This window comes from Corynebacterium fournieri (assembly GCF_030408775.1).
GTDB classification, from domain to species: Bacteria; Actinomycetota; Actinomycetes; order Mycobacteriales; family Mycobacteriaceae; genus Corynebacterium; species Corynebacterium fournieri.
In genome coordinates this window covers 1-57671 of the sequence record NZ_CP047210.1, presented here as the reverse complement: position 1 = coordinate 57671, position 57671 = coordinate 1, and the positions used below count along the sequence as shown (strand labels likewise).

At 63.9% G+C, this 57671-nt stretch carries 39 protein-coding genes and 3 tRNA genes (1 of these 42 running past the window's edge); 19 read left to right on the top strand and 23 right to left on the bottom strand.

The annotated features are described in order from the left end of the window. Both CFOUR_RS00210 and CFOUR_RS00205 read right to left on the bottom strand, forming a co-directional pair. Positions 1–4404, bottom strand: partial view of a DUF6923 family protein gene (locus CFOUR_RS00210; protein ID WP_435383874.1) — the 5' portion only. 4977 nt of this gene lie to the left of the window's left edge; only the first 4404 of its 9381 coding nucleotides appear in the window; the start codon lies at positions 4402–4404; its stop codon lies off the left edge, out of view. 1137 nt (positions 4405–5541) lie between these two features. Next, positions 5542–5625: transfer RNA gene (locus CFOUR_RS00205), tRNA-Leu, on the bottom strand. 179 nt (positions 5626–5804) lie between these two features. On the opposite strand from CFOUR_RS00205, the gene CFOUR_RS00200 reads away from it, so the two are divergent. The 9 genes from CFOUR_RS00200 to CFOUR_RS00160 all read left to right on the top strand — a co-directional run bounded on the left by CFOUR_RS00200 (position 5805) and on the right by CFOUR_RS00160 (position 17429). Next, positions 5805–6683: an FHA domain-containing protein gene (locus CFOUR_RS00200; RefSeq protein WP_085957025.1), complete on the top strand. Its 879-nt coding sequence runs from the start codon at positions 5805–5807 to the stop codon at positions 6681–6683. A gap of 10 nt (positions 6684–6693) precedes the next feature. Continuing rightward, complete coding sequence (locus tag CFOUR_RS00195) at positions 6694–7143, top strand: FHA domain-containing protein FhaB/FipA (RefSeq protein ID WP_085957026.1); 450 nt, start codon at positions 6694–6696, stop codon at positions 7141–7143. Beyond that, entirely contained in the window at positions 7140–8495 is a 1356-nt protein-coding gene (locus CFOUR_RS00190; protein WP_290179554.1) for a PP2C family protein-serine/threonine phosphatase, read from the top strand. Before CFOUR_RS00195 ends, CFOUR_RS00190 begins: the two co-directional genes overlap by 4 nt. Next, a complete protein-coding gene (locus CFOUR_RS00185; protein ID WP_085957028.1) occupies positions 8492–9856 on the top strand; it encodes an FtsW/RodA/SpoVE family cell cycle protein in 1365 nt (454 codons plus the stop codon). Before CFOUR_RS00190 ends, CFOUR_RS00185 begins: the two co-directional genes overlap by 4 nt. Next, positions 9853–11307, top strand: a complete 1455-nt coding sequence (locus CFOUR_RS00180; RefSeq protein ID WP_290179552.1) for a penicillin-binding transpeptidase domain-containing protein — start codon at positions 9853–9855, stop codon at positions 11305–11307. The genes CFOUR_RS00185 and CFOUR_RS00180 overlap by 4 nt, the downstream gene beginning before the upstream one ends. Beyond that, positions 11308–12858 carry a serine/threonine-protein kinase gene (locus CFOUR_RS00175; RefSeq protein ID WP_290179550.1) on the top strand — a complete coding sequence of 517 codons (1551 nt, stop codon included), beginning with the start codon at positions 11308–11310 and terminating at the stop codon, positions 12856–12858. Then, on the top strand, positions 12859–14943 hold the full coding sequence (pknB, locus tag CFOUR_RS00170; protein WP_290179548.1) for a Stk1 family PASTA domain-containing Ser/Thr kinase: 2085 nt from the start codon (positions 12859–12861) through the stop codon (positions 14941–14943). Positions 14944–14964: 21 nt separating this feature from the next. Continuing rightward, positions 14965–15240 carry a cell division protein CrgA gene (gene crgA, locus CFOUR_RS00165; protein WP_085957031.1) on the top strand — a complete coding sequence of 92 codons (276 nt, stop codon included), beginning with the start codon at positions 14965–14967 and terminating at the stop codon, positions 15238–15240. A 779-nt stretch (positions 15241–16019) separates the two neighbouring features. After that, a complete protein-coding gene (locus CFOUR_RS00160; protein WP_085957032.1) occupies positions 16020–17429 on the top strand; it encodes a hypothetical protein in 1410 nt (469 codons plus the stop codon). A gap of 66 nt (positions 17430–17495) precedes the next feature. On the opposite strand, the gene CFOUR_RS00155 is transcribed toward CFOUR_RS00160, so the two are convergent. The 3 genes from CFOUR_RS00155 to CFOUR_RS00145 all read right to left on the bottom strand — a co-directional run bounded on the left by CFOUR_RS00155 (position 17496) and on the right by CFOUR_RS00145 (position 20554). Further along, positions 17496–19034, bottom strand: coding sequence for a catalase (locus tag CFOUR_RS00155; protein WP_230471879.1), 1539 nt, complete (start codon positions 19032–19034; stop codon positions 17496–17498). A 271-nt stretch (positions 19035–19305) separates the two neighbouring features. Beyond that, positions 19306–19977, bottom strand: a complete 672-nt coding sequence (locus CFOUR_RS00150) for a rhomboid family intramembrane serine protease (RefSeq protein ID WP_085957034.1) — start codon at positions 19975–19977, stop codon at positions 19306–19308. 55 nt (positions 19978–20032) lie between these two features. Then, a complete protein-coding gene (locus CFOUR_RS00145; RefSeq protein WP_085957035.1) occupies positions 20033–20554 on the bottom strand; it encodes a peptidylprolyl isomerase in 522 nt (173 codons plus the stop codon). 222 nt (positions 20555–20776) lie between these two features. On the opposite strand from CFOUR_RS00145, the gene CFOUR_RS00140 reads away from it, so the two are divergent. Continuing rightward, positions 20777–21712: an endonuclease domain-containing protein gene (locus CFOUR_RS00140; protein ID WP_179154784.1), complete on the top strand. Its 936-nt coding sequence runs from the start codon at positions 20777–20779 to the stop codon at positions 21710–21712. A 147-nt stretch (positions 21713–21859) separates the two neighbouring features. On the opposite strand, the gene metE is transcribed toward CFOUR_RS00140, so the two are convergent. Both metE and CFOUR_RS00130 read right to left on the bottom strand, forming a co-directional pair. Continuing rightward, the gene (gene metE / locus CFOUR_RS00135) at positions 21860–24109 is read right to left on the bottom strand and encodes a 5-methyltetrahydropteroyltriglutamate--homocysteine S-methyltransferase (RefSeq protein WP_290179543.1); all 2250 of its coding nucleotides are present in this window, start codon (positions 24107–24109) and stop codon (positions 21860–21862) included. A gap of 13 nt (positions 24110–24122) precedes the next feature. Further along, complete coding sequence (locus tag CFOUR_RS00130) at positions 24123–25064, bottom strand: methylenetetrahydrofolate reductase (protein ID WP_085957040.1); 942 nt, start codon at positions 25062–25064, stop codon at positions 24123–24125. Positions 25065–25348: 284 nt separating this feature from the next. Here CFOUR_RS00130 and CFOUR_RS00125 point away from each other — a divergent pair, with 284 nt between their 5' ends. Further along, the gene (locus CFOUR_RS00125) at positions 25349–26110 is read left to right on the top strand and encodes a hypothetical protein (RefSeq protein WP_290179541.1); all 762 of its coding nucleotides are present in this window, start codon (positions 25349–25351) and stop codon (positions 26108–26110) included. Here CFOUR_RS00125 and CFOUR_RS00120 read toward each other — a convergent pair. Beyond that, complete coding sequence (locus tag CFOUR_RS00120) at positions 26107–26661, bottom strand: TetR/AcrR family transcriptional regulator (RefSeq protein WP_085957041.1); 555 nt, start codon at positions 26659–26661, stop codon at positions 26107–26109. The genes CFOUR_RS00125 and CFOUR_RS00120 overlap by 4 nt on opposite strands. Positions 26662–26756: 95 nt before the next feature. On the opposite strand from CFOUR_RS00120, the gene CFOUR_RS00115 reads away from it, so the two are divergent. From CFOUR_RS00115 to CFOUR_RS00105, 3 genes are read left to right on the top strand one after another with little or no spacing between them, the layout of a single operon-like run. Then, positions 26757–27371 (top strand): ATP-binding cassette domain-containing protein, encoded by a 615-nt coding sequence (locus CFOUR_RS00115; RefSeq protein ID WP_085957042.1) that lies wholly within the window; start codon positions 26757–26759, stop codon positions 27369–27371. Then, positions 27368–29461, top strand: coding sequence for a YhgE/Pip domain-containing protein (locus CFOUR_RS00110; protein ID WP_290179538.1), 2094 nt, complete (start codon positions 27368–27370; stop codon positions 29459–29461). The genes CFOUR_RS00115 and CFOUR_RS00110 overlap by 4 nt, the downstream gene beginning before the upstream one ends. A 46-nt stretch (positions 29462–29507) precedes the next feature. Continuing rightward, positions 29508–29969, top strand: a complete 462-nt coding sequence (locus CFOUR_RS00105; protein ID WP_085958570.1) for a hypothetical protein — start codon at positions 29508–29510, stop codon at positions 29967–29969. A 180-nt stretch (positions 29970–30149) separates the two neighbouring features. Here the strand turns inward: CFOUR_RS00105 and CFOUR_RS00100 are convergent, their stop codons facing one another. The 7 genes from CFOUR_RS00100 to CFOUR_RS00070 form a co-directional block, all read right to left on the bottom strand. After that, on the bottom strand, positions 30150–34637 hold the full coding sequence (locus tag CFOUR_RS00100; RefSeq protein ID WP_085958569.1) for a hypothetical protein: 4488 nt from the start codon (positions 34635–34637) through the stop codon (positions 30150–30152). A gap of 317 nt (positions 34638–34954) precedes the next feature. Further along, the gene (locus CFOUR_RS00095) at positions 34955–39385 is read right to left on the bottom strand and encodes a hypothetical protein (protein WP_290179535.1); all 4431 of its coding nucleotides are present in this window, start codon (positions 39383–39385) and stop codon (positions 34955–34957) included. A 273-nt stretch (positions 39386–39658) separates the two neighbouring features. After that, positions 39659–41191 carry a phytoene desaturase family protein gene (gene crtI, locus CFOUR_RS00090; RefSeq protein WP_085957046.1) on the bottom strand — a complete coding sequence of 511 codons (1533 nt, stop codon included), beginning with the start codon at positions 41189–41191 and terminating at the stop codon, positions 39659–39661. After that, complete coding sequence (locus CFOUR_RS00085; protein ID WP_085958369.1) at positions 41188–41997, bottom strand: phytoene/squalene synthase family protein; 810 nt, start codon at positions 41995–41997, stop codon at positions 41188–41190. The genes crtI and CFOUR_RS00085 overlap by 4 nt, the downstream gene beginning before the upstream one ends. Before the next feature lie 59 nt (positions 41998–42056). Then, entirely contained in the window at positions 42057–42650 is a 594-nt protein-coding gene (locus tag CFOUR_RS00080; protein ID WP_085957047.1) for a hypothetical protein, read from the bottom strand. 141 nt (positions 42651–42791) lie between these two features. Then, positions 42792–42864 (bottom strand) — tRNA-Ala (locus CFOUR_RS00075). A gap of 17 nt (positions 42865–42881) precedes the next feature. Beyond that, a tRNA-Ile gene (locus CFOUR_RS00070) sits at positions 42882–42955 on the bottom strand. Between the two features lie 487 nt (positions 42956–43442). On the opposite strand from CFOUR_RS00070, the gene CFOUR_RS00065 reads away from it, so the two are divergent. Beyond that, a complete protein-coding gene (locus CFOUR_RS00065) occupies positions 43443–44546 on the top strand; it encodes a zinc-dependent metalloprotease (RefSeq protein WP_085957048.1) in 1104 nt (367 codons plus the stop codon). A 93-nt stretch (positions 44547–44639) separates the two neighbouring features. Here the strand turns inward: CFOUR_RS00065 and CFOUR_RS00060 are convergent, their stop codons facing one another. Together CFOUR_RS00060 and gyrA are read right to left on the bottom strand one after the other, a co-directional pair. Continuing rightward, a complete protein-coding gene (locus CFOUR_RS00060; RefSeq protein ID WP_085957049.1) occupies positions 44640–44984 on the bottom strand; it encodes a DUF3566 domain-containing protein in 345 nt (114 codons plus the stop codon). 3 nt (positions 44985–44987) lie between these two features. Next, positions 44988–47546: a DNA gyrase subunit A gene (gene gyrA / locus CFOUR_RS00055; protein WP_085957050.1), complete on the bottom strand. Its 2559-nt coding sequence runs from the start codon at positions 47544–47546 to the stop codon at positions 44988–44990. A 61-nt stretch (positions 47547–47607) separates the two neighbouring features. On the opposite strand from gyrA, the gene CFOUR_RS00050 reads away from it, so the two are divergent. Continuing rightward, positions 47608–47820, top strand: a complete 213-nt coding sequence (locus CFOUR_RS00050) for a CopG family transcriptional regulator (protein ID WP_085958370.1) — start codon at positions 47608–47610, stop codon at positions 47818–47820. Next, on the top strand, positions 47817–48089 hold the full coding sequence (locus CFOUR_RS00045) for a TetR family transcriptional regulator (protein WP_085957051.1): 273 nt from the start codon (positions 47817–47819) through the stop codon (positions 48087–48089). Before CFOUR_RS00050 ends, CFOUR_RS00045 begins: the two co-directional genes overlap by 4 nt. 56 nt (positions 48090–48145) lie before the next feature. On the opposite strand, the gene CFOUR_RS00040 is transcribed toward CFOUR_RS00045, so the two are convergent. Continuing rightward, the gene (locus CFOUR_RS00040) at positions 48146–49120 is read right to left on the bottom strand and encodes a putative endonuclease domain-containing protein (RefSeq protein ID WP_085957052.1); all 975 of its coding nucleotides are present in this window, start codon (positions 49118–49120) and stop codon (positions 48146–48148) included. 78 nt (positions 49121–49198) lie between these two features. Here CFOUR_RS00040 and CFOUR_RS00035 point away from each other — a divergent pair, with 78 nt between their 5' ends. Both CFOUR_RS00035 and CFOUR_RS00030 read left to right on the top strand, forming a co-directional pair. Then, positions 49199–49627: a hypothetical protein gene (locus tag CFOUR_RS00035; RefSeq protein WP_143338968.1), complete on the top strand. Its 429-nt coding sequence runs from the start codon at positions 49199–49201 to the stop codon at positions 49625–49627. 148 nt (positions 49628–49775) lie between these two features. Continuing rightward, positions 49776–50210: a DUF6918 family protein gene (locus CFOUR_RS00030; protein ID WP_085957054.1), complete on the top strand. Its 435-nt coding sequence runs from the start codon at positions 49776–49778 to the stop codon at positions 50208–50210. Positions 50211–50320: 110 nt separating this feature from the next. Here CFOUR_RS00030 and gyrB read toward each other — a convergent pair whose 3' ends face one another. From gyrB to dnaA, 5 genes are all read right to left on the bottom strand, one after another. Next, positions 50321–52420, bottom strand: coding sequence for a DNA topoisomerase (ATP-hydrolyzing) subunit B (gene gyrB, locus CFOUR_RS00025; protein WP_085957055.1), 2100 nt, complete (start codon positions 52418–52420; stop codon positions 50321–50323). 135 nt (positions 52421–52555) lie between these two features. Next, positions 52556–53152, bottom strand: coding sequence for a DciA family protein (locus CFOUR_RS00020; RefSeq protein ID WP_085957056.1), 597 nt, complete (start codon positions 53150–53152; stop codon positions 52556–52558). Next, the gene (gene recF, locus CFOUR_RS00015) at positions 53136–54317 is read right to left on the bottom strand and encodes a DNA replication/repair protein RecF (protein WP_085957057.1); all 1182 of its coding nucleotides are present in this window, start codon (positions 54315–54317) and stop codon (positions 53136–53138) included. The genes CFOUR_RS00020 and recF overlap by 17 nt, the downstream gene beginning before the upstream one ends. A gap of 3 nt (positions 54318–54320) precedes the next feature. Further along, on the bottom strand, positions 54321–55505 hold the full coding sequence (gene dnaN / locus CFOUR_RS00010) for a DNA polymerase III subunit beta (RefSeq protein ID WP_085957058.1): 1185 nt from the start codon (positions 55503–55505) through the stop codon (positions 54321–54323). Between the two features lie 597 nt (positions 55506–56102). Next, positions 56103–57671 carry a chromosomal replication initiator protein DnaA gene (gene dnaA, locus CFOUR_RS00005; RefSeq protein WP_085957059.1) on the bottom strand — a complete coding sequence of 523 codons (1569 nt, stop codon included), beginning with the start codon at positions 57669–57671 and terminating at the stop codon, positions 56103–56105.

The following is a 57671-nucleotide window of genomic DNA, read 5'->3' as shown; positions in this document are numbered from 1 at the left end:
ATCCCACACCTTCGCGTGCTCACCGGCAACCTGGCCGGTGTTGCGCACGCGGATCGTGTACTCGGCAGAGTAACCGTACTTACCGTCCTTGTTGCGCTCCAGCGAGATACCGGACTGGTTGCCCAGCTTCTCCACCGCGAACTGCGGGTCCGGAACGACGGCGGGCGGCACCGTGGTGGAGGTAGTCGGCGTCGCGTGCGCGGTGTTGGACGGGGTGTTCGGGGTGACGGTGGACGGCTCAACCACACGCGGGGTCACGGTGGTCACCGGGACGGTGGAGCCGTTGGTAGTAGTCATCACGGTGGTACCCGGGATGGTGGAGCCCGGCAGCGTGGTCACCGGCGGTGCAGTCACCTTTGCCACGTTGATGTGCCGCTGCTTCGGCGCGTCCACGGTGATCTCAACTGCACGGGACTTGCCCGGCTGCAGGGTGATGTCCTCGCCGTACTTCTTCAGCTCGGCGTTGATTGCGTCGGTGAGCGCCTTCTTGTCCTCGTCGGTGCCCTTGGTCAGCTCGGTGACCTCATCGACGATGCCGATGCCGGACACCGGCAGAGAACCGGTGTTCTTCACCGTGTAGCGGATGCGCATCTTGCCGTTGGCGTCCACCACTGCGGCGTCTGCAGCCTCATCGACCTTGTCGGCGGTCTTCCAGTTGTTGGTGTCGTTGCTCCAGATGTCCTTGAGCAGCTCCAGCTTCACGACGTTCGAGCGCGCATCATCGGACGGCGTTGTCGTCGGAGTTACGGTGCGCTCCGGAACCGTGGTCGGCGGGATGGTCGTGTTCGGGTTCGTCGTACCCGGGATGGTGGTGGCCGGAACGGTCACCGGCGGCACGACCGGCTTAGCCACGTTGACGTGGCCACCCTTCGGTGCAGTCACCTTGATGGTGACGTCCTTGAACGCGCCCGGCGCGAGGTCGAACGGCTCGACCTTGTCAAGCCCAGCCTTGAGGTTCGGGATGTCCTCGCCCTCGGTGACCTCGTCGGCGATGGTGATGCCCTTGACCACGGAAGCACCGGTGTTGGTCACGCGGTACGTAATCTCCATGGTCTCAGCGTCCGCTGCGAGCACGTCGCCCTCGTCGCGGCCGTTGATGAACTTCTTAATCTCCAGCTGCGGCGACTCCGAGCGGCCCTCATCCGGCGGCGCGGTCACGGTGACCACGGTCGACGGAACGGTGGTGCCCGGCACGGTAGAGCCCGGGATGGTGGTGCTCGGCTTCGTGATCGGCGGGACTGTCACCGGTGGCACCGTGGTGCCTGGCACGGTCACCGGCGCGGTAGCAACGGCCTCGTTCACGTGGCCGCCAGCCGGTGCCGGCACCGTAATACGGATCTCCTTCACGCCGCCCGGCTCCAGCTTGAACGCCGGCTCCTTCGCCAGCTCGGCGTTGATGGCTGCCTGCAGGCCCTGCTTATCGGTGGCCTGGGTGACCTTGTCGACGACGCGGATGCCGTCGACAGGCATGCTGCCCTCGTTGACCACGCGGTAGAGGATCTCCATGTCCTCGCCCGGCGCGACGGCGGTGCCATCGTCGTGGCCGTTGACGTACTTCTTGATGGTGATCTTCGGCGACTTCGCCTTCGCCGTAGTGGACACGGCAGTGGAGGGCACCGGCTTGCCCGGGACCGTGGTGTGCGGGAGCGTCACCGGCGGGATCGTGGTCGGCGGGACGTCGGCGCGAGCCTCGTTGACGTGCTCGCCCTTTGGAGCCTTAACCGAGATGTGCACGTCGCGGATCTCGCCCGGCTCAAGGTCGAAGGTGTCCTGGCCGTTGAGCTGTTTGGTGATCTCTTGCTGCAGCGCGTCGTTGTTTTCCTGGACGTTGTCCGACAGCTTCACGTCGTGGAGCGTGACGTTGCCGGTGTTGCGGACGCGGTACCAGATGTCCATCATTTCGCCCGGCTTGACGACGGCCTCCTCACGGCCATCGATGCGCTTCTCGATGTTCAGACGACGCAGCTCAACCGGTGTACAGACAATGTTGTTGTCCGGACCGTCCGAGTCGCCGTCCATGTTGACTACGTTGACCAGGCCGGAGTCCTTGGTCAGGTCCGTGCCGTCAGCCTTGCACTGGCCGTACGCAGCCGGCAGGTTGCCTGCCGCAGCATCGGAGATAGTGCCGGAGACGGTGACGGTGAACGTCTTGGACTCGCCTGCTGCCAGAGCTGCACCATCCGCAATCTTGTAGCGACCATTCTGCAGCTGCGCGTCCTGGCCATCGACCTGCACGGAGTTCAGCTCGAAACCAACACCGCGCAGCGGCACGTCGTAGATGTCCGCGTGCTCGCCGTCGCCCTTGCCATCATTCCTGACGATGATGGTGTACTCCGCCGTGTAGGCGTACTTGCCCTCCTGGTTGCGCTCCAGGTTGATGGCCGACTGGTTGCTCAGCTTTTCAACCGAGAACTGCGGGTTTTCGACGACGGGGGGTGGGGTCACCTCGCTGGTGGGAGTGGACTGCGCCTTGTTGGTCGGCGTGTTCGGCACACGCTCCACTACCGTAGTCTTGGTAGTTAACGTGCCAGGGACCGTGGTGTTCTCATTCGTCGTTCCTGGAACGGAGCTAACCACAGTTTCGGTTGCGGTCACTGGCGGGGCGGTCGCGGATGCCTCATTGACGTGGTAGCCGCCAGGCGCCGCCACCGTAATTACGACGGCTTTCTCATCTCCCGGCCCCAGCTCTAAGCCACGACCGACCTTTTCCAGCTCCGCGTTGATTTGCTTGGTGTATTCGTCGGCATTGCCATCGTCGAGACGGGTGACTTTGTCCACCACGTCTACTCCACTGAGCGCGACTGAGCCGGTGTTGCGCACGGTGTAACGCAACTGCATACGCTCGCCCTTGCCGATCGGAAGGGCATCGCTGGCCTTCTCAGCGTCGCGCCATGCGTCCTCCCCCTCGTCCTCGCGCTTAATCTCCTTGAGCAGCTCTAGCTGAGGAGAGTCAGAGGAAGCGTCGTCCTCCGGAACTGTCGTGAGGGCGACTGTCGGCGGGACCTCCAAGCGCGCGGTGTTGTCGTGACGGCCAACCGGGGCCTTCACTGTAACTTCTACGTCTCGGGACTCCCCCGGCTCCAGATCGAACGGGTCGGAGCCCAGCTGGTCGTTGACGGCCTGCTGCAGCTCAGCGTTGTTTTCTTTCACCTGGTCCTTGAGAAGGATGCCTTCTATACGCGTCGCACCAGTGTTAGTGATGCGGTACGTGATGGTCATGTTCTCGCCGGCGTTGACCAGGGCGTGCTCGTCGCGACCGTTGATGAACTTCTTGAGTTCGAGACCTGGGTTTGCTGGCTCTGGACACGGCTTTTGAGCAACCACATACGCGTTAGTAGTTGCGTCATTGTTGTATCCGGTCGGGAACTTTTCCTCCGTGCCCACAAGCGATGCCACTACTTGAGACTTATTGGAGTCATTACTGCCCGTGAGCTCAATCTCAGGATTCGTTACGTGAATCTCGAACGCTTTAGCAGCGCTGTTTTCACTGAACCCCAAATTTCCGTTGCCATAGGTCCATGCATTGCCGTACGCCCCGTTTGGCAAACCGAGGTCGGTGATATCCCAAGAAACGGTCACTCCGGACTCGGTGTCGGTTCTAAACAGCGTCTGTTTCCGGGGTGCCGATTTATCATAAGTGGAGCTAATCGACCAGATGAACTTACTTTGCTCAAGACCGGCAAACGCCCAGTCATTGGAGTTCTGGGGGCGTGCTCCTGAAAGCGTTGTAGCTTCTGCGGTGACGTACGATGAATTGTTGGAGGGGATCCATAGATTATCTTCTCCAACAGACCCAGAAAGTCGGTAAATGCGCCCACTGCCATTTGACGCATTGTTTGCAAAAATATAGTTACCGTCGGTGTCGAAAGCACCGTTGGTGAAACCAGCATGGGCGTCTTGCTCAAAAATTGGGTCATTCAGGTTTGAACCCAACTTAATTTCACCCACAGGCGCAACCTCGCCAGTAACTGGGCTGATCCTCAAAAGGGTGCCGTAGATTCGACTCTTGTCGATATTCCTACTCCAATAACTCGCCTCTGAGCCGTCTAAAGGCCTGTCCTGAGAAATGGCGTAGAGGTAGCCGTCGGCGGGGTTATACGCGAGCGAGTTGTAGACCCAGTCAGAGTCTCCCTTTGGAAGCTCCGTGAACTCGGAAGATCCGAGGTCACGGTATCGGATATACGTCCGATTGCGTTGTGCCGTTTGGGTCTTGGTTTTCTGGCCGAAATAACTAGTGGAGATCCACGTAGTTACATCAGTCTTCTCCCCCTCGCCGCCGGTTACACAAGCATCAGTGCTAAAGAGCGGGTCTCCCCCGCCCGAAGCGTTCGTAAGGTTCAGCGTTTGCGGGCTATGCGCAACTGGCGCCAGATAATATTCAAATCCACTGATCTGAGAAGGCATCGCATCCTGATCACTTCCCTGGTATTTAACAAAAACGGTGTCAGATTGCCTCAAGGTGACCGGGCTCGGAAGCGTGGCTAGAAGGTGACTGCCACTCGAATCCTCATATGGTTCGACTTTCATCGGGATTGTCTGCCCCTGAATGTCGACGGTGTAGGTTCCCGAATTGAGGAATTTTTCGCCCTGCGGTGCATCTAGGCGAAAACCCTGAATTCTCCCATCCGACGATGCACTTATGTGATTCACCGTGAACAGCGCGAGCCACGAATCTTTGACCCTCGTTTTCACTACATTCTCGGTGTTTTGGATGATGTTCGAGGATGCCGCGTTCGCGATTTGAGCCGCCCCGAGGGTCGGCAAATCGACACTTACAGCCTGGCCCAAAGCCAATGCGATCGTAGCTGCGGCGGTACCGAATCTGCGCAGCTGCCGACGCTTTGGCACATTTTTTCTGCGGTCGTTCACGAAGACTCCTTCAAGGGGGGTATGCAGCGGAAACACATGACACATTAATCTAGAAGCAAGGTAGCTGCAGGATTTTTGCGAACGGTTTTTAGCTGGCACTCCTCTCGCCTTTGACCCCTCGGGGGAATTCACGAGTTAACCCCACTGCACACCCCACCCCCAGACCACACCGAAGAAGAAAAATTTCGAAACACCGTAGGAACGATGTCTCGAGACAAACACATTGTGCCCGGGGGTGTCTGGTTCGGTGACATCGTTCCGCATGTCTCATGAGATCGTTCCGGTTCAGCCTGCGGGGATGTCTCACCACATCGTTCCGGTGGGCAAGCAATGCGCCGGAAGTGCCCCACGACGGCAAAAAGCCATGTCGTGAGACATCGTTCCGCTCCTCGTACGCACCGGCTCTGAGCGGCGACGGAACGCTCGTCGATAAGCAAAGGCTCCTGCCTGTGCTTCCCTGAAGCCACAATGCAGCTCCACAACGGGCTCATGCCGCATCAACCCACCTTGGAGGTAATCCCAAAGCGTCTGGGGCACACGACGGTCCGCCAAATCCAGCAGGAATCAAGCACCCACAAACCCTCAAAACACCACCAAACACCCCACCCCGGGGCACGCCAGAAACAAAAATCTCGAGACACCGTAGGAACGGTGTCTCGAGACTTCACATTGTGCCCGGGGGGGGACTTGAACCCCCACGTTCTTGCGAACACTGGCACCTGAAGCCAGCGCGTCTGCCAATTCCGCCACCCGGGCGGGCGACTTGATTAATATAGAACGAAGCTCACAAAACCTACAAATCGCCAGCGCAACGCCTCTTTCCAACCGCTCTTTAGACACGCGAGACACGCTGCGCGGATAGGTCGTGTCGGGTGCGGCACCTATACTGTCCGGGTTACTTAAATTCGCATGTGAAGAAAGGAGGTGCACAGGAAATGGCAGTGATGGACAGGCTGGCAAAGCTGGACAGTTCCCTGCAGCGCGGCTTGGATAATTCCATGGCGGCGCTCTTCGGCGGCAAGGTTGTGCCTGAAGAGGTAGAGGAGCTGGTCAAGCAGGAAGCCCAAGACTCGCTGGTGGTCACGGATAAGGGCGAGTACGTCGCCCCGAACGTGTACGCCGTGGGTGTGTCCTCGAAGGACCTGGAAAATCTGTCGCAGAACCGCGATCTTCCTGTGGACCTCGCCGATCAGCTCATGCGGTACGTGCGCAACAAGCAGTGGTTCCTCGACGGCCCTGTTGTTGTGCGTATCGCGGAGGAGTCGGGTCTGCGCACTGGCCAGCTGCGGGTGTCCAGCTACATCGACACCATGCCGGATGTGGTCAGTGGCTACGACGCCATTGTGGCGGAGCCGAAGAAGCGCAAGGCCTCGCGCTCTCAAGTGAAGGAGGATGCAATGTCCCAACCCAACCCCAACCAGCCGCAGGACGCTGGCGACGCAACCACGGTGAGCCTGCTGCTGCAGGACGGCTCGTCGCGCACCTACCTGGTGCACGAAGGCTCCAACATTCTGGGCCGCTCCAACGACTCGGACTTCCGCCTGCCGGACACGGGTGTGTCCCGCCAGCACGCGGAGATCACCTGGGACGGCCAGGTGGCGGTGCTGGTGGACTTGCAGTCCACGAACGGCACCACGGTCAACGACGAGCCGGTGGAGAACTGGATGCTGGCGGACGGCGACGTGATCACGCTGGGCCACTCCAACATCGAGGTCCGCATCGTCGGCGCCCAGGACCAGCAGCAGGCGGGTTCGAGCCAGCCGGAGTTCACGGACTCGGTGGCGCACCCCAGCACTGAATACTTCCGCCCGTAGAAGGGATGCCATGGACTCGACGGTGATCCTCAGCGCCCGCTTCGGCCTTTTGGCGCTGCTGTGGGTATTCATCCTCCTTGTCATTTGGACGCAGAGGAAGGATGTGGTCTCGGCGGGCGGAACGATGCGTCGTCAAGCAAGTGCCTCCGCACCCGCCCCCAGGGAGAAAGCGCGCACCCTTGCGGTAGTTGAGGGGCCGCTGAAAGGCTCCCACATGGAAATTGCCAGCTTAGAGGACTTGACTGTCGGCAGGGCTGGTGACAACGATTTCCAGCTGGGCGACGATTTCGCCTCCTCGCGCCACGCGCGCCTGTTCCGCAGGGGCAGCGACTGGTTCGTGGAGGACCTGGACTCGCGCAACGGCACCTTCGTCAACGGGGTGCGCATTGACCAGCCTGAGCGGGTGACCGTGGGCACGGACATGAAGATGGGACGCACGATTGTGAGGCTGATGCCGTGAAGCTCGCGCTAGATTTCGTGGCCGTGTCCGACCGCGGACTTGTACGGACCAACAACGAGGACTCCGCGTACGCCGGACCGCACCTTCTGGTGCTCGCGGACGGCATGGGCGGCCACGCCGCTGGCGAGGTGGCCAGCCAGCTCATGGTGGAGCACCTCGAGCACCTCGACCGCGACCCCGAAGACGCCGACATGCTTGCCCTGTTGGGCGCGGCGGCCGAGGACGGCAACGCGTCCATCGAGGCCTCTGTGGCCGAGCACCCCGAGCAGGCCGGCATGGGCACCACGCTGACGGCGCTGATGTTCAACGGCCGCGAATTCGGCATGGTCCACGTGGGCGACTCCCGGGGCTATCTGCTTCGCGACGGTGAGCTTCGCCAACTCACCGTGGACGACACGTTTGTCCAGTCACTGGTGGACGGCGGCAAGCTGAAGCCGGAGGACGTGTCCACCCACCCGCAGAAATCCCTGATCTTGAAGGCGTACACGGGCCGGCCTGTGGAGCCGCACCTGGAGCTGATTGAGGTGCAGCCGGGCGACCGCGTGCTGCTGTGCTCCGACGGTTTGTCCGACCCGGTCACGCGCGAGACCATCCAGATCGCGCTCGGCGACGGCACCCCGGAAATGGCTGCCCAGCGCCTGATTGAGCTGGCGCTGCGCTCCGGCGGGCCCGACAACGTCACCGTGGTCGTCGCCGAGGTTGTGGAGGCCGACGGCGACGCGCCCGCAAGCCGCGCCGTGGTCAGGGCAGGGGCGTTGGACCCGGGCTACGAGTCCTCCCACCCGGACTCCGCCGCCTCCCGCGCGGCGGCGTTGCTGCGCAAGTCCGAGACCATCACCCCGGACCACAACCGGGCCAAGCTCCAGGACGCCAACGGCGCCTCCGACGACGAGGAGGGCCACACTAGCGGCGCTAGGAAGAAGCAGCCTTCTTCTGTCTGGCCGTGGATCACCGCTACCCTGCTGCTACTTCTGGTGCTCGCGGTGGCGGGCGTGATGTGGGCCCAGTCGCGCGACGTGGATTCCTACACGCTGAAGGTGCAGGATTCCGGCGAGTTTGTGGTGCAGCACACCACCCGCGACAACATGTTCGCGGGCGAGGAAACGGAAGACATCCAGCACGCCTGCCTGAGCGAATCCGGCGAGCTGCGGGTGATTGCCAGAGACAGCAAGCCGGGCGACTGCCACGTGTTCAGCGTCTCCGACCTGCCGGAGGATCACCGGGAGGTGGGCGACGTCACCGGCTCCTACGACGACGTATTAGCCAAGCTGAATGAGTTGGCGGATCAGGCGCTGCCGGGCTGCGTGGATAAGCAGACCCCGGACAAGGACAAGTGCCGGGAGGTGCGATGAGCCGCCTTCTCAACCGCAGCCGCGAACTCCTGCTTTTGCTGTGCGCCACCGCCCTGCTGGCGCTGATGCTCTTCGGCTTGGAAACGAGCCAAGGGCGCACCCTGTCCCAGGAGATGCTCTACATCATCGGCGGGTTCATGGGCGTCTACGCCATCGCGCACGTGGCCATCGCCTTTTTGGCGCCGCACGCGGACCAGGCGATGCTGCCCGTGGTCGCTCTGCTCAACGCCGTGGGTCTGGTGGTGATTTACCGGCTGGACCTGGCGGAGCGCCCCGGCTACGGGCCGCTGGCGGAGCGGCAGATGATGTGGTCGCTCGTCGGCGTGGGCCTGATGGTGCTGACCCTGATTGTCATCCGGGACCACAAGTCCCTGTCGCGCTACTCCTACCTGCTTGGCCTGCTCGGCCTGATCCTGCTGGCGCTGCCGCTGGTGTGGCCGCAGCCGCCGGGCTACGAAGAGGCGCGCATCTGGCTGTGGCTGGGCCCGTTTTCCATCCAGCCCGGCGAATTTTCCAAGATCCTGCTGCTGATCTTCTTCGCCCAGCTGCTCGCGCAAAAACGCGCGCTGTTCACCGTGGCCGGCAAGCGCTTTTTGGGCCTGACCTTCCCGCGCATCCGCGACCTCGCGCCGATTCTGATGGTGTGGGCAATCGCGATTTTGATCATGGGCGTGTCCAACGACTTCGGCCCGGCGCTCTTGCTGTTCGCCACCGTGCTGGGCATGGTCTACTTCGCCACCAGCCGCGCGTCCTGGCTGGCCATCGGCGTGGCGCTGGTGGCCGTGGGCGGCTACGCCGTCTACCAGGTCAGCGCCAAGATCCAGGAGCGCGTGTCCAACTTCATCGACCCGTTCGCGGACTTCGACGGCGTGGGCAACCAGCCCGCCAACGCCCTGATCGGCCTGAGCTGGGGCGGCATCACGGGCACCGGGCTGGGCTACGGCCACCCGGATCTGGTGCCGGTGGCGCACTCGGACTACATCCTGGCCGCGCTCGGCGAGGAGCTCGGCTTCGCCGGCATCGCCGCCGTGCTGTGCCTGTTCGCCATCTTCATCACCCGCGGTTTCCGCACCGCCATGCAGGCGCGCGACTCCTACGGCAAGTTGCTGGCCTCCGGGCTGGCGCTGACCATTACCATCCAGATCTTCGTCGTCGCCGGCGGCGTGTCGGCCATGCTGCCCATGACCGGGTTGACCACGCCGTTCATGTCCGCTGGCGGCTCGTCCGTGATGGCCAACTACATCCTGCTGGGCCTGCTGCTGCGCATCTCCAACAGCGCCAACCGCCCCGCGGACTACGACGCGGTCGCCGCCGGCACAGCGGGGCGCCTGGGACAGTCTGAGGTGGTGAGCGCCCGATGAACACCTCCATCCGCCACGGCGCCGTAGTGGCGCTGCTCATGGTCGCTGCCTTGCTGGTGAACTTCACCGTCGTGCAGGGCATGCGCGAAGACGAATACGCGCAAAGCGAGCACAACTCCCGCATCCTCATGGACCTCAAGCGCACGAACCGCGGCGACATCGTCGCCAGCGAGACCGTGTTGGCGCAAAGCCAACGCAACGAGGAGACCGGTTTTTACCAGCGCGCGTACCCGAACATGCCGTTCTCGTTCGCCCCGGTGGTCGGCTACGTCTCCGACCAGTTCGGCACCTCCCAGATGGAGGCCGCCCACAACGGCGAGCTCACCGGCGATTCCGGCACTGCCTCGCGCTTTTTGCGCACCGGAAACGAGGACGGCAAGAAGGGCGACACCGTCGAGCTGACCCTGGACCCGAACCTGCAGGCCTTCGCCTACGACCAGTTGGCTAAGCCGGGCTATGACGGGGCGGTGGTGGCCATGAGGCCCTCGTCAGGCGAAGTGCTCGCGATGGCCTCCACCCCCAGCTACGACCCCAACGCCATTTCCAACCCGGACACCGCCGAGGGCGCCTGGGGCGAGGTGACCAACAATCCGGCCAACCCGCTGCTCAACCACGCCACCCAGGAGCAGCTGCCGCCGGGCTCCATTTTCAAGATCATCACCACCGCCGCCGGCCTGCGGGCCGGCTTCACCCCCGAATCGCCGCTGACCGGCGAGGCCAGCACGATCCTGCCCGGCACCGACAACATCCCGCTGACCAACTACGGCGGCCAGGCCTGCGCCGGCGGCGGCCAAGTGCCGCTGCGCACCGCGTTCGCCCTGTCGTGCAACACCGCGTTCGTGCAGATGGGTCTCGCGGCGGGCGCCGATGCGCTTCGCGACGCCTCCGGCCGCTTCGGCATCGGCCAAAACTACGACCTGGGACTGCCCAACGCCAACGGTTCGCTGGGTGATTTGCCCGGCGGGGCGGAGCTGGCGCAGTCCGCCATCGGCCAGCGCGACGTGACCATGACCGCGCTGCAGGCAGCGGTGATGTCCGCGACCATCGCCAACAAGGGCAAGCGCATGGAGCCGCACGTGGTGCGCGCGGTGCGCGACGCCGACGGCAAGGTCGTGCGCGAAACCAAGCCGGTGGAGCTGAACGAGGCCGTAACGGAACAGGAAGCCGCCACGATCACGGACTTGATGTACGCGTCCGAGCGCTGGACCTACGGCTACGACGGCAACGGCTTCGCCTCCAAGACCGGCACCGCCGAGCACGCCGAGGGCGCCGCACCGCACGTGTGGTACGTCGCGTTCGACCCGGCCAAAGATGTCGCCGTGGCCGTCGTGGTGAAAAACGGCGGCCATCTCGGCGAGGCAGCCACCGGCGGGCAGGTCTCCGGCCCCATCGGCCGCGCCGTCCTGCGCGCCGCCCCCGCCGCCCCCGCACCCGTGGAAGGAGCACAGTAGATGAACACCGAAAACCGCGAGGACCTGCAACAGCTCGTCGGCGAGGGCTACCAGCTGCAGTGGATCATCGGCCACGGCGGCATGTCCACCGTGTGGCTGGCAGACGACCTGAACAACGAGCGCGAAGTGGCCATCAAGGTCCTGCGCCCCGAGTTCAGCTCCAACGCCGAATTCCTGGCCCGCTTCCGCAACGAGGCGCTGTCCGCCCAGGGCATCAACTCCGACAACGTGGTGGCCACCTACGACTACCAAGAGGTAGACACCCAGGCCGGCTTCACCGTCTGCTACATCATCATGGAGTACATCCGCGGCGAATCCCTGGCGGACCTCATCGCCCGCGAGGGGCAGCTGGATGAGCAGCTGGCTCTCGACGTGCTCGAGCAGGCCGCCCACGGTTTGGCCGTGATCCACCGCATGGGCCTGGTGCACCGCGACATCAAGCCCGGCAACCTCATGATCACCCAGAACGGGCAGGTCAAGATCACGGACTTCGGCATTGCCAAGGCCGCGGCCGCCGTGCCGCTCACGCGCACCGGCATGGTGGTGGGCACCGCCCAGTACGTCTCCCCCGAGCAGGCCCAGGGCATGAAGGTCACCGCCGCCTCCGACGTGTACTCGCTCGGCGTGGTGGGCTACGAAATGCTTTCCGGCAAGCGCCCCTTCACCGGCGATTCCTCCGTGTCCGTCGCGCTCGCGCACGTCTCCGCGGAGCCGCCCGCGCTGCCCATTTCCGTTACTGCGCCTGCGCGCGAGCTCATCGAGATCGCCCTGCGCAAAGACCCCGGCCAGCGCTTCCGCGACGGCAACGAGTTCCAGCTGGCCATCTCCCAGGTGCGCCAGGGCCTGCGCCCCGCCCAACCCGGCGGCCACACGCAGGTGGTGGCCACCGAGCCGTCCGCCACCGCGTCGACCCAGATGCTGGCCAACGTGGCCGAGGAGCGTACCTCGCGGCCAGAGGGCGCGTACCCGCCGTCCGCCGCCAGGGCCATTGCTTCTCGACGTCCTCCGGCCCAACCCGTTCCCGCCCGCGCCGCCGCCCCGGCCCCGCGCGAGCCCGAAAAGAAGTCCGCCACCGGCCCGATCATCGCCAGCCTGTTGGCACTTGCGCTGCTCGGCGGCGCCGCAGCCTGGGCCTACACCGAGGGCGTGTTCGACCGCTTCACCGGCGGCAGCGCCCCGACCACCCCGCGGCCGACCAAGAGCGTGACCACGCCCACGCAGGCGGAAGAGGACACGGAGACCGAAAAGTCGGTCACCGAAACCACTACCCAGCGCGAGCGCACCACCGTCACCGAGCCGCGCAACCCCGGCACCTTGCGCTTCGAGGAATCCGAAGACGAGCAGGCGCCCGCCCCGGCGGAGCCGTCCGCGGCGCAGTCCGACACGGAGACCTCCAGCGCCACCAAGGAAACCGAGACGTCGCGCGCAACACCGAAGCGGGAGACGCCGAAGGCGGAGACGTCGCAAAGCAAAGCGCCCGAGGTCACAGACGAAGCCACCTCTGCGATAGAATTGCCCAACCTTGACAACTTGCTCGGAGGTGGCAGGTAAATGCTGATCGCGGACCGGTACGAACTCGGCGACATCATCGGCACCGGCGGCATGTCGGACGTGTATGCCGCCACCGACGTGTCCCTCGGGCGCGAAGTAGCCGTGAAGATGTTGAAGATCGACATGGCGCGCGACGAAAACTTCCGCGAACGCTTCCGCCGCGAAGCCCAAAACTCCGCGCGCCTGAACCACCCCAACATCGTCTCCGTCTACGACACCGGCTCCGTGGAAACCTCCGGGGTGGACGTGCCCTACATCGTCATGGAGCGCGTCAACGGCCTTAACCTGCGCGACATCGTGCGCAACGAAGGCCCCCTCGCGCCGGAGCGTGCCGCGAAACTGCTGCTGCCGGTCACCCGCGCGCTTCAAGCCAGCCACGACGCTGGCATCATCCACCGCGACATCAAACCCGCCAACATCATGGTCACCAACACCGGGGCCGTGAAGGTGATGGACTTCGGCATCGCCCGCGCGTTGGACGACTCCACCTCCGCAATGACGCAGACCTCCGCCGTCATCGGCACCGCCCAGTACCTCTCCCCCGAGCAGGCGCGCGGCAAGGCCGCCGACGCACGAAGCGACATCTACGCCCTCGGCTGCGTGATGTACGAAACTGTCACCGGCGTGCCGCCCTTCGAAGGCGAATCTCCCTTCGCCGTGGCCTACCAGCACGTCCAGGAAGACCCGGTGCCGCCGTCGGAGCGCATCCAGACGCCGCTGTCCGACAACGAAGCCGTCAACGTGGACTCCGTCATCCTCACCGCGATGGCGAAACACCCCGCCGACCGGTACCAAACCGCCGACGAAATGGGCGCGGACCTCGCCCTGCTCGAACGCGGCAGCGTCACCACCGCTGCGCGCAACCACCTCGCCGCCGCCGAACAGGCCGTCGGCGCGCACGCCGTGGACTCGCCGTCCGAAGGCAACACGGTTGTGGTTGGGGATGTGGTGCGCGAACCGGTGGTGCGTCGCGAAGCAGCCGCCTCCTCAGGCAGCCACACGCGCTACGCGGACCACCGCGCCGCCAACGAGAAAACCTCCTCCAACTGGCTCAAGTGGCTCTCCGCGCTGCTCGGCCTGCTGCTCGCAGCCGCCGTGTGCTGGTTCGTCTACGACTACTTCTCCGCCGACAAGGACAACGCGCCCGCACCCGTCCAAGAAGCGATGGTGCCCGTGCCCGACGTGCACGACCGCCCACGCAACGACGCCGTCCGGGAACTCGAAGGCCTCGGCTTCGCCGTCTCCGTCATGGAAGAGCCCAACCCGGAGATCAAGCGCGGCAACGTCATCTCCACCAACCCCGCCGCGGGCTCCGAGCTCAAGCCGGGCACCCAGATCACCCTGACCGTCTCCTCCGGCAAGGAAATGACGGACGTGCCCGACATCACCAACCTCACCACCGAAGAAGCGGTGGAGGAGCTGAAGAAGGCCGGCCTGGAGCTCAACCCCAACGTGCGCCGCGAAAGCAGCGACAACATCCCCGACGGCATCATCCTGGGCCAGCAGCCCGCCGGCGGCACCCAGATTGCCAAGGGCTCCCGCATCGCCATCACCGTCTCCTCCGGACCGAAGATGGTGCAGGTGCCCTCCCTGGTCGGCCTGAACGTGGAGCAGGCCACCGCCACCCTGTCCTCGCTGCAGCTGCGCTCCACCGTCACCAGCGTGGACTCGCCGAAGCCCGAGGGCCAGGTCCTCGCCGTCGCCGGCGAGAACACCGACGTGGAAACGGGCACCACCGTCGAGCTGCGTGTGTCCAACGGCATGCTCATGACCATGCCGCAGATCAGCCGGATGACGCCCACCGAGGCCGAGAAGGCACTGCACGACGCAGGCTGGAACGGCCGCCTCGTGGCCGGGCCCACCGTGCCCACCGGCGCGCTCGTGGACGACGGCCTGATCGGCCACCAGGAAGTCGAAGCCGGCGAAACCATCCGCAAGGATCAGGCCATCGGCTACAACGTGTGGAAGTTCGACGCTGGCAAACTCATCCCGCAGAATAACGCGGCCGCTGCCCCGGCTGATACAGTTCAACCCCAGAACCCGCCGAACGCGCTGCGGAATATGCAGCGCGGGCTTGGGCTTTAGACGTCGATTAGGGAGCGCACAATGCCTAAAGCAAAAGTAACCAACGAACCGATCCGCCCAGCGAGCAGCACCTCCACCGGCGTCAGCCGTACCCCGGTCAAGGTCAACACCGGCGGCACCCCGATCTGGTACAAGGTGATCATGTTCGGGCTGATGCTCCTCGGCCTGGCCTGGCTCATCCTCTACTACCTCGCCGGCGACCAGATCACCTGGCTCGCACAGCTCGGGCCGTGGAACTACGCCATCGGCTTCGCAGGCATGATCCTGGGCCTGCTCATGACCATGGGCTGGCGGTAGCCTTTTTGTGAGGGTTAGTCGTTTACGGACTTAGACGGCGCAAACACTTCTCCCTGCGACGCCCACTGGACCAGCAGGTTGGTCAATCCACGCAGATCCTGCGCGCGAGAGCTAGGTGCCTTGGCGTTTTCCGGGAAGAACCCGGTTTCCAACCAACGCGAATCCAGCGGTAGGCCGGTCTGCCCGCTCGGCCTTCTGTAGACCGTTTTTGTTAAGTTTCGGATTACTCCCGTCCGAAATATCCATGGCAAGAGCGTGGAAAACTCCCGCGAGGATGCGGAAAAGAATCGAGCAGCGGCTCGAAGAACACCTCAATCTCCTCGAGTTTCTTCTGCGCGGCAGCGAGCTCGTATGCGGCGCCGTCATCTTCCGCCTTTCGGGAAATAGTTTCTTTTATGGCCGATTTAAAAAGACGCGTGCTCGTTTATAGTCACGCTAATTTCGGAATAACTTTCTTATTTTCGCGCACGTCAGAAGCTTCAACCTGAATGCATTTCAAGCGAAGGAAGAGAATCCGGTTATGAACGACATATGTCTGCATTTAAATAGACCGATAGATTGCACACAGTTTTTCATCTAAAATTCCGTGTTAATACTGGTAACCATGCTTTTGTGACACGTCAATCACTTTAGTTTGACCCCGAATCGGGTGGATTGTTCAACAATATTATGCCCATTCCCGATCAGTTGACTAGGAATTGTTTGAGAGCTCCTCACTGAGACGTTGAGAAGCCCGCCCCTTGAAAACCCACAATTGTTTCCCCCGAAAGGAACGCCTCATGCGCGTATTCCGCATCACAGGTGCCGCCAAGGCCGCGATCGCTGCCGTCGCGGCTGTTGCAATCGCAAGCTCCGGCATCACCGCCACCGCCCAGACCTTCGAAGAGTCCTACCCGGAGACCCCGGCAACAAACTCCGCGCTGCCGATCATCCACACCTACCGCGGCTCGGACCACCTGAAGGCCAATGTGCTCAACCCGCGCCCAGTGTGCAACTCCACCGAGGACTACCGCACCATCGTCTACAAGGTGAAGGACAACTTCCTGCCGGTGGGCACCATCTCCACCACCAACCTGTCCGACAGCGACATCCCGCTGTCCCAAGACCTGTCGCGCACCCAGACCATCTCCGCCTCCGTCAACGGTTCCAAGACGGAGACGCTGAACTTGGGCGGCTCCGGATCCAAGGACGGCCTCCAGGGCAACATCGGCTACTCCCTGGCCAAGTCCCTGGGCTGGGACGTCTCCGGCTCCTTGTCCTGGTCCGTCGGCCAGAAGATCGGCCCGTACGACGTACCGGCCGGCAACACGGGCGAAGCAACCTACGGCTTCCGCACCGTCACCATGACCGGCACCCAGCAGCGCTGCCGCCCGAACGGCACCTGGGCAACCCCGACCGCATGGATCGCCAACATGCCCATCAAGAACGAGGTCCGCGTCAAGAACTACTCCACCCCGGCCGGCTCCTGGGCACCGAATAGGGGCGCACAGGTCACCGACACCGTGGAGAACCCGAACCCGGCGTACAACGAGGACGTCAAGAAGATCGAGACGGGCGAAAACCTTGACGACGTCACTGCGGTCGACAACGACGACGCCACCGACGTGACCAACAACGACATCGCAAACGAGGGCGCCGAGGTCATCAACGAGGTCGAGGAAAACGCTGCTGACGAGGTCAACGAAGTCGTCGATAAGCAGGCGGATGCCCAGCGCGACCTGGACCTGCAGCCATACTTCACCGCTTCCTCCTGGAAGGTGCCCGGCGCGGCGGGTTCCGTGGCACTGCGCGTGAAGAACACCGGCGCGAAGCGCTACTGGGGCGAGTTCCCGGCCCTGACCTTCCGCGTCGAAGTCGGCACCGAGGCAGGCCCCGAGGGCGTTGACCGCCTGATCACCACCACCCAGTACAACGGCACCCACATCCGCGATTTGGGCTACGACTTCGACCGCGGCATCCGCACCTTCGAGGTCACCCTGTCCAACCCGATCCTCGCAGGCGACGAGATGCTGCTGGGCGCATTCTCCTTCGGCGACGGCAACACCAAGGAAGGCCGCCTGTACAACTACATGAAGGTCACCCAGACCGGCCGCCTCGCTGGCGACACCTCCTTCTACAACGACCAGGACGTGGACTCCCGCGACGTGACCGTCTCCGACTTCAACAAGAAGATCCGCGGCGTGTTCTAAAACCCCCACTGGCGAAACGCGAAAGCCCGTTGAGTCTGACTCAACGGGCTTTGTCGTGCAGGAAGACTACTTCTCCTGCGCGGCGCGCTTGGCGGCAAAGGACTCGCGGACCCTCGTCTCTAAGTCAGCGTCGACCTTGCCCCAGTAGGCGTAGACGCGCTCCTCGACGTCCTTGTTCTTGATCGCCATCATCTTGTTCGTGATGTTGTGCACGAAGCGCTCCTTCTCCCCGTCGTCGAAGACGTCGCGGTAGAGCGTGCCGGCCTGGCCGAAGTCGTCGTCCTCCGCGTGCTTGACGTACGCCGCACGCACCAGGTCAGTGCCCTCCGGATCCGGGTTGACGTAGAGGTTCTCAGCCTGGCCGTAATCGGTGAAGTCGGAGGAGGAGTCCTCGTTGTTGTCCAGGTAGCCAGCACCCTTGTCGGTGCGGTTGGGCACGTAGTTCGGCTCGCCTTCTTGGCTGAAGTAGTACGCCATGTGCCCGCGCTCGGAGTACGTGTTCACCTCATTGACCGGACGGTTCACCGGCAAATCCTTGTAGTTCGCGCCGATGCGGTGGCGCTGCTGATCCGAGTAAGCAAACACGCGGGCCTGCAGCATCCGGTCCGGCGACAGGCCCACACCCGGCACCAGGTTGGCCGGGTCGAGCGCGAGCTGCTCGATCTGCGCGTGGTAGTTCTTCGGGTTGCGGTTGAGCACGAAGTAGCCGACGTCGATCAGCGGGTAGTCCTTCTGGGACCACGTCTTGGTCAGGTCGAACGGGTTGAAGCGGTAATCCTTCGCTTCCTCGAACGGCATGATCTGCACCTTGACGTCCCACACCGGGAAATCGCCCTCAGCGATGGCGTTGAAAAGGTCCGCACGCTGGAAGTCCGGATCCGTGCCGGCCTTCTCCGTCGCCTCTTCGTCGGTGAAGCACTCCCAGCCCTGGCGGGTCTTGAAGTGGTACTTCACCCACACCGGGGTGCCCTCCTCGTTGACCCACTGGAACGTGTGGGAGCCGAAACCATCCTGGTGGCGCGAGGTCTTCGGGGTGCCGCGGTCGCCCATCAGGTACGTCACCTGGTGGGCGGACTCCGGCGTGCGGGTCCAGAAGTCCCACTGCATCTCGTCGTCGCGCAGACCCGAGTTCGGCTGGCGCTTCTGGGAGTGGATGAAGTCCGGGAACTTCATGCCGTCGCGCATGAAGAACGTCGGGGTGTTGTTGCCCACGATGTCGTAGTTGCCGTCCTCGGTGTAAAAACGCAGCGCGAAACCGTGCACGTCGCGCCACGTGTCCGGCGAGCCGGCCTCACCCGCCACGGTGGAAAAGCGGGCCGCCATCGGGGTGACGGTGCCCTTTTGGAACAGCTTCGCCTTCGTGTACTTGGACACGTCCTCGGTGATGTGCAGCTCGCCGAAGGCGCCGTGGCCCTTCGCGTGCGGGATGCGCTCCGGGACGTTTTCCCTGTTGAAGTGGGCGAGCTTCTCCATCAGGTGGACATCGTTAAGCACATTCGGCCCCTGACGCCCCTGCGTGACAGAAATGTGCTCCGAGGCAACCGGCTGACCGCCCAACTCAGTGGTGCGGCCCTTGCCTGCGGGGCGCTCGCCGCGACCGACGATCTCTTCCGCCTTGCTCTTGTCCGTCACTGCTTACTCCTTGAAAGTTTGTCGATGACAGATACGCCGCCCAGCGTAGCGATTTCCACGCGCGCGCCACTCTATCCACACCTGTGGATAACTCTGTGCACAAACTACACAGGGCAGTGAAATGTGCTGGTCCTGGTTCGAAAATCCCAGGTTTCCCCGGCGTGTCGGTCGAACATTTCGGCGTGCCGTTCGACTAACCACACGCGTGTAGTTCTCCACAGTGTGGATAACTGCTGTGGATAACTCACAGGTACACCGGGAGTGTGGACGGAAGGGTCAACACCCAAATGGCCGCGCACGCCGCCACCGCCGCAACCGACGCCGCAATCCACCGAGTGCGCACGCTCGACGACGTCAGCGGCCACGCCATCACCGCCCCCGCCACCAGGCCTCCCAGGTGGCCCCACAGCGACACGCCCGGCGCGATCAGCGTGTACGCCACATTCACCGCCACCAAGGTCAGGGGTGCGCGCAGGTCGGTACGACGTCGACAAGCAATGGCGATGAGCAGGGCCATGAGCATGTAGAGCGCCCCCGACGCCCCCGCCGTGGGCGCAGTGAAGCTGAACGCAAGCACGCTTGCCGACGCCCAAAGGACCCCCGCCACCCACGCCACCACAAACGGCCCGGTACCGACGAAACGCTCCACCTCCGCGCCCACCAGCACCAGCATGAACATGTTCAGGAACCAGTGCGTGATGTCCAAGTGCATGAACCCGGCAGTCAGCGCGCGCAGGTAACCCGCGCCGTACACCTCCGGGCCGTACAGGATCGTGTTCGCGCCCACCGCGGAATCCCACACCACGTCCGTGAGCGATCGGGCCTGGATCGCCGCGGCGAAAAACACCAGCGTGCAGATCACCGTGATGGCGGTAGTCGCGGGGGCAGTGCGGGGCAGTGTGCGCAGAGAGGGCATGAGGCTCAGGGTACGAAAAAGCCCCCGCACAGTGGCGGGGGCGCAACGGTGGGGCTTAGGCGATCTCGACGGACTCGATCACGACGTCCTCGACCGGGCGGTCCATACGGCCGGTCTCCACAACGGCGATCTCGTCGACGACCTTCTTGGAAGCCTCATCGGTGACCTCACCGAAGATGGTGTGGCGGTTGTTCAGCCACGGGGTCGGCTCCACGGTGATGAAGAACTGGGAACCGTTCGTGCCCGGGCCCGCGTTCGCCATAGCCAGCAGGTAGGGGCGGTCGAACTGCAGCTCCGGGTGGAACTCGTCGGCGAACTGGAAACCCGGGCCGCCGGTGCCGGTGCCGGTCGGGTCGCCGCCCTGGATCATGAAGTTGGGGATGATGCGGTGGAAAATCGCACCGTCGTAGAACGGGCCCTCCGTGGTGCCGGAAGCGTTCTTGGTGGAGTAGTCCTGGGTGCCCTTGGCCAGGCCGGTGATGACCTCGACGGTCTTCGGCGCGTGGTTGCCAAACAGGTCGATCACGATGTCGCCGTGGTTGGTGTGCAGGGTCATGGTCTGCGTCTTTTGAGTCATGGCAACCAGGGTACGCGGGTTCGCCCGGGTGGGTTCTGTTTGGTTGGCGGTCTGTTCTCGCCTCTTGCTGCAAACCCAGCGAATTGGTCCCAGCGAATCGCTGAAAGTTGCCGATTCGCTGGGACTGGTTCGCTGGAAACTCGTTGCTCTTGTGCAACGGCTCCCCGGCAGATACTTTTGATCCAACATCATCGACTGGGGGGTCATATGGTTGGGGAAAAGTTGACAAAGTTGCTCGTCGGCCAGGCGGTCGCCGAGGCGGAAGCATGCGTGAGGGTTTCATCGCATCGATTCGTGCGCGTCGATGCTTGGAACGCGCTGCGGCCGTACGAGCGTGAGTACTTACGCTGCTACGCAGCAGCTTCATCGGCCTATCGCTCGGTGTTGGTGAGCCGCTCGGCCGCCCGCCTGTTGGACATGTGGACCATCCCAGACGGCAAAGAAGTCATCGAGCTCGCACAATCGCACGGCACGCCACCATCCACGAAAGACTGGCCCGACGGTCTGCTTTACCGCCACATGCGTATCCCCGACTCGGACGTCTACCTTGTCCGCCGGACCGACTGCATCGGTGCGGACCGGAAAATCCAGGTGACAAGTCCGGAGCGCACGGCGATCGACATCGCGCGGTTTCACGGCGTGCGTCAGGGCGCGGTCGCGATGGACTATATTCTCCACCACGGCACCCTCCAAGAGAAGCGGAAACGATGGGAGACCATCCAAGCGAAAATTGCCCGTCTCAAGGGAAAACGCGGCATTGCGAACGCACGGCAGGCACTCGAACTTGCGTCTCCCTGGTCGGAGTCACCGTACGAAACTCTCTTGCGTGTGATTCTCCACGAACACGGTATCGAGGTGGAGATGCAACTGTGGATCGGACCCGATTTTCGTGTCGACCTGATCTGGGGAACCCTCGTTATTGAGATCGATGGCCTGGATAAGTTCGAGAACAAGGCTCATGACGCTGTCCTCTCTCAACTCAGGCGTGAAACTTGGATTCGTGAGCAGGGATACGAGGTCATCCGGTTTTTCACACTGGAGATACGCCGGGATCCGGAAGAGTGCGTCCGCCGGATACGTGACGCGAAAGCACGAGCAGACAAGCGCGGCGCGCCCAAAACCCCCGCGACCCGGCAACGCCCACCCCGATTCCGGTAGAACGCGCCCCCCTTGAAACGAAAGAAACCAGCGAACTAAACCCAGCGAATCACGCATTTCAGGCGATTCGCTACGACTAGTTCCCTGGAAACTTCAACGGGACGCAGCGCGGAGGGACGCAGCGCGGAGGGGGGCGCGCGACGCGACCTACAGCCCGCCAACCACCTCATCACGCGCGGCAACCAGGTTGCGCAGCGACGGCTCGACCTCAGCGTACCCGCGGGTCTTCAGACCACAGTCCGGGTTGACCCAGAGGCGCTCGGTGGGCACGTGCTCCAGGGCAGCGCGCAGCAGGCCGGCGATCTCCTCCGTCGACGGCACGCGCGGGGAGTGGATGTCCCACACGCCGGGGCCGATCTCGGAGTGGAAGGTATCGTCGATGTCCTCCAGCAGCTCCATCTTGGAACGTGCGGCCTCGATGGAGGTGACGTCCGCGTCCAGGCCGGCCACCGCGTCGATGATCTGGCCGAACTCGGAGTAGCACAGGTGGGTGTGGATCTGGGTGGACGGCTTCGCGTTCAAGGCAACCAGACGGAAGGCGCGCACGGCCCAGTCCAGGTAGGCGGCGCGGTCGTCGGCGCGCAGCGGGAGCAGCTCGCGCAGGGCTGGCTCGTCGATTTGGATGACCTTGATGCCGGCGGCCTCCAGGTCGCGCACCTCGTCTGCCAGCGCCACACCGATCTGGTCGGCGGAGACGCTCAGGGGCACGTCGTCGCGCTTGAAGGACCAGGCCAGGATGGTCACCGGGCCGGTGAGCATGCCCTTGACCGGCTTGTCGGAAAGCGACTGCGCGTAGGCCGACCACTCCACGGACATCGTCTCCGGGCGGGAGACGTCGCCGACCACGATCGGCGGACGGGTGCAGCGGGAACCGTACGACTGGACCCAACCGTTCTCGGTGACCACGAAGCCGTCGAGAAGCTCGGCGAAGTACTGCACCATGTCGTTGCGCTCGGCCTCGCCGTGGACCAGCACGTCCAGGCCGATCTCCTCTTGCAGCTCGATGACCTGCTTGATCTCGGCCTTGAGCGCCTCGGTGTAGTCGGCGTCGGTAAGGGTGCCCTCGCGGTGGTCGGCGCGCGCCTTGCGGATCTCCGCGGTCTGCGGGAAGGAACCGATGGTGGTGATCGGCAGGGTGGGCAGGCCGAGCTCTTCGCGCTGGACCTTGTTGCGCTCCGCGAAGGCAGGCTCGCGCTTGACCTGGCCCTCCGGCAGAGCGGCCACGCGGTCCACCACGGCGGAGTTGTGGATGGTGGTGGATTCGGCGCGGGTGCGCACGGCGCGGTCGGACTGGGCGAACGCCTCGACGGCCTCGTCGGAGCCGGCCACGAGCGCCTGGATCTCGGCGAGCTTCTCGTCGGCGAAGGCGAGCCACGGCGCGACCTCCACCGGGATGTTGCGCTCGGCCTTTAAGGTGTGCGGCACGTGCTGCAGGGACGTGGAGGTGGACACCGACGCCGGGCGGCCGAGGGATTCGAGGACCTCGGTGCGCTCGCGCAGGTTGGCGGTCCATACGTTGCGGCCGTCGATGAGTCCGGCGACCAGGTGGGTGGGCTCCGGGATCTGCGCGCGCACGCGCTGCGGGTAGTCCGCGTCCGCCTGGAGGGTCCACGGCGACAGGTCCACGTGCAGCGCCTCCACGCCGAGCTCGCCCAGCACCGGCAGGGCCTCGCGGGCGGAGCCGTACGGGGTGGTCAGGTACACGTTCGGGCGGTCCTCGCGGCCGAGCAGCTCGGTCCAGGCCTCGCGCAGGTGGCCGGCGATCTCGGCGTCCGGGGTGGACAGGTCGGCCACCACGGCGGGCTCTGCAATCTGGATCCACTCCACGCCCGCGTTCTTCAGGGCGGCGAAGACCTCGGCGTACGCCTCCACCAGCGACGGCAACAGCGACCACTCCGCCGGCTTGGACAGGGCGATCAGTGTGACCGGGCCGACCAGGAACGGGCGGACCTTGTGGCCGGCCTCCGCGGCCTCCTCCACGATGCGCAGGATGCGCTCCGGCGCCGGGGTGACGTCCTGGCCTGCGGAGATCTCCGGCACGAGGTAGTGGTAGTTGGTGTCGAACCACTTGGTCATCTCCAGCGGCACGCGGGTGTCGTTGCCGCGGGCGAGCGCGAACTCCTCATCGAGGTCGGTGCCGCCCGGCACGAGGCCGACGGTCAGCGCGGTCTCGAGCACCTGGTCGTAGAGCGCCACGTCGGCGGGGATGGCGTAGTCCTCGGTCAGGCCCAGGTCGCGCAGGTGGTTGTAGTTGCTCACGCGCAGGGCGCGGGCGGTGGAGCGGAACGTCTCAGCGTCGATGCGGCCCGCCCAGTAACTTTCCAGCGCGCGCTTGAGCTCGCGGTTGGCGCCGATGCGGGGGTAGCCCTCGATGGTGGCTTTGGGGAAGGTGGTCATTGTTGTCCTCTATCTATTCGTCTATTCCGATGCGGTCCAGGAAGTCCCGCGTGACGTCCAGGTTGTTGTGTGTGTAGACGTGAAGTCCGCCCGCGCCGGCGTCCAAGATCTCGCGCGCCAGGTTGGCGGTGAGCTGCATGCCGGCCTCGTACTCGTCGTCGGCTTCGAGCAATTGCTTCTCGACGCCTAACGGCACCTCCAGCCCCGACAACTCCCCCATGCGCCGCACGCGCTTGAGCGAGGTCATGGGCATGATCCCGGGGATGAGCGGGATGCGCACGCCCGCCAACCGCGCCACCTCCACGAAGTCCAGGAAGTCCTGGGCCTCGAAGAAGAGCTGGGTGATGGCGAAGTCCGCGCCCAGGCGCTGCTTGGTCAACAGCACGTCCAGGTCGTGGTCCAAGTTGCGCGATTCCGCGTGCCCCTTCGGGTAGCAGGCCACGGACAGGGCCAGCTTGCCGGCGGCGAGGTGGAACGCCTCTTCCTCCTGCACGTCCTGGATCAGGTTGAGCAGGTCCGTGGCGTATTGGAGGTGGTCCGCCGGCAGGCCGGTGTCGGGCAAGTCGCCGCGGAGGGCGAGGAATCCGCGCACGCCGGCGTCGATAAGCACCCGCACCCACTCGGCCATCTCTTCGCGCGTGCCCGCGGTGCAGGCCAAGTGCGCGATCGGGCGCAGGTCGGTGGTCTCCGCAATGCGGGAGATCAGGCCGGCGGTGCCTTCAAGCCACTCGCTGCGCCGGGAGCTGGTCACGGAGACGTAGTCCGGGTTGTACGCCGCCAAGCCCGCGATGAGCCTGTCGATCTTCGCCGGATCGTCCGTCGGACGCGGCGGGATGATCTCGAAGCTCAACGCGGTGCGCTGGCGTTTCGGGCGGGGGCGGCGGATCAGGGGCGTGCCCTCGCGGTCCAGCGGTGCCGAGGCGGAAACCCTGGTCGAAGGAGAGGCTTCGAACATGTCGGGATCCTTTCTCGGCGTGGTGGATGTGTTCAGGTTGCACCGTGGTTAAACGGTGCCTTGAAACTTATAAAGGCCGTTCAAGCGTCACAATGACCTAGCGAATTTCGGCCGTGTTCGGCCTGCTCAACGGCTTTTTCGGCGTGAATGTTAATCGCGCAAAGTGAACAGCTTGGTTCATTTTTGCGTAACGCTTGGTACACAACTGGCGCCCGCCCGTCGCCCCGCCGGATTTCGCTACCCTGGGCCGCGCAACCACCCATAACGCATTCCAAGGAGCACCCATGAACCTGAAGAACTTCGGCCTCGTCGCCGCTGGCGCCAACCAGGCGCTGAAGTACCTGCGCGAGCATAACGACAAGCGCGAGCGCAACATCTACGACTCCCTCCTGGAAAACCTCAAGGAGGGCAACCTGGACGATCTCCACGACAAGCTGGACATCGATGAGCTGCAGGAGCTCTACGGCGCCGCCCGCGCTCAGGCCGGCGAGATCACCCGCGACGCGCACGACCGCCTGGACCGCCGCCGCGCCGCCTTCACCGCTGCCGCCCCGAGCCGCAAGGAGCGCCAGGAGCTGCTGCAGAAGGCGTCCAAGGACAAGAAGAAGAAGGGCGGCGTTGGCAAGGTCGTCGGCACGACGCTGGGCACTGCCGCACTCGCTGGTTGCGCGTGGGCTGCCTGGGAGTTCTTCCTCAAAGACAAGCTCGCCGGCGACGACGAGCCGGTGAAGGCCTACCGCCCGGCGCCGACCCGCACGGAGACGGACGGCCAGGGAAGCACCACCGTGGTCTACTCCACCCGCACGGAGGACGACCTGAAGGGCGGCACCTCCCGCATCGTGTCCACCTCCGGCACCAGCACCGACTACGACAACGGCACGGACCTTGACACGGACCTTGGCGGCGAGGGCCTGACCACCCTGGACACGCTGGCGGACAACCAGCGCAAGGCCACCGAGGCCCACGAGGACGTGGAGGCGGACGCTAAGCGCCAGCACAACGAGGACGGCGGCGCGGACTTCGGCCGCCACGAGCTGCGCGACTAGGCGGTGGTGCGCCACCCCACCATGAGGTGGCGCACCAACCGGTCGCGCACGTCGGGCAGAATCCCGGCGAGCGGGGCGGCTAGCGGGCGGGTGGCCACGATGAGCTCGGTGGCCAGCTGCATGGGCGACTGGCCTGGGGCGATGATGCCGTGGGGGGCTGCGGCGTCGATAAGCAACTGCACCTTGTCCATGAACGCGTCGCGGCGCTCCACTACCCCGCCGGTGGAGCTGTCGGCGGCGAGGGCGGCGGCGAGGATGCCCACGCCGGATTCCACCAGCGTCCACACGAAGGACTCGAAGCGTGCGACGGGGTCCTCCTCGAAGCCGTCGAGTGTGGCGTCGAGGAGTGTCTCGATGCGGTCGAGGAAGACGATCGCGCAGGCGTCGTAGAGCGCGGCGCGGGTGGGAAAGTGACGGTAGAGGGTGGCAATGCCCACGCCCGCATCGGCTGCAATGCCCTCGAGCGTGATCTCGGAGCTCGGCCGCGAGCCGATCTGAACCAGCGCAGCGGTGATGATCTGGTCCCGCTTCGCGCGTGCGTCTGCGCGCATTGGTGCCCCGCCCCCTTTTGGGTTTGACAGTGACTATTTTGGGTAGCACCATATCACGAGTTAAGTGATAGTCCACCCTACGGTTAAGGGACCGCATGACCCCGATACTCAGCACCCAAGACCTCGTGCTACGCAAAGGCGACACCCCGGAAAACTTCGACATCGGCCGGGGCCTGACCCTGCTGAACACGCGGCGAGAGTCCGATTCCACCCTGCTCAGCCTCGCGCTGGCAGGGCGTTTCAACCCGCGCTCCGGAACCATCCTCCTCGACGGCGAGGAGGCCTCGACGCGCAAGCGCTTCAAGCAGGTCGCGCTCGCGGGCGTGACGGAGATCGACGGGCTCGACCGCCTCGTGCGCATCCGCGACGTAGTGCGGGAGCAGATTGCGTGGTCGCAGGGCGTCTTCGCCATCACCCCGCACAAGGCCGAGGCGATCAAATCCCACAAGAACGTGGAAAAGTGGTTGGAGCCGCTGCAGCTGGAAGACATCGACATGATGGCCCAGGTCGGCGACATCGGCCCGACCGACCGCTTCCGCCTGCGCATCTTGCTGGCGCTGATCTCGCGCCCGGACGCGAAGCTGCTGATCGTGGATGATGTAGACCAGGTGCGCAAGATGGACATCCGCGCAAAGCTGCTGGATGATCTGCGCGGGGTTGCGGTGCACCTTCCCGTAATGGTGAACACTGTGAATGAGGAGGGGCTATGAGTGGCCTGCACATCGGATCCGACTTTCGCAAGTTCGCCCACGGCAAGCTTCCGCCGCTTGCCCTGACGGCGATCTTTTTACTGCCGCTGCTGTTCGGCGGCCTGTTCCCGTGGTCGTACTGGGACCCGCTGGGCAACCTGTACAAGCTGCCGGTCGCGCTGGTCAACTCCGACGAGGGCGAAAACGGCCAGGAAGTGGTGGACGAGCTGCTGGAGCAGCACCCAATGGACTTCCAGGTGGTCAGCGCCGAGGAGGCCAGAGACGGCATCGCCAGCGGCAAGTACTACTTGGGCCTGGAGATTCCCACGGACTTCTCCGAGGCCGTGACCAGTGTGAAGGCGGATGACCCGCATTCGGCGAAGATCAACATCACGCTGAATGAAACCAACGGCTTCATCCCCACCATGCTGGGCGATAAGGCTGCGGACGCCATCGCCTCCGCCGTGTCCGACTCTGTGGGCGGCAAGGTGGTGGAGCAGCTGTTTGTGGGCATCAACACGCTGTCCGACGGTGTGGAGAAGGCCGCCGACGGCGCGGGCCAGCTCGACGAGGGCTCCCACAAAGCGCGGGACGGCTCGCAGCAGCTCAACGAGGGCGGCGAGAAGCTCAACGACGGCATCCAGCAGCTCAACGACAAGGTGCAGCAGATGCCGGAGGCCGTGGGCAAGCTCGACGGCGGCGTGGCGCGCCTGCAAGACGGCGCGACGCAGCTCAACGACGGCCTGACCACCGCGTCCGGCGGCGCCGACAAGCTGTCCGGCGGCCTAAACCAGTTGCAGGCCGGTACGCAGCAGCTTGGCGACGGAGCTACGCAGATCGCCGGCGGCGTGGACAAGATCGCCGGCTTTGCGGGCAAGATCAATGAGCTGCAGGCCGCGTTAGACGACATCAACGCGAACCTGAACAACGTCATCGCCGACCTGGACCGCTCCCCCATCCCGGGCAGCAAGGAGCTGGCGGACCAGGCGCGCGGCGTGCAGCTGCAGATCAATTCCGGCCCGCTGCAGGCCGTGTCGGAGAACAATCTGGTCAGCCAGCTGATGCAGCTGCAGGCCGGCGCGCACGAGCTGGCCAACCAGCTCTCCGACCCGAACGCGAAATACCGCGGCGGCGTGGACAGCGCCGTCGAGGGCGCCAAGACCTTGGCGGACGGCCTGAAGCGCCTGCAGAACGGCTCCGGCACCCTGCTGGCCGGCATCACCACGCTGAAGGACGGCACCGGGCAGCTGGTCGTCGCGGCGAACACCGCCACCGACGCCACCTCGCGCCTGGCCGCCGGCTCCAACCAGCTGGTGGTGGGCCTGGGCGACCTCAACGACGGTCTGGTCAAACTCTCCGACGGCACCGGCGAGCTTTCCATGAGCCTCGCCGACGGCGCCGAAAAGGCCCCGAGCTGGGAAGGCGACCGCCTGGACAAGGCCATCGACGCCGCCGCGGAGCCTGTGGGCACCCAGCACGTCGGCGACGGCCTGACCTTCTTTGGCAAGGGCCTAAGCCCGTTTTTCCTGTCGCTGTCCCTGTGGTTCGGCGTGCTGATTATGTACATGATCATGCCGCCGTTCAGCCGCCGCGCGATCGACTCGGGCACCAACCCGCTGCGCGCGTTGGCGTACACGATGCTGCCGTCGTTCATCATCGGCTTTGTCCAGTCCATCGCCCTGTGGATCATGCAGGTCAACCTGCTGGACATCCAGCCGGAGCACCCGCTGGCCCTGTTCGGCGTGATGGTGCTGGTGTCCTGGGTCTTCGTCACCGCCATCATGGCCCTGAACACGGCGCTGGGGCCTGCCCCGGGGCGCTTGGCCACCATGGCCCTGATGTCGCTGCAGCTGGTGGCATCCAACGGCCTGTACCCGCCCGAGGTGCAGCCTGCGTTTATCCAGTGGGTGCACAGTTGGGACCCGATGCGCTACTCCGTGGACCTGGTCCGCTACGCCCTGTTCGGGACGCCGGAAAGCGACCCGCGCATGTGGACCGCCGTGACCGTGCTGCTGTCTGTCGCCGCGCTGTCCATCGCGATCTCCTGCGTTGCCCTATGGGCGCGCCGCGTGTGGCGGATGAAGGACCTCCACCCCGAACTGACTGTTTAGTCCTACCATGGGCGGGGCAGACCCCTATTTCGAAAGGACCCCGCCCATGTTTAACCCCCTGAAGTTCCTCCCCTCCGGCATGCTGTCCAAAAAGGACAAGCTGGACCTGCGCCTGTCTTCCGCCGCCCTGCGCGTGCCCACCGGGGCCTACATCCTCAACGCTGGCCTGGGTAAGTTCCAGGTGGACAAGGAAGGCGCGGAGGGCCTGCGCGACATGGCTGTCGACGGCATCCCGCAGCTCGGCCAGATCGACGCCGAGAACTTCGCCACCGGCCTCGCCTCCGCAGAGACCGCCCTCGGCGCGGCGCTACTGTGCCCGCTGATCCCGAACCGTCTTGTCGGCCTGGGCCTGACCGCGTTCGGTGCTGGGCTGCTCACCATGTACTTCGGCGGCGACCAGTACACCGAGGACGACGGCATCCGCCCGTCCGACGCCGGCAAGGCCATTGCTAAGGACTCCTGGCTCGTCGGCGCCGGCCTCGCCCTGGCTGCCCTGCCGCGCAAGTAACGCGACCTGTACTACTCCCCCGTGCACGCCGTCTCGGCGGCTGGCACGGGGGTTTCTTGTTCCTGCGGCACGGGTTGGTCGCGCCGCAGGAAAGCGCAGCCGCCCAAATGCCCCCGTTTGTTTTAGGAATGAGAAACGCCCGCCGGGCATCATCCCGGCGGGCGTTAGCTCGCTAGCGGCTTACTTCTCCTCAGCCTTGGAGGACTCGGCCTCAGCCTTGTCCTCGGTGCCCTCGGAGGTCTTGCCGGAAGAGCCGTTCATCAGCGTCTCGTTGCCGGTTGCCTTGCCCACCATGTAGGAGGAGGTGTACTCCTCGGCACCGCAGGCACGCATGACGCCGTCAACTGCCAGCAGACCCAGGGTGATCGCACCCAGAGCGCCCGCAGCCATGCCGATCATCTCCGGGTTCTGGATATTGAACGCCGCCTGGAAGCCAGCCGCGCGCTGTGCACGGTCCTCGTCGTAGATGCCCAGGCCGCGCTGGATCTGGTCGTTCGCCTGCTGGATCGCACCGTTGATCTGTGCGGAGACGCCCTCCAGGCCCGGGATCTGGACCTGGGAGAGGATGCCCAGCGGAATGGCCAGCAGCAGCGGTGCAGACAGGCCGACAATGCCGGCGATGCACTTGCCGTCGAGCTCAGCGGAGGAACCCTGCTGCTCGGTCTCAGTCGACTTGACGTCGACGTTGATCTCGATGGTGCGCTCGCCGTAGGACTGGCCCTCCGGGCCGACCAGGAGGTAGGCGGCTTCGTAGGAGCCCGGCTTCAGGTCCTTGCGCGGGGTCAGAACGACACCCTCATCGGTGATCTTGACGCCCTTGTCGCCATCTTCGAAGTACTCGCGGCCCTTGGTGAACACGATGTCGGAAACATTGTCCGGGAACTTCACGTTAACCGGGGAGTTGTTTTTCACGCTTCCGTCGATCACGATCGGCAGGTCGTTGTTGTCGCTGATGACCGCGCCCTCGGAGGTGCGGGTGCCCTCCGGGTAAATGCCGAACTGCACAACACGAACCAGGTCGCCGTCGGCGTTACGCTCGTCGACGCGGACAGCCTTGTTGGCGGAGCCCTTCTTAGCCGTCAGCTTGAGGGTGCCGTTGGCGTCCTTCGCGTCCACCAGGTCCGCACCGGTGGTGACGACCAGCTTGTTGCCGTCTGCCAGCGGCTTGAGCTCCTTCGGCTCACCCTCGATGAGGAAGTCGCGCTGCTGACGCACACCAGTGCTCTTGCCCTCGACAATCTCCAGCTTGTAGCGGTTGATCTCCTGGCCGTCCTTGTTGTACTCAACAACGACACCGGTCTCGCCAACCTTGTCAGCCTTCGGACGCAGCAGGAACTTGCCGTTGGACTCCTCCGGAGCCTGGAAGGCATCCGCACCCTGGACGACCTGGAAGCGGTTCTGCTCGTTAACCAGGGTCGCTTCGAATGCGCCGGTGGTGGAGACCTTGTAGGTGTGCAGACCGTTGCGCTTTGGCTCGTTGAGAGTGATCTCGTACTTGCCGTAGACGCCGCGGTTGTCGCTGACCTGGATCAGAGCGGTGCCGGCCTTGCCCTTGCCGGTGACGATGAGGTTGTCGCCGTCACGCTTGACGTCGACGAGATCCTCGCCCTCGAGGACCTTGAAGGTCTCGCCTTCGGCAGAGGAGATGGTCGCCTTGGATTCCCAGCCCATGGTGGCCTTCTCCGGCTCGATATCGGCGCTGCGGCCCGGGGTGATCTCGAAGGTGTAGCGCTCGAAGACGTAGCCGTCCTCGGACACGTTCTCGATGACCAGGGTGCCCTTCGCATCACGCTTCGGGGTCACCTTGATCTCGGACGCATCCTTCTCCGGCTGCTCAGCCAGCAGATCCGCGCCCTTCGCGATGCGGAAGTGGGTGCCGTAGAGCTTCAGCTCGTTGTCCGAAGTGATGGAGTAATCCATCTCACGGACCGGGGACGGCTTCACGGTGTAGGTGTAGGTCTTAATCGGCAGATCAGCCTCAACCTGCGGCAGCTTGTTGCCGTTTTCGTCCAACAGCGGATCGCCGTTTTCGTCCAGCTGGTCCTTCATGCCCTTGACGTACTCGACAACCTTGACGGTGCGGGTCTCGCCCTCCGGAACCGGCTTGAACTTCAGCTCGAAGTCGCCGTCCTTGTCGGTCTTGGAGCCCTTAGCCAGGAACTCTTCGCCCTCTTCGACAACGAGCCAGTTGTAGTCTGCGTTGCCGCGGGAGATCTGGACGTTGGAGCGGTCAGTGACCTCGCGCTCGCGGTTGACGTTTTCAACCTCGTCTTGCTCCTGCGGTGCGATGTTGACGATCCAGACTGCTGCCAGTCGGCCGTTCTCGTCCTTGATGTGGACGGTGACCTCGCCACCGTTCGGATCGGTCGGGGTTACGACCCACTTGTCGCCCGACTTCTCAATCTTCGCCTTGTCCTCGCCTGCGACGATCTCGGCGGTGTAGCCGTCGACGTATTTGATTTCAAGGGTGTCCGGCTGCTCGGACTTGTACTCGAGCTCGCGAGTGAAGATCTCCGGGCCGGCGTTGAGGTCCTCCACAAGCTTCAGGGTGTACTTGTACTCGAAGCCGTTCTCGTCAGTGAACAGCACCTCGACGTCGCCGGTGGCGCCGTCCTTCGGCGTGACAACCCAGACGTCGTCCTGCTTCTCAATGGTGACCTTGTCGCCGCCGCTGATGATCTTGTAGTCGCCGCCGCGGTTCTCGATCTTCGCGGTGGAGGTGTTCAGGATCTCGCGGGTGACATCGAACCTGGAGGTCTTGTTCTCGACGGTAACGATGTTTTCGCGAACGTTGCCGTTCTCCTCCGTGATCTTGACGATCACGTTGCCGCGGTAGCCCTCGTTGGCCTCGACAGTGACGGTGCCCTTGTTCTCGTCCTTGAGAATCTTCACCTCGCCGTGCTTCGGCTGGATCAGGTTGCCGTCCTTGTCGTAGCCAAGGCCCCAGTCAATCTTCTCGCCCTTCTTCCACGGAATGGTGGTGACGCGGTCCTCGCTACCAGCGTTCAGGGTGTAGAAGAAGTTGTTGACGTTGACCTGGACGGAGTCGTTGACAGCGACGGTGTCGGTGACCTTCACACGGTAGATGTGCTGGTTGCCCTGGTCGTCGGTGATCAGGATCTCAACTTCACCCTCGCCCTCGAAGTCCTCGCGCGGGGTGATAACCAGCTTGCCGTCCTCGGAACGCTCGACGATAACAATGTCGGAACCCTTGATTATCTCGAAGGTCCACTTGTTGCCGATCTTCTCCGGCAGCTCGATGACCTTGGACTTCTCGTCGCGGGTGAAGCCTGCGAAGTAGTAGTACTCCGAGACTTCCTTCACGCGCTCGTAGTACTTCTCAACGAAGTACTTCTCAACGTCGGTGACCGTGGTGGTCACCTCGGTCGGCTCAGGTGTCACCGTGCTGGTAACCGTCTCAGTGACTGCCGGGTTGGTGGAAGTGATGGTGGTTACCGGCTGGGTGGTGCGGGTTGTGGTGACCGTTTCACCCGGCTTGGTGGTGACAACCGGGGTATCGGAAACGGTCTCGGTGGTGACAACAGGGGTGCCGGGCTCGGTCACGACAGTCTCGTGCGGCTCCGGGTTCACGGTGGTGGTAACAACCTTCGGCGTGTTGCGCTCGGTCACCGTGGTCACGACCTCGTGCGGCTCCGGGGTCACGGTGGAAGTGACAACCTTGCCCGGGACCTCACGGGTGCTGACGGTGGTGTACGCCGTCGGCAGAGTCGAACGCTCCGTCACAGTGGTGGCCGGGTTGGTCACCGTCTCGGTGATGGTGGTGTTCGGCAGGGTCGTCGTAACCGTCGCCTCTTGCGGGCGGGTGATCGTGGTGGTCACTGCCTCAGGAGTGCTGGTGGCCGTGGTAACGATCGTCGGGGTGTCCTTCGGCGGATTCTGATCCAGGCCCGGCTGCACGGGCGGGATCAGACGCTGGAAGGATTTACGCGGCACGATGTTGAAGTCGTAGTCCATCGGCAGGAGAACAGTGACGTACTCGCCCGACTTGACCGTCTTGGCAATCTGGTCGTGGCGAGCGGTCTTGATCAGGTAGTAGTTCGGCTCACCCTTAGGCGCATCGTGGCGGTCGATCCGGAAGCCGGTCAGCTGCTCAAACATCGATGTGCTGACCTTGCCGTTGACAACGTCCTCGCGTGCCTGGTTGAGGTAGCCGAGCTGGTTCGACAGCAGCGCACGAAGGATGCCGATCTTGGTCTCGATGGCACCCTTCTTGGAAGAATCGCCGTTGGCGTATGCCTTGTAGTCCTTCTGCAGCTCCTTGACAACGTTGATCGCTGCGATGTTGACATCCGAGCTGATGCTGTTGCCGGTGCCGACACGGCCGGAGGCACCAGTCAGCTTGCGCACCTCGTAGTTGCCGGAGTCCCACGGGTTACCGAGACCCCAGTCGATGCACCAGCCAGCGCCGACGCTGGAGGGCAGCAGCTCGATGGAAGAGTCACCTTTCGGCACAGACTTAATCTGCTGGTCGTAGCGGGCGAGATCCGCACCGCTGAGCTTGTCGTAGGCGTCAACGATCTGCTGGCTGGGAGTGTTGGTGCTTGCGGCCTGTGCAAGCGGTGCGGATACGACTGCACCCGAAGCCATAACACCGGTGACCACCATGGTCATCACGCGCTTTTTCAGATTTGCGTTTTGCAACGTCATAGTCCTTCAACGTCTAGGAGATATTCGAAGCAGCCTGGAGAAATCCTGAACACGGACCCCAAAACTGACAGACCCCTATTCAATCGCAATGAACCGGCGAAAAGAAGTCCTTAACACCCCTGAAAGCCAAAAAAGTGCAGATATTAAGACAAAACTTGGAAGTCCACCCCTCTGACCTCGACTTTTGACCCTATTCTTAGGTGAAAAAAGTAGGGTGATCTTCGCCACAAATCAAGCAAATGTTCAACAAATGGCCATCTAATGCTGAAAAACCCGGTGCCGAGCTGGCACCGGGTTTTACAGGCTACAGGGTGGTCTTACTTGGAAGAACCCTGGGAATCACCCTCGTCTTCAGAAGAAGAGGAGGAGCTGTCGGCCTCGCTCTGATCTGCGGCGGCCTCAGACGGCTTGCCGGAGGAGCCGTACATGAGGAAGTCGCTGTCAGTTGCCTTACCGAGCTGGTAGGAGGAAGTGACTTCCTCCTGGCCGCAGGCGCGGAGCACCTGGTCCACGATGAAGAGACCAGCGGTGATGGCGCCCAGAGCACCTGCAGCCATACCGAGCTGCTCAGTGTTGATGCCCTGGAATGCATTCTGGAAGCCCGCAGCACGCTGTGCGCGGTCGTTGTCGTAGATGCCCAGGCCGCGCTGGATGCGATCGTTTGCCTCACGCATCGCGCCGTTGATCTGAGCGGACACGCCCTCCAGACCCGGGATCTGAACCTGGGACAGGATGCCCAGCGGGATGGCCAGCAGCAGCGGCGCAGACAGGCCTACGAGGGAGGCGATGCACTTGCCGTCCAGCTCCGAGGAGCCCTGCTGAGTGGTGGTCTGCTCTTCCTGGGTGATGTTCAGGATGATCTTCTCATCCATGTTCACCTTGCCGTTCTCGACAGGAACAACCAGGATCTTACGGCCACCGTCCAGGTGGTCACCCGGCTTGACGTGCAACTTGCCGCCTTCGCCGACCTCGATCTCCTTGCCCGGCTCGAGCAGCTTCTTCTTCGTGCAGTCGTCGGTGTAGCAGACGTAGACCTCAACGGAGTTCTCGCCGCCCTTGACGTTGATGTCGTAGCCCTTGTCGCGGGAGCCGTTGGCCTCCGGTGCCGGCGGGGTAAGGCCCTCGGAGGTACGCGGAACTTCCATCTCGACGATGCGAACCGGATTGCCCTCGGAGTCGCGCTCCTCGACAACGATGGTGCCGGTCTTGTTCTCGGTCGGCTGGATGAACAGCTGGCCCTTGGAATCCGGAATCGGGTTCGTAACCAGGTCATTGCCGCGCACGACGTGCAGGGTGTTGCCCTTGCCCGGGACAATCTTGTCGTTGAAGTCGCGCTTGTAAACGACGCGCTCCTCAACGAACTTCAGCGGGGTCGGCTGCGCGACGATCTCGATCGTGTGGCGCTTGACTACCTTGCCACTCTTGTCCACCTCGACGACGGTGACGGTCCTGCCAATGGAGTCCTTGCCCTTCGGGGTCAGGACCCACTTGCCGGTCTTCTCGTCGACGGTCACGTTGACGTACTGCTCACCTTCTTCAACGCGAATCTCGTTCTTGTTGATGCGGGTGATGGTGAAGGTGCCGTCCTCGGTGAGCTTGAAGTTCTGCTCGCGCACACCGTCAGTGCCGCCGGTGCCGTTCGCGCCCGGAACAACGGTGATGTTGTAGATCTGGTAGACGCCGCGGTCGTTCTTGATCTTGAGCTGGGTCTTGCCCTCGGCGCCATCCTTCGGGGTCACGATGATGGTGTTGCCGTCCTTCTTGACGTCAACGAGGGACTCATCGGTGACCTCGTAGTCGGAGCCCTCCGGGAGGGTCAGGGTCAGCTTGCTGTTCGGGTTGAGGGTGATGTCATCCTCGTCCGGGGTGGACGGGGTGACGTTGAATTCCCAGATCTGGAACGGCAGATCGCGGGAGTTGAGGTTGTGGATGACAACCTTGCCCTTCGCGCCCTGCTTGAAGTAGACCTTGCCGTTCTCAATACGATCGACCAGCTCCTCGCCCTCGACGATCTTGAGGTTGAGCTGCTGCTCGTCGCTCGCGATACCCGGGGTGTCCGTATCCTCGACCGGGATCACCTGCGGCTTGATCTCCTCCGGAGTGACCTGGAGCGTCCACTTGGCAACAGTCTTGCCGTTCGGGGATTTCTCCTCGACGACGATGTCGCCCTCGAAGCCCGGGTTCGGCATGACGCGGAACTTGCCATCGTCGGTCTTGACCAGGGTTGCGTTTTCCTTACCCTCGGTGATCTCGAAGGTGTTGTCCTTGTTGCCCGGCTTGAAGTCAGCGGTGTTGCGGTCCTTGAGTTCCTGGTTGAACTCCGGAACCTCGTACTCCGTGTCCTCTGCCGGCTTGGCGACGATGGTGTAGACGCCCACGAGGACGCGGCCGCCGTTGCCGTCCGGCGCGTACAGGTTGAAGATGGCGGTGCCGTTGACCTTGTTGTTGATCTTGAAGCCGTTGTCGGTCTTCACCCACTCCCAGTTGGCCTCGTCGCCACCGGTCTGCTCCAGCTCCCAATCCTTGCCGGAGGTCTTGACATCAACGGAAGTGCCCTCGTTGATGGTGTGGGTCTCGACGTCGACCAGGACGTTTGCGCCCGGCTTGATGTCCAGGGTGTAGGTGTAGGTCTTGCCGTCGGCGTCCACAGCCTTGAGCACGGCCTTGCCGTTTGCGTCCGGCTTCGGGGTGATGATCCAGAAGCCGTCGCGCTTCTCAATGGACTCGATGAGGTCCTCGCCGGAGACGATCTCCGGCTTGGTCGGGATGTCCGCCTCGATGTCGAGCTTGTAGGAGTTGGCGTTACCGATCACGCGGGTCTGCGTGTACTTGTCGGAGGTGGCGTCGATGTTGAACTCGTAGACGTTCTTGTTGCCCGTCTTCTCGCCCTTGTCGTTCTTCTCAAAGACCTCGATCTTGACGTTGCCCTTGAGCACGCCGTCGTTGACCTTGACGTTGAGCTTGCCGTCCTTGACCTCGGTGGTGATCAGGCCCTTGCCCTCGAGGATCTCGTAATCCCAGCCGGCCGGGATGTCAATGCTCTGGTTCACGCCGGAAACACCCACGTTGAAGTAGTGGTTGTTCACGGTGACCTCACCGGTGGTCTCCACCTCGGTGGACTCGTTGACCACGTTGATCACGTACTCGTGGCGGTTGCCGTCGCCGTCCTTGACAACGATGCGGACCTTGCCGCTGCCTTCCCTCTTCGGGGTGATCTTGAGCACGGTGGTGCCGTCCTCGCGGATGTCCTTGGTCACCTCGACAAGGCCGTTGGAGTCGTCGATGAAGTCGATGTCCCAGCCCTTGAGGTCCTTGACCTCGATCTCCTGGGTCTTTTCACTGGTACGGAAGTCGAATGCGTAGGAGAAGTGGCGGAAGTAGCGCTCCACAACCTTCGTGGTGGTCTTCTCTTCGCGCTGCGTGCTGGTCACGGTGGTCGCCACAACCTTGGTCTGCGGTGCGGCGGTGACGGTTGCAGTCTGGGTGACAGCCGGGCGGGTTTCAGTGACCGTCTCTACCTTCGGCTCGAGGGTGCGGGTAGCAACCTCGGTCTGCTTCGCGCCAGTGACGGTCTCGGTCGGGGTGACAGTCTTGGTCACGGTGGAGTACACCGGTTCCCCGGAGACGGTCTCGGTCACGGTCGCAGCCGGGGCCGTCTTGGTCACGGTGATGTCCGGCAGCTTCTGGGTGGTGGTCGCGGTAGAGGTGGTGTCCTCCGGACGGCGGGTCTCGGTGACGGTCTTTTCCGCCTGGGTGACGGTGGCGATCTCCTGCTTGACCGGCTGAGTGTACTCGGTCTTGGTCACCGTCGGCTGCACGGTTTCCCGTTCAATGTATTCCCGGGGGCCGACCTCAACGGTCTTGGTGTGAGTCGGGGTCTCGGTCACGGTCTCGGTGATGGCCGGCACGGTGGTCCACTCGGTCACCGTGGTCTGGCCTTCCTTGACGCCCGGCTCGAAGCCCTCGAGGCCCGGCTGCGCAATGGTGATGATGCGCTGGTTCGTCGGCTCGATGGTCCGATCCTGGTACACGTTGTAGGAACGCGGCAGCAGGATGGTGACGTACTCACCCTCCTTCACGTTCAGGCGGGACGAAGCTTCGTCGTTCTTGACCAGGTAGTAGTTTGCCTGGCCGGTCTGCTCGAAGTAGCTCTGGCGCACCTCGAAGCCGGTCCACTGCAGGAACTGCTGGGCGGTCATCGGCTTCACACCCGCGTAGTGGATATTGCCGGTGCCTTTAATCCAGCCACGCAGCAGGTTCAGGGTTTCCTTGTGGTTGGACAGCAGGGCCTGCAAAGCCGCATTCTTGGTCCTCGCATCCGCGTACTTGCCCTGCTGGACATCCGTGAGCATCAGCTTGGTCAGGTTGATGGCTGCGCGCTGGATATCCGGGTCGATCTTCAGGTTGCCGCCCATGTCGCCGTTGAAGCCGTAGAAGCCGGACGTGCCGTCGAGCTTGCGCACCTCGTAAGCGGTATTCGCCTTCGGGGTTTCTAGGTCAGCGTCGATGCACCAGCCCGGGCCCAGCGGGGTCCAGTACTGGCCAGAAATCTGGGCGTTTCTGTCCCATTTCTGTTCCTGGTTGTACTCGATAGCAGCCTGCTCAACATTGGAGGCGAGCTGGGAGTACTGGCTGGTAACGGCCTCGTCTGCAGTAGCAGCGGGAGCGACAGCGGCTGCGCCACCGAATGCAACAGCACCGGAGACCACCATGGCCATGATGCGCTTTTTCAGATTTGCGTTTTGCAACGTCACAGTCCTTCAACGTCTAGGAGATATTCGAAGCAGCCTGGAGAAATCCTGAACACGGACCCCAAAACTGACAGACCCCTATTCAATCGCAATGAACCGGCGAAAAGAAGTCCTTAACACCCCTGAAAGCCAAAAAAGTGCAGATATTAAGACAAAACTTGGGCAGTCGTCCCTCTGACCTCGCCTTTTGGCACACTTCTCAGTTGAAAAAAATAGAGTGATCTTTGCCACAAACCGGGCGGTTGTTCAACAACCGGCGCGGTCAGCGTTCTAACAGGGTTCCAACGGCCCCGACGTCTTGTCCCCGCGCACCCGCTTGAGCACATTCTCAGCGGATATCAAGCACATGGGCACGCCAACGCCAGGTGTGGTGGTGGCTCCGGCGTACAGCAAGTTGTCCATCTTCCGGCTCCGGTTGGACCCGCGCAGGAACGCGGATTGCCGCAGCGTGTGCGCCGGTCCGAGCGACCCGCCGGACCATGCGTGGTAGCGCTCCGCAAAGTCCGAGGGGCCGAGCGTCTGCTTGACGACGATCCTCCGGTCCAACCCCTCAACCCCACACCTTTGCGCAATCTGCGCAACCGCCGCCTCGGCGATGCGCCGCACCTGCTCGGAGGCCTCGCCGCGGTACATGTCGCCGTGGCCGATGGCAGGGTCCGCGGGTACGGGTACCAGCACGAACAGGTTCTCGTGGCCCGCCGGCGCCACCCCGGGGTCCGTGGCGGACGGCTTGGACACGTAGATGGATTCCGACGCGCCGAGCGGGCGGCTGGCAACAGGACCGTCGAAGACAGCGTCGAAGTCGTCCGCCCAATCCTCGCTGAACACGAAGTTGTGGTGCGCAAGCTCCGGGATCTCGCCCTCGACACCCAGCATGACTAGCACCGTGCCCAGGCCCGGGTCGCGCGGGGCGAACCAAGATTCTTTGTAGGTGCGTTTGTTCTTCGGCAGAAGGTGCGTTTCGGTGTGGTGGAGGTCCGCGGCGGAGATGACTAGGTCGGCGGGGAGCCTTTGGCCGTCGATAAGCACGACGCCCCCGTCCTCGATCGCGGCAACTTCCGCGCTGAAGCGAAACGCCGCGCCCTGCTCCACCGCGAGTGCGTAAAGCGCGTCCATCACCGCCGCGAACCCGCCCATCGGGTACTGCACGCCCTGCGTCAGATCCGTGTGGCTGAGCAGGTGGTACATGCTCGGCGTGCGGCTCGGGTGGGAGGACAAAAACACCGACGGGTACGTCAGCATCTGGCGCAGGCGCGTGTCCGTGAAGCGCCGCGCCACGAACGAGTCCAAAGGCTCGGTGAGGTAGCGCGCCAAACGGGCGTACTGGCCGCGGATGCGCGCCAGCGGCTTGAGGGAACGGAAGTTGGTGTACAGGAAGTTCTCCAGCGCGAGGTTGTAAGTTTCCTCCGCGCTGTCCAGGTACTGCAAAAGCTTCGCACCGGCGCCCGGTTCAAGCTCGTCGAAGAGCTTGGCGGCGTTGTCGCGGCCGGAGCGCACATCGATGGGTTCACCGGTTTCCGGGAAAAGGCGGTAGGCGGGCGTGAGCGGCTGAAGGTCCAGCACGTCCTCGGTGCGCTTGCCAAACAGCGAGGAGAAGTGGTCGAACGCGTCCGGCATCAAGTACCAGCTCGGCCCGGTGTCGAAGCGGAACCCGCCCACCGTTTCATTGCCGGCGCGGCCGCCGTAAGTGGGCAGCTTCTCCACCACCGTGGTCTGGATGCCCTCCCGGGCCAGCAACGCGGCAGTGGCCATGCCGGCCACCCCGGCGCCGATCACGATCGCGGACTTCGGTTGTGCAGTCATTGTCGTGCAGCTTTCTTCAGAGCGCGGGCCGTAAGGGCCAGCTTGCGGTGGTTGGGCACACTGATGCGCGTCGTCTGCAGCTGCGCTGCCGGTGTTGCCGCGATCATGGAGTTGAGCTCCCGAAACAGAGCCTCGGCGGCGGCCACTCCCCCGCGCACAGACCGCGGCAGAAGCGCGATGGCCTGCTGGGCGCGGTCCAGCTCAGCGTTGATGTCGTTGGTCAGGGAGGTCTTTAGGGCGTCGTCAAGCTGGGTGCCAAAGTACGCACGCCCCAGCGCACGACGGTCCTCCCCCAGGTCGCGCAGGAAATTGACCTTCTGAAACGCGCTGCCGAGCGCACGGGCGCCGTCCTCCAGCACGGGGCGGTCCGGGGTGTCGCGGCCGCGCAGGAAAATGTCCAGGCAGATCAGCCCGATCACCTCAGCCGAGCCATATATATAGGTATCCAACTCCTCCGGCGTGAACTCCGTTTGCGTCAGATCCGCGCGCATGGAGGCGAAAAACGCCTCCACGTGGCTGTTGTCGATGTTGCACGCGCGGTGCGTGCGCGCCCACGCATGCAGCACCGGATCCGTGTGGAAACGGTGGCTCGGCGCGTGGAGCACCTGCTCCTCGTACAGGTCGAGGGCGGTTTCCGGGCACTCGTTGGCCTGGTCTGCTGCGCCGTCCACAATCTCGTCCGCAATGCGCACCACGGCGTACAGGTTGCGGATGTGCGTGCGGTCCGGCTTTGCCAACGCCTTCGTGGCCAGGGAAAAGCTTGTGGAATACCGCGCGATCACCTGCGCCGCCGCTTTGTCCGCCATGGCGTCGTAGCGGGAGAGGTAGGTGTTCACGGCTGTGAGCTTACCGCGCGGTGACGGCGCTACTCCTTGGACTTGTCGTAGGTGGCGTTAGCGATGATCTCCTTCGCCTCATCCTGCGAGAACCCTTCCCCGCGCAGGCTGATCATCTCCATGGTGGACACGTTGCCGGTCTCGGAATTCTCCGCGGAGAGGAACAGGCCGTCCCAGTAGTCGCCGTCATCGTCCACGGCCTCGAAGTAGGACACGATCGCCTTGTCCGCGCCGTCCACCTCGGCGGCGTCGTCCCCCTTCGGCTCAATCTTCGTGTCCTGGGCGAAAATGTTGCCGTACAGCACGGCCGCGTTAGTCGCGTCCGCCTCATGCGCTACGCCGGTGTCCTTGCTCAGCCGGATCTGCACCGTCATCGCATCCTCGCTGTCGCGCGCGCCCACCACCCACGGGTCCTTAATGGAATCCGGGTCGCTGGACTGATCAAACTTGGACCAACCCTTCGGCACCCGGACAGTCAACGGCCCGGAGCTGACCTCCAGCATGCCGTTCGTCTCGCTTGTCTCGTTTGTGTTGTTTGTCTCGTTCGTCTCCTCTGCCCCGCATGCCACAACACCCAGGCACAGCGCTGCGGCGGCAGCCACGGAGAAGATTTTTCGCGTCATGTCAAGCCTCCCTTAATAGTTTTGGCTGCGATAGTACTGGCGGGGAGGTCACTGCTGCAGGGTTCTCACTTTCACAGTTGAAAGTGCGAAGCTTACGTCGCAAAGCAAAAAGGCCCCCTCCGCGTGGAGGGAGCCATTCTGTGGAGCATAGGAGAATCGAACTCCTGACATCCTGCTTGCAAAGCAGGTGCTCTACCAACTGAGCTAATGCCCCGTTGCCCTTTCGGGCAGTGGGCCTAGCAAGAATCGAACTTGCGACCTCATCGTTATCAGCGATGCGCTCTAACCGACTGAGCTATAGGCCCTTGGAACGAATAGGAATATTACAGAGCACCCCATGGACCTCCAAATCGCCAGCGTAACGGGCATAACGAGCGATTGCTTATCGACGTTTAAACCTCCGGTACGACGGGGGTATCGGGAGGGGGTGGGCGGTTTCCGAAAGTGGTGAACAATCCGGCGAGTTGGTGGCATGGGCAGGGATTATTCACTGCCGGTGGTGTGCAACGGCTGGTTATCGCGCCGCACCTGGTTTTCATTTATTCCACTGCAATTTATACGGTGGTTATTTCGGGTCCAAAACAGGCGTGATCGTTGAACAATGTGAGCGGTTTTTGGGCGGATTGGTGAACAATCAACAAGCTAGAAGGCCTAGAAACGTTGAACAATCGGCGCGAAGTGTTGAACGATCCGGCTCCTTCCCCGCCCCGGTTTACCTGCGCATACTCCTTGCATAAAGTCGTAGCCATCGAAGCAGCAACAACCCGCCGCCACTCACGAAGGAGCCACGAGATGCGCGCACCGATGAAGGCAAAAGCCGCAGCCGCAGGCGTACTCGCAGCAGCACTTACCCTCACCGGCATCCAGCCCGCCGCCGCCGACGATGCGGCGGACTTCGCCGCCCTCTCCGAGGCCGAATACACCGTCGACTCCGACAACGACGGCCTGCCGGACGAGTGGGAAACCGACGGCGTCGTGCTCCTGGACGGCACCGAACTGCGCCTCAACGACTGGGGCGTCGACCCCAACCGCCCCGACCTGTTCCTCCAGCTCAACTGGATGGCGCCGCACAACGGCAAGTCCTTCGCGCCGTCGCCGCAGGCGCTGCAGGACATGGTGGAGCTTTTCGACGACCACGGCATCGCGCTGCACATCGACGCGGGTGAGACCTTCACAAACATCCCCAACTACACGGAGTTTCACGGCGGCGAGGTGCTCCCCTACGAGCAGTTCTACTTCGACGACGAAATCGCCGGCGTGCGCCTGCTCAACGACATTGACACCCACCTAGGCGACCGCCAGAACGTCTTCCGCCTCGGCCTCATCGGCGACCAGATCGCCCGCGGCAACATGACCACCGGCGTGTCCATGATCGGCGACTCCTCCTTCTTCGTGGCCAACAACGCCGGGATCACCACGGACGATGAGCTGCGCAACACGATCCTCCACGAGTTCGGCCACACCCTGGGTCTGCGCCACAACGGCGCCGCCGACGTCACCCGTAGGCTGCCGCGCAGCCACTCCGCGGCGCCGGAGTACCGCTCCGTGATGAACTACGACTATCAGTTCTCCATCTTCAACTTCTCCGAGGAGGCCTACACCGCAGAAAGCCCCCGCGGCCCGGTCGAGGTCCCGGCGGACTGGGACGCGCTGAGGCTGAACAGCCCGCGCATCGGCCGCGACGCCATCGAGCTTGGTGCCCGCACCGTCTCCCACGGCGCTGTGGCGGCCACCCCGGCAAACCAGCCCGACCAGCCCGAGCAGGCAGACAAGCCGGCTGAGGCTCCCACCGACACGAACGTGGCGGCCATCATCGGCTCCGTCGTCGCGGTCCTGGCGGTGCTGGGCATCGCGGGCGCGGCTTACGCCTCCATGAACGGCCTGCTGCCCTTTTAGGCTCGCGCATCAACAACGCCCCGGCGCTTCCCACGCGGAGAAGCACCGGGGCGTTTCGGGCAATGTAGTGGCGGATGCCTCGCTGTCGATGAACTACTTCGCCCGGTTGGACATGGTGAAGTTGACGCCGCCTACCAGGTCCGCGATCGCGTTGTACATGATCACGGTCAGCGGGGCCATGATCACCTGGAAGAGGAACCCCACCAGGCCGAGCAGGCCGGCGGCGGACATCGCCAGTTTCATGTCCACCACCTGATCGCCGCCCACGCCGCCGATCAGCGAGTTGATGGATTCGACGACCCCGGCGCGCTCCAGCCCGTAGTAGACGAGCACGCAGGCGCCCATCCAGGCGATGAAGCCGAGGAAGGCCAGCAGCGTTGCCACCTTGAAGGCGGAGCCGGCGCCGATGTGGCGCACGGTCACTTTACGGACTGCCACGGGCTACTCCTTGTCCTCGCCGGAGGCGTCGTCGGCGGAAGCGCCGTCGCTAAGCGCCTGCTCGATGGTCTTCTGGCCCGTGGCCACGGCGGTGGCCTCCTCCTCGCCGGCGTCCTCGACGTTGCGGTCGATGGCCAGCAGGTCCACGCCGTCCGCGAGATCCACAAGACGCACGCCCATGGTGGCGCGGGAGGACGGGCGGATCTGGTCCACCTCGGTGCGGATTACGCCGCCGGCGGAGGTGATGGCGAAGATCTGGTCGTCCTCGGCCACCGCGAGCGCGCCGATGAGCTTGCCGCGCTTCGGGGTGTACTTGAAGGTCATCACACCCATGCCGCCGCGGCCCTGGGCGTTGTACTCCTCAACCGCGGTGCGCTTGCCGTAGCCGCCGGAGGTGGCCACCAGCAGGTACTCGCCGTCCTTGGCCACCGTCATGGCCAGCAGCTGGTCGTCGCCGCGGAAGCGCATGCCCTTCACACCGGCGGTGGCGCGGCCCATGGGGCGCAGCTGCTCGTCGTCCGCGGAGAAGCGGATGGACTGGCCCTGCTCGGACACCAGCAGCAGGTCGTCGTCCTCGCTGGCCAGCACGGCGCCGATGAGCGCGTCGCCCTCGTTGAGGTTGATGGCGATCAAGCCGGCGGAGCGCGCGGACTCGTAGTCGGTCAGGCGGGACTTCTTCACGCGGCCGTCGCGGGTGGCCAGCACCAGGTAAGGAGCGTCCTCGTAGGACTGGATCTGTATGATCTGGGCGATCTTCTCCTCCGGCTGGAATTCCAGCAGGTTGGCCACGTGCTGCCCGCGGGCGGTGCGGCCCGCCTCTGGCAGCTCGTAGGCCTTGAGGCGGTAGACGCGGCCGAAGTTGGTGAAGAAGAGGATCCAATCGTGCGTGGAGCAGATGAAGAAGTTCTTCACCACGTCGTCCTGCTTCAGCTCGGCGCCGCGCACGCCCTTCCCGCCGCGCTTCTGGGACTTGTAGGCGTCCACCTTCGTGCGCTTGGCGTAGCCGGTGGAGGTGATGGTGACCACCACGTTCTCGCGGGCGATGAGGTCTTCTTCGGTGACGTCGCCGGTGGCGGCGACGATCTGGGTGCGGCGCTCGTCGCCATACTTATCGACGATCTCTTTCAGCTCGTCGCCCACAATCTGGCGCTGACGCTCCGGCTTAGCCAGGATGTCCTTGTAGTCTGCGATCTGCTTCTCAATGGCGGCCAGGTCGTCGATGATCTTTTGGCGCTCCAGGGCCGCCAGGCGGCGCAGCTGCATAGCCAGGATCTCGTTGGCCTGGATCTCGTCGACGTCCAGCAGCTTGATCAGGCCCTCGCGCGCCTCGTCCACGGTGGCGGAGTTGCGGATCAGGGAGATGACCTCGTCCAACGCGTCGAGCGCCTTGACCAGGCCGCGCAGGATGTGGGCGCGCTTTTCCGCCTCGTCCAGGCGGTACTGGGTGCGGCGCACGATGACTTCGATCTGGTGCTTGACGTAGAAGCGCAGCATCTGGTCCAGGCGCAGGGTGCGCGGAACGCCGTCGACGATGCTGAGCATGTTGGCGGAGAAGTTCGTCTCCAGCGCGGAGTGCTTGTACAGGTTGTTCAGCACCACGCGCGGCACCGCGTCGCGCTTCAGCGTGACCACGATGCGCATGCCCACGCGGTCGGAGGATTCATCCTCGATCTTCGAGATGCCCACCATCTTGCCTGCGGTGACCTGCTCGGCGATGTTGTGGATGAAGTTGTCCGGGTTGACCTGGTACGGCAGTTCCGTGATGGTGATGACCTGGCGGTTGCCGATCTCTTCGATCTCCGTCACACCGCGCATGCGGATCGAACCGCGGCCGGTTGTGTAGGCGTCCTTGATGCCCTGGTCGCCCACGATGAGGCCTGCCGTGGGGAAGTCCGGGCCCTTCACGCGCTCCGTCACGGCGTCGAGGGTGGACTGCTCGTCGGCGTCGTGGTTCTCCAGGATCCAGTAGATCGCCTCCGCCAGCTCGTTGAGGTTGTGCGGCGGGATGTTGGTGGCCATGCCGACCGCAATGCCGTTGGAGCCGTTCATGAGCAGGTTGGGCACGCGCGACGGCAGGACGGTGGGCTCTTGGGTCTTGGAGTCGAAGTTCGGCGCGAAGTCCACGGAGTTTTCGCGGATGTCGCGAACCATCTCCATGGCGATCGGGGTGAGCTTGCACTCCGTGTAACGCATAGCGGCCGGACCGTCGTTGCCCGGCGAGCCGAAGTTGCCCTGGCCGTCCACCAGCGGGTAGCGCATGGCCCACGGCTGCGCCATGCGCACCAGGGTGTCGTAGATGGCGCTGTCGCCGTGCGGGTGGTAGTTACTCATGGTCTCGCCGACGGCCTTCACGCTCTTGACGTAGGAGCGCTCGGGGCGGAAGCCCGCGTCGTACATCGCGTAGATCACGCGGCGGTGCACCGGCTTCATGCCGTCGCGCACCTCGGGGAGGGCACGACCCACGATCACGCTCATGGCGTAATCGATGTAGCTGGTCTGCATCTCCTCGTTGATGTCGATTGGTTGAATGCGGTCCAAGCCGCCAGTGGTGTCATCAGCCATGGTTAAGCAGTTTAGCGGGCTTCTGTGCCTTTTCACGCTAGCCGCGTGGTATCACAGTGGTATGGCTATGACGCTCCGGCTGACCGCAGACGAGGACAAAGCGCTCGTGTTATTGGCTTCAGCGTGGGGGTGCTCGAAGCAGGAAGCCGCGCGGCGTGCGGTGGTCTCTACAGCATCGCGCCTGCTTGACGACGCCACCGTCACCGACCTCGCCCGCTCCCTCATCCCGTCCTATTCCGGAATGGAATCGCGCATCCGGCAGGCGCGCGGATGAGGGGCTTTTCCCCCGAGCAGCTCCTGGCCATCGCGGACGAGTACTGCTCCTTCCACGGCTGCCAGGTCCGCTCGTTCGCTGCCCTGGCCGCCTGCGCCGCCGTGCCCGGCGCCCGGCTCCACGGTGTGGCCGTGTTCGACTCCGTGGACGCTGCCGCCGCGGCGCTTTCTGAGGCCGTGGTGGCGCTTTCGCCGCTGTCGGACTCCAACGAGGGGTTCGCTGCTGTCGTGGCGGAGGTGTATCGGAGGTGGGCGGATGCTCGTCGATAAGCAACCGTTTTGTACGAACCAACATTTTTCAAAGGTTTCGGCCCTAAAACCCCAGGTCAAGAATTTTGGTTGTTGATTCGTACAAAACCGCGCTGGGTGAGAATGGCCCGCAACTGACCAATCAGCAATCCAAGCGTGCCTTGCGTGTAGCGCAATGCGGTCCACTGCTGGACAGCGAGCGCGCGGTCGACGGTGTTGTCGTAGATGCGCTGCTTCTTCTCCTCGTGGTGGATGCCGTCGTAGAACAACGCAATCTGGACTTCGGGGAACCCCAGGTCAGCACGGGTAAGCGGGCGTCCATCCTCAACAAATTCCACCTGTTCCTCCAATCGGAGCCCAAACTCCGCGGCCACCTTTGCAGCCAACAACCGCATCTCGGTTTCTTTCGGCGAATCCGCGAGCACGCTTGAAGACTTCAGCACCGACGCAAGCCAACGGACGGCCAGTCGGTTGTGGCCTACCTCTGAGATCTCCTCGGGGGTGAGCCCGAGAAAGCGGCGGCTGGCGTCGACGAGCTGGACCGCGCGCACAAACACCTCTTCATCCTCGGACCCGTGCACGGGCCACAAACATTGCTGAGTTCGGATGAGCTTGAGCGCCTGCACCACGGCAACAGGTGGCGCGGCCACGCTGATCGGTTCCCCGCGACACAACAGATGCCACGTTTCCCCTGGCCGGAGGGGTTTCCTCACCACCGTAGGAGTGAATTGGGTACCCCACTGCTTGCGCCCGCACGTCGGTGAGATTAAGACAGTGTCGTGCGCGTCCACCAGGTACGGCAGCCCGTACAAGGCCAGCGCGCCGAAGCCAGTGAGCGTGGTCCCCGGGTGCGTGAGCGCGTGGGCGGCTGCTCGGTACTCGGCCGGGACGGGATAGCGCACGCGATGCGGGTGGCGGACGGAATCGCGGATGACAATGCTGTCTGGGCGCAGCACGTGGCGCGGCACCTGGAACTTCCCGTTCACGCTGGTCATTCCGGGTAAAAGTCGCCCGGGGTTCGGGTAGAGCAGCGAGCCAGCGGTGCTGGTCATGCCGTTGTATGGGTGGGTCATGTGTCTTAGACGCGCGCAACCACCCGGCGGTTCCCCGCGCCGCCTAACATGTTCTCCATGAAGAAAACTGCCGCGGCGCTGACTGCCGCCTCCCTCACCGCTGCCGCGCTGACCGTGCCTGTATCCGCCTCCGCACAGGAGACCGCGATTTCGCAGCTGTCCTCGACCAGTTCGAAGGGGTCGTCCAAGCCGGACTACTACCCGGATTACGACAAGGGCATCGAGGCGCCGGAGAAGCGCGCCCTCGAGGGATCGTACACGGGCTCGGCGCCGATTTCCCTGGCCATTGCGCTGTTGAGCACTGTGGCTGTCGCGCAGATCATCGTGGATTTCGTGCCCCAGGCGCGCGAGGCGGTGGATAACGTGGCCAAGCAGTTCAACCTGGAGTGGGCCCCGGGGTCGTCGGAAGGCAACCGCATCATCCCGGCGCAGGAGATCACGGCGTTTGTGCAGTCCTACGCGGACGAGTACCTGCCCCAGCGGTAGCACCACCCCACCCCCTGTGTTACGGTTGTGCCCGTTGTGGTTGCAGTGATCCATGTGACTAATGGGAAGTCTGGGTACTGTGGTGGAAGAGCTGCAACCGAAAACGGCCGGTCCCGCACCGGCCGTTTTTCCCGTTAAACTGGCGGCCATGACTGATCTTTCCCAGCTGCTCGACGCAGCCAAGCGCCCCCAGGTCGTCCAGGAGATCACCTCCCTTGTCGACGACACCGTCTCCCGCCAGTCCGGCCTGACCGGCATGGCGCTCAAATCCGCCGTCGCCGCGGGCAAGAAGGCCGACGCGGATGCCGTTTCCAAGGGCGTGAACAAGTTCCTGCCGCAGATTGTGGAGGAGCTTAACCCCCACTGGTCCGCGTACCAGGAATCCGGTGAGCAGGGCTTCGGCCAGTTTTTGGCGGGCCGTGAGGATGACGTCGTCAAGTCCATGCTCGACGCCGGCGACAAGCAGGCCGATTCCATGCCCGGCCCGGTGAAGAAGGTCTACTCCACGCTGCGCGGCAAGGCCGCGAAGATCGTCGGCCCGTCGCTGCCGCAGCTCGGCGAGATCGTGGAGCGTTTTGCTTAGCGACGTCACCTTCGGCCCACCGCGCACGATTTAACATAAGGCCCCGGCGATATTTCCCCTACCTGGGGAAACGCCGGGGCCTTACGCGTTGAATGTCAGATCGTGCGCGACTAGACGTCCAGGAAGCGGACATCCTTCGCCTTGCGGGTGATAAAGGAGCGGCGCGCGGCCACGTCGTCGCCCATCAGGATGGAGAACAACTCGTCGGCGCGCTGGGCGTCCTCGAGCTCCACCTTGCGCAGGATGCGCGTATCCGGGTCGAGGGTGGTTTCCCACAGCTCCTTGGCGTTCATCTCGCCCAGACCCTTGTAGCGCTGGATGCCGTCGTCGGTGTTGATCTTGCGGCCAGCCTCCAGGCCCTCCGCCAGCTGAGCGTCGCGCTCGCGGTCGGAGAAGGCGTAGCCCGGCTCGCCCTTGCCCCACTTCAGCTTGTACAGCGGCGGGTTGGCCAGGAACACGTGGCCGTTTTCCACCAGCTCCGGCATGAAGCGGAACAGCAGCGTCAACAGCAAAGTTGCAATGTGCTGGCCGTCCACGTCCGCATCGGCCATGAGCACGATCTTGTGGTAGCGCAGCTTTTTGATGTCGAACTCGTCGTTGATGCCTGTGCCGAGCGCGGTGATGATGGCCTGGACCTCCGCATTTTTGAGCACGCGGTCCATGCGGGCCTTCTCTACGTTCAGGATCTTGCCACGCAGCGGCAGAATGGCCTGGTACATGGAGTCGCGGCCGCCCTTGGCGGAGCCGCCTGCAGAGTCGCCCTCCACGATGAACAGCTCGGACTTGGACGGGTCCTTGGAGCGGCAGTCCGCGAGCTTGCCGGGCAGCCCGCCCAGGTCGGTGGCGGACTTGCGGCGCACCAGGTCGCGGGCCTTGCGGGCCGCCTGGCGGGCTTGGGAGGAGGAGACGGCCTTGTTCACAATGGCCTTCGCCTCGGCCGGGTTGGCGTCGAACCAGTCCGAGATGTTCTCGTTGACGGCGCGCTGGACAAAGCCCTTGACCTCGGTGTTGCCCAGCTTCGTCTTGGTCTGGCCCTCGAACTGCGGGTCGGCCACGCGCACGGACACGACGGCGGCCAAGCCCTCGCGGCAGTCGTCGCCGGTGAGATTCGGCTCCTTGTCCTTGAGCAGCTTGTGGTCACGCGCGTACCGGTTCATCAGCGACGTCAGCGCGGCGCGGAAACCCTCCTCGTGGGTGCCGCCCTCGTGGGTGTTGATGGTGTTGGCGAAGGTGTGCACGGACTCCTTGAAGGAGCCGTTCCACTGCATGGCCACCTCGGCCTCCAGGCCGTCGCCCTTCTGGTCGAAGCCGATGATGGTCGGGTGGATCGCCGTCTTCGACTTGTTCAGGTGCTGCACGTAGTCGATCAGGCCGTCCGGGTAGTAGAAGGTGACCTTCTTTTCCCGCTTCTTCTTCACGTCCGGGGCGACCTCGTCGCCCGGCTCCACCGTGTCGCCGTCGCCGTCCTGGTCGACCTCGGACGCGTCGACGGTCTCGACCGAGTCGTCGAACGAGTCGCCGTCGATTGCTGCTGCCGTGTCGCCCTCTTCAGCGATGGCCTCGAGCTCGAGCTCCTCGTCGGTGACACGCTGGTCCGTCAGCGTGATGGTCAGGCCCTTGTTCAAAAACGCCATTTCCTGCAGGCGACGCGAGATGGTGTCGTAGTTGAAGTCGACGGTCTCGAAAATCTCCGCGTCCGGCCAGAAGCGGATGGAGGTGCCGGTGCCGCGGGCGTTGCCGCCCTCCACCAGCTCGTCCGGCACGGCCATCTTGAATTTCTGGTACCAGTGCTTGCCGTCGCGCTTGATGTCCGCCTCGACGCGGGTGGAAAGCGCGTTGACCACGGAAATGCCCACGCCGTGCAGGCCGCCGGAGACCGCGTAGGACTCCGAGTCGAACTTGCCGCCGGCGTGCAGCTGGGTCATCACCACCTGCACTGTCGGGGCGCCGGACGGGTGCATCTCCACCGGGATGCCGCGGCCGTTGTCCACGACCTCCACGCCGCCGTCTTCCAGCAGGGTGACGTCGACGCGGTCGGCGTAGCCCGCCATCGCCTCATCGACCGAGTTGTCCACGACCTCCCACACCAGGTGGTGCAGGCCACGCACGCCTGTCGAGCCGATGTACATGCCCGGGCGCTTGCGCACCGCCTCGAGGCCTTCGAGGATGGTGATCGATGACGCGTCGTAATGGGGTTGCTGCTCTGCCACTTTCGGGAAGCTCCTCCATGCGTGAATGTGGGCCTAAAGCCCGTTGAACCTGTCTCATCTTACACGGTGAGGGGGCCATACCGGGGACCCGTCCGGCCCGCGAGAGGGCGTTTCACGCGCGTTTTTCGCAGATGCTTACCCGTAGGTGTCGCGGGGGCCGCGGCCTTTGACATGCAGCGGCCCGTAACGCCAGCTCTTCGTCTTCGGCCCGTACACGTGCAGCTTGGTCACTACGTCCGGCCCGACCTTCGCCGCGATCGCTGCGAGCACCTCGCGCTGCATGTACTTCATCTGTGTGGCCCAGGCGGTGGAGTCGCAGCTGACGTGCACTTCGTTGTTCTTGATCATCTCCACCCGCGTGTGCTGCGCGATCTTCTCGCCCACCAGCTCGCCCCAGTGGCCCATCACCCACCCGTGCGCCATCTTCTCGGTCCAGTCGCGTTTGCGTATTTCGCTGCCCAGAAGGCTGCTGAATGACGACACTTTGTAGCTGCGCGGCAGTGCGCGCCCGTCGAGTCCTGTGGGGATGCCGCGGACATCTGCTTTACGACGTCCCTCCGGCACCTCAATTCCCGGAACCGTGATGGCGGCCTGTGGTCCGTCGTGAAGCGACGGTGTGTTGCGTCGCGGGACGGCGGAGCTGCCCTGGTGCGACAGGTCCGGCAGGCGGCCGCCGCGGCGGCGCGCGGTGTCGCGGACGGTGTCGAAGCTGCGCTTAATCAGATCGCTCAATGGCACTCACCCCGTCTTGCATGCTCACGCTGTAGCGCGCGGCCACGGCGTCGTCGAGGTTGCCGGGCAGATCGTCGCCCACCGCGGCGGTGACCAGGACCTGCTCGGCGTCGGAGGCGACGTGCACGAGGCGTTCGCGGCGCTTGGCGTCCAGCTCGGCGAAGACGTCGTCGAGGATGAGCACCGGGTCCGAACCCTCGCTGGCCAACAATTGGTATTCGGCCAGGTGCAGCGCCAACGCGTAGGACCAGGTTTCGCCGTGGGAGGCGTAGCCCTTCGCGGGCTGTTCGCCGAGCATGAGCGTTAAATCGTCGCGGTGGGGCCCCACCAGGGTCGCGCCCCGGTCGATCTCGTCCTTGCGGCGCCGGCCCAGCTCGGAGAGCATGGCGGCCTCGAACACCGCCGGGTCGCGCGAGGGCCCGCCGGCGAGCTCCGTCACCGCGCGGTCCAGCGTGGAGCTGTACGCCACCGACGCGGGGCGCGACTCCGGGGCGACGGACTGGTAGGCCTCGGTGATGCGGTCCGCCAACTCATCGACGAGCGCCAAGCGCCCCGCCACCACCTGCGCGCCGAGCGCCGCGAGCTGGCCGTCCCACACATCCAGAGTGGAAAGCGCGCTGGCGCCGTCTGCGTCCTGGTAGCCACGGCGCAACGCCATGTTCGAGCTTTTCAGCAGCGCGTTTCTCTGGCGCAGCACTTTCTCGTAATCCGCGCGGGCACCGCCGAGCCTTGGCGTGCGAAGCGCTGCGAGGTCGTCCAAGAACTTGCGACGCTCCGCCGGCTCACCCGTAATGAATCGCAGATCCTCCGGGGAAAACATGACCACCCGCAGCACTCCGAGCAGCTCCCGGGCGGATTTGAGCCGGGTGCGGTTGATCTGCGCTTGGTTCGCCCCGTGCGCCTTGATCAACAGATGCGTCGTCAGCGCCCGGCCCTCGTTGACCGTGGTGGCGGAGACGCGGGCATTGTCCGCGGAGGCGTGGATGAGCGGAGCATCCGTCGATACGCGGTGGCTCGACAACTTCGACGAGTAGTGAACCGCCTCAACGATGTTGGTCTTGCCGTGGCCGTTGCGGCCCGCAAACACCGTCACGCCCGGCTCAAGCTTGAGGTTCAGCTCGGGCCACGAGCGGAAATCACGCAGATCAAGCTCGCGGACGTGCATAGGCTAGCCCGGCAGGCGCACCGGCATGAGCAGGTAGGTGAAGTGGGTGTCCGGGGTAGGGAACGCGCCGTCCTCGCCGCGCTCCGGCATCTCCTCCGGCTGCGGGATCATGATCGCCGGGCGGGAAGCCTCCGTGAACCCGAACACGACGCGGTCGGTGCCGATCACCGACAGGCCGTCGCGAAGATAGCCCGCGTTGAACGCGATGAGCAGCTCATCGACGCCCGTAAACGCCGCCGGCAGCGTTTCCTGCGCCGCACCGGAATCCGCGCCGGAGGAAAACAGCGTCACCTCGCCCTCGGTGAAGTGCATGCGCAGCTGCGCGTTGCGGTCCGCGACCAGGCTGACGCGACGGATGGACTCCAACAGCGGCGCGACCTCCACCGACGCCATCGCGGTGTGTGTCTTCGGCAGCAGCGGAGCGACGTTGGGAAAGTCGGCATCCAGCATGCGCGTGGTGGTCTCGCGGTTGCCAGCGTGCAGGCCGAACAGGCCTTCGCCGCCGATGTTGTCGGCCGCGCCCGCAGCCAACTCCACCGGGTCGTCGATGCTGGTATCCAGCGTCCTCGCGTTATCCAGCAGCGTCTTCGCCGGGATGAGCAGATCCGCCTTCACGTCCGCGCTCGCCGGCTCCCACGTCAGGTGGCGCTGCGCCAGACGGAAACGGTCCGTGGCGGTAAGAGTGACATTTTCCCCGTCGATCTCCACGTGGATGCCGGTGAGCATCGGCAGCGTGTCGTCGCGGCCGGCAGCGGATGCCACCTGGGTCACCGCACCCGTCAGCGCCGCCGGAGAGATCCGGCCGGTGACCTCAGGCAGCTGCGGCACCTGCGGGTAATCGTCCAGGGCAATCAACGGCAGCTCGAAGCGGGAGGAGCGCGCCTTGAGCGTCATCACCTTGGAGTCAGTGCTGACCTCGATTGCGTCGTTCGGCATCGTGCCCACGATGTCCGCCAGGAGCTTGCCGGCCACGGCCACGCGACCCGGCTCGTTGACCTCGGCGCCGATGCGCACGTTGGTGGAAACCTCGTAGTCGAAGCCCGCGAACTCCAGGCCGTTGTCGTCGGCGGTAATTACAACCGCGCGAAGCACCGGCTGCGTGGACTTCGTGGGCAGGCTGCGGGCAACCCACGCCGCGGCGTCGGCGAGTTCGTCCTTGTGGACGCGAAACGACACATTGTTGTCCATGGCGGAGCGGTCTCCTTCGCTTTGGCATTCAGGCGGGCCCGCTCGCGCGGGCCCAGATCGGACACCACTCTACATTTGTCATTCTCGGCTGCGCACTCCGTGGTGGGCGGGTGCGGCGACGGGGCGGGCGGACTTTGTACACCCTCTCTTTCTCCAGATTGAATTACAAGAAGTAAAGAGGGGAACAACAGTAAGGGTTGGGGAATCTGTGGATCGAGGTGGTTTTGCGCCGGTCGCAGGGCGTGTCGCACGTGTGATTTGGGGTGTGGATAACTTGTGGACAACTCGGGGCCCCTGTGGATAGTTTCTCACCGTCCCTGAAATTACACAAACGGAAGCGCGTTCTTCCACCGCTTATGCACACGTTCTCCCCAGCGATGGAGGGTGTGACAGCGAACACAGTGTGACGCATCTGGCGAAACTACATCAGTGTAATTACACAGGTGTGGAAAGGTCTGTGGAAAGTGGTACAGGAGTGACAAGCGGGGAAATCGCGAGCTTGTGGGGGCGGAAGCGCTGGGGAAACTCGAAGAACGCGAAAACCCCGAAAACGACCCAAAACAGGCCATTTTCGGGGTTTGTGGGATGAAGAGGGACCTAGCGGCCGCGGGTGCGCGCCCGGTTCTTCACCACCTGGGTCAGTTCCTGGATCTCGTCGTAGGTGCCGCGGTTTTCCGTCATTTCCTTGCGGATCTTGCGGTCGGCGTACATCACGGTGGTGTGGTCCTTGCCGCCGAACTCGTCGCCGATCTTGGGCAGCGACAAGTCGGTCAGCTCGCGGCACAGATACATCGCAATCTGGCGCGCGTGGGCGACCTGCCTGGTCTTTCCGGCGCCGACGAGCTGGTCGAGGGAGACCTGGAAGTACTCGGCCGCGGCGTCCTTGATGGCCCCGGCGGTGATGTTCACGTCGCCTTCGTCGGGGAGGATGTCGCGAAGTGCTACCTGGGCGACTTCCATGGTGATCGGCTCGTTGATCAGCGAGGAGTAGGCGGACACGCGGATCAGCGCGCCTTCGAGCTCGCGGATGGAGGATTCGAACTGGGAGGCAATGAGCTCCAGCACGGAGTGGTCCACCTGGGTGCCGTCGGCGGCCGCCTTCTTCATCAGAATTGCGATGCGGGTTTCCAGGTCCGGCGGCTGCACGTCGGTGATCAATCCGCCTTCGAAGCGGGTGCGCAGGCGGTCTTCCAGTGTGTTCAGCTGCTTCGGCGGCCGGTCGGAGGACAAGATGATCTGCTTGTTGGCCTGGTGCAGCGCGTTGAAGGTGTGGAAGAACTCCTCCTGGGTGCCTTCTTTGCCTTCGAGGAACTGGATGTCGTCGACCATGAGGATGTCTAGGTTGCGGTAGCGCCGCTTGAAGGATTCCTGCCGGTCGTCGCGCACGGAGTTGATGTAGTCGTTGGTGAATTCTTCGGAGGAGACGTATTTGATGCGCAGGCCCGGCTGCAGCACGCGCGCGTAGTTGCCGGCGGCGTGCAACAGGTGTGTTTTGCCCAGGCCGGATCCGCCCCAGATGAACAGCGGGTTGTAGGCCTTGGCGGGGTTTTCTGCCACCGCGACGGCGGCGCCGTTGGCGAAGCGGTTTGAGGAGCCGATGACGAAGTTTTCAAAGGTGTACTTCGGGTTCAGGCTGGCTTCGCGGTCCGGGTCGTGCGCGGGTTTTTCGCGGGGGATGCGGCGGTCCACTGTGGGGTGGGCAGTTGCTTCTCGACGGCGTCCCGCCACCTGCGCCGCGTGCATCTGCGCCAGCTCGTCCAGTCCCATCGGGATCTGCTCCCCCACCTGCGGGGCTTCGACCTGGGATTGGGTGGGTTGCCAGTTGGTGGGCGCGTGCGGCTCCGGCGCTGGATCTGGTGCTGGCTGTTGGGCCGGTTCGGGCTCAGGCGCGGCCACGGACACGGCCAGGTTGTACGGCTGGCCGGTGTGGGAGGACAACAGTGCCTTGATGTGGGGAGCCAGGGACTCCTCGACGACATTTTTGGCGGCTTGGTGGGGTGCGGAAAGGAGCGCGTAGCCGTCGACAAGCACGACCGGCTTCATCAGCCGCAGGTAGGCGCGCTGCGCGGGGGTGAGGGTAGGCACGGACGAGGTGGCCTGCTCCGAGAGGCGCAGCAGTTCGTCGACGACGCCGCGCCACAGGTCCTCGAGGTGTTGGTCAGCCAA

Coding starts and splice junctions, on each gene's coding strand:
- CFOUR_RS00080 (WP_085957047.1), bottom strand. CDS start 42,650: ATGACGCGAAAAATCTTCTCCGTGGCTGCCGCCGCAGCGCTGTGCCTG.
- CFOUR_RS00160 (WP_085957032.1), top strand. CDS start 16,020: ATGCGCGTATTCCGCATCACAGGTGCCGCCAAGGCCGCGATCGCTGCC.
- CFOUR_RS00105 (WP_085958570.1), top strand. CDS start 29,508: ATGTTTAACCCCCTGAAGTTCCTCCCCTCCGGCATGCTGTCCAAAAAG.
- CFOUR_RS00085 (WP_085958369.1), bottom strand. CDS start 41,997: ATGGCGGACAAAGCGGCGGCGCAGGTGATCGCGCGGTATTCCACAAGC.
- CFOUR_RS00115 (WP_085957042.1), top strand. CDS start 26,757: ATGACCCCGATACTCAGCACCCAAGACCTCGTGCTACGCAAAGGCGAC.
- metE (WP_290179543.1), bottom strand. CDS start 24,109: ATGACCACCTTCCCCAAAGCCACCATCGAGGGCTACCCCCGCATCGGC.
- CFOUR_RS00040 (WP_085957052.1), bottom strand. CDS start 49,120: ATGACCAGCACCGCTGGCTCGCTGCTCTACCCGAACCCCGGGCGACTT.
- CFOUR_RS00150 (WP_085957034.1), bottom strand. CDS start 19,977: ATGCCCTCTCTGCGCACACTGCCCCGCACTGCCCCCGCGACTACCGCC.
- CFOUR_RS00035 (WP_143338968.1), top strand. CDS start 49,199: ATGAAGAAAACTGCCGCGGCGCTGACTGCCGCCTCCCTCACCGCTGCC.
- crgA (WP_085957031.1), top strand. CDS start 14,965: ATGCCTAAAGCAAAAGTAACCAACGAACCGATCCGCCCAGCGAGCAGC.
- CFOUR_RS00125 (WP_290179541.1), top strand. CDS start 25,349: ATGAACCTGAAGAACTTCGGCCTCGTCGCCGCTGGCGCCAACCAGGCG.
- CFOUR_RS00130 (WP_085957040.1), bottom strand. CDS start 25,064: ATGTTCGAAGCCTCTCCTTCGACCAGGGTTTCCGCCTCGGCACCGCTG.
- CFOUR_RS00110 (WP_290179538.1), top strand. CDS start 27,368: ATGAGTGGCCTGCACATCGGATCCGACTTTCGCAAGTTCGCCCACGGC.
- CFOUR_RS00050 (WP_085958370.1), top strand. CDS start 47,608: ATGGCTATGACGCTCCGGCTGACCGCAGACGAGGACAAAGCGCTCGTG.
- CFOUR_RS00030 (WP_085957054.1), top strand. CDS start 49,776: ATGACTGATCTTTCCCAGCTGCTCGACGCAGCCAAGCGCCCCCAGGTC.
- CFOUR_RS00200 (WP_085957025.1), top strand. CDS start 5,805: ATGGCAGTGATGGACAGGCTGGCAAAGCTGGACAGTTCCCTGCAGCGC.
- pknB (WP_290179548.1), top strand. CDS start 12,859: ATGCTGATCGCGGACCGGTACGAACTCGGCGACATCATCGGCACCGGC.
- dnaN (WP_085957058.1), bottom strand. CDS start 55,505: ATGGACAACAATGTGTCGTTTCGCGTCCACAAGGACGAACTCGCCGAC.
- crtI (WP_085957046.1), bottom strand. CDS start 41,191: ATGACTGCACAACCGAAGTCCGCGATCGTGATCGGCGCCGGGGTGGCC.
- CFOUR_RS00100 (WP_085958569.1), bottom strand. CDS start 34,637: ATGACGTTGCAAAACGCAAATCTGAAAAAGCGCGTGATGACCATGGTG.
- gyrA (WP_085957050.1), bottom strand. CDS start 47,546: ATGGCTGATGACACCACTGGCGGCTTGGACCGCATTCAACCAATCGAC.
- CFOUR_RS00065 (WP_085957048.1), top strand. CDS start 43,443: ATGCGCGCACCGATGAAGGCAAAAGCCGCAGCCGCAGGCGTACTCGCA.
- CFOUR_RS00120 (WP_085957041.1), bottom strand. CDS start 26,661: ATGCGCGCAGACGCACGCGCGAAGCGGGACCAGATCATCACCGCTGCG.
- CFOUR_RS00045 (WP_085957051.1), top strand. CDS start 47,817: ATGAGGGGCTTTTCCCCCGAGCAGCTCCTGGCCATCGCGGACGAGTAC.
- CFOUR_RS00175 (WP_290179550.1), top strand. CDS start 11,308: ATGAACACCGAAAACCGCGAGGACCTGCAACAGCTCGTCGGCGAGGGC.
- CFOUR_RS00180 (WP_290179552.1), top strand. CDS start 9,853: ATGAACACCTCCATCCGCCACGGCGCCGTAGTGGCGCTGCTCATGGTC.
- recF (WP_085957057.1), bottom strand. CDS start 54,317: ATGCACGTCCGCGAGCTTGATCTGCGTGATTTCCGCTCGTGGCCCGAG.
- CFOUR_RS00185 (WP_085957028.1), top strand. CDS start 8,492: ATGAGCCGCCTTCTCAACCGCAGCCGCGAACTCCTGCTTTTGCTGTGC.
- CFOUR_RS00195 (WP_085957026.1), top strand. CDS start 6,694: ATGGACTCGACGGTGATCCTCAGCGCCCGCTTCGGCCTTTTGGCGCTG.
- CFOUR_RS00145 (WP_085957035.1), bottom strand. CDS start 20,554: ATGACTCAAAAGACGCAGACCATGACCCTGCACACCAACCACGGCGAC.